Source organism: Streptomyces sp. NPDC059224, from assembly GCF_042754285.1.
Classification (GTDB): Bacteria; Actinomycetota; Actinomycetes; order Streptomycetales; family Streptomycetaceae; genus Streptomyces.
In genome coordinates, this window is record NZ_JBHZAN010000049.1 from 1 (window position 1) to 55,187 (window position 55,187).

Annotated in this window: 44 protein-coding genes and 3 pseudogenes; 21 read left to right on the forward strand and 26 right to left on the reverse strand. The window is 72.1% G+C overall.

Annotated features, from left to right (window positions below):
• Positions 1-245: 245 nt before the first annotated feature.
• Positions 246-1,142, reverse strand: a complete 897-nt coding sequence (locus ACFXI4_RS38445) for an AraC family transcriptional regulator (protein WP_385000425.1) — start codon at positions 1,140-1,142, stop codon at positions 246-248.
• A gap of 145 nt (positions 1,143-1,287) precedes the next feature.
• On the opposite strand from ACFXI4_RS38445, the gene tkt reads away from it, so the two are divergent.
• From tkt to ACFXI4_RS38490, 9 genes and pseudogenes are all read left to right on the forward strand, one after another.
• Positions 1,288-3,366, forward strand: a complete 2,079-nt coding sequence (tkt, locus tag ACFXI4_RS38450; RefSeq protein WP_385000429.1) for a transketolase — start codon at positions 1,288-1,290, stop codon at positions 3,364-3,366.
• A gap of 32 nt (positions 3,367-3,398) precedes the next feature.
• Positions 3,399-4,541 carry a transaldolase gene (tal, locus tag ACFXI4_RS38455; RefSeq protein ID WP_385000432.1) on the forward strand — a complete coding sequence of 381 codons (1,143 nt, stop codon included), beginning with the start codon at positions 3,399-3,401 and terminating at the stop codon, positions 4,539-4,541.
• Positions 4,541-6,109, forward strand: coding sequence for a glucose-6-phosphate dehydrogenase (gene zwf, locus ACFXI4_RS38460; RefSeq protein ID WP_385000435.1), 1,569 nt, complete (start codon positions 4,541-4,543; stop codon positions 6,107-6,109). Before tal ends, zwf begins: the two co-directional genes overlap by 1 nt.
• On the forward strand, positions 6,106-7,041 hold the full coding sequence (gene opcA / locus ACFXI4_RS38465; protein ID WP_385000438.1) for a glucose-6-phosphate dehydrogenase assembly protein OpcA: 936 nt from the start codon (positions 6,106-6,108) through the stop codon (positions 7,039-7,041). The genes zwf and opcA overlap by 4 nt, the downstream gene beginning before the upstream one ends.
• On the forward strand, positions 7,034-8,674 hold the full coding sequence (gene pgi / locus ACFXI4_RS38470; RefSeq protein WP_385000441.1) for a glucose-6-phosphate isomerase: 1,641 nt from the start codon (positions 7,034-7,036) through the stop codon (positions 8,672-8,674). Before opcA ends, pgi begins: the two co-directional genes overlap by 8 nt.
• 6 nt (positions 8,675-8,680) lie before the next feature.
• Positions 8,681-9,559: a phosphogluconate dehydrogenase (NAD(+)-dependent, decarboxylating) gene (gene gnd, locus ACFXI4_RS38475; protein WP_362727202.1), complete on the forward strand. Its 879-nt coding sequence runs from the start codon at positions 8,681-8,683 to the stop codon at positions 9,557-9,559.
• A 6-nt stretch (positions 9,560-9,565) separates the two neighbouring features.
• Positions 9,566-10,159: a histidine phosphatase family protein gene (locus tag ACFXI4_RS38480; protein ID WP_362727200.1), complete on the forward strand. Its 594-nt coding sequence runs from the start codon at positions 9,566-9,568 to the stop codon at positions 10,157-10,159.
• 173 nt (positions 10,160-10,332) lie between these two features.
• A pseudogene (locus ACFXI4_RS38485) lies at positions 10,333-10,785 on the forward strand (carbohydrate ABC transporter permease); the annotation flags it as partial.
• Between the two features lie 39 nt (positions 10,786-10,824).
• Positions 10,825-10,950 (forward strand): annotated as a pseudogene (locus tag ACFXI4_RS38490) (hypothetical protein); the annotation flags it as partial.
• Between the two features lie 250 nt (positions 10,951-11,200).
• Here the strand turns inward: ACFXI4_RS38490 and ACFXI4_RS38495 are convergent.
• Positions 11,201-13,018: a bifunctional sugar phosphate isomerase/epimerase/4-hydroxyphenylpyruvate dioxygenase family protein gene (locus tag ACFXI4_RS38495; RefSeq protein ID WP_385000444.1), complete on the reverse strand. Its 1,818-nt coding sequence runs from the start codon at positions 13,016-13,018 to the stop codon at positions 11,201-11,203.
• Between the two features lie 6 nt (positions 13,019-13,024).
• Positions 13,025-13,903 carry a shikimate dehydrogenase gene (locus tag ACFXI4_RS38500; protein WP_385000447.1) on the reverse strand — a complete coding sequence of 293 codons (879 nt, stop codon included), beginning with the start codon at positions 13,901-13,903 and terminating at the stop codon, positions 13,025-13,027.
• A gap of 143 nt (positions 13,904-14,046) precedes the next feature.
• On the opposite strand from ACFXI4_RS38500, the gene ACFXI4_RS38505 reads away from it, so the two are divergent.
• On the forward strand, positions 14,047-14,712 hold the full coding sequence (locus tag ACFXI4_RS38505) for a TetR family transcriptional regulator (protein ID WP_385000449.1): 666 nt from the start codon (positions 14,047-14,049) through the stop codon (positions 14,710-14,712).
• A gap of 210 nt (positions 14,713-14,922) precedes the next feature.
• Positions 14,923-16,284 (forward strand): MFS transporter, encoded by a 1,362-nt coding sequence (locus ACFXI4_RS38510; protein ID WP_385000452.1) that lies wholly within the window; start codon positions 14,923-14,925, stop codon positions 16,282-16,284.
• An 82-nt stretch (positions 16,285-16,366) separates the two neighbouring features.
• Here ACFXI4_RS38510 and ACFXI4_RS38515 read toward each other — a convergent pair whose 3' ends face one another.
• A complete protein-coding gene (locus tag ACFXI4_RS38515) occupies positions 16,367-16,672 on the reverse strand; it encodes a hypothetical protein (protein WP_385000455.1) in 306 nt (101 codons plus the stop codon).
• A gap of 264 nt (positions 16,673-16,936) precedes the next feature.
• Between ACFXI4_RS38515 and ACFXI4_RS38520 the strand changes: the two genes are divergently transcribed.
• Positions 16,937-17,938 carry an acyl-CoA desaturase gene (locus tag ACFXI4_RS38520; protein ID WP_385000458.1) on the forward strand — a complete coding sequence of 334 codons (1,002 nt, stop codon included), beginning with the start codon at positions 16,937-16,939 and terminating at the stop codon, positions 17,936-17,938.
• Positions 17,939-18,035: 97 nt separating this feature from the next.
• Here ACFXI4_RS38520 and ACFXI4_RS38525 read toward each other — a convergent pair whose 3' ends face one another.
• From ACFXI4_RS38525 to wecB, 4 genes are read right to left on the reverse strand one after another with little or no spacing between them, the layout of a single operon-like run.
• Positions 18,036-20,222, reverse strand: a complete 2,187-nt coding sequence (locus tag ACFXI4_RS38525; protein WP_385000461.1) for a glycosyltransferase — start codon at positions 20,220-20,222, stop codon at positions 18,036-18,038.
• Positions 20,219-22,027, reverse strand: coding sequence for a hypothetical protein (locus ACFXI4_RS38530; RefSeq protein WP_385000464.1), 1,809 nt, complete (start codon positions 22,025-22,027; stop codon positions 20,219-20,221). The genes ACFXI4_RS38525 and ACFXI4_RS38530 overlap by 4 nt, the downstream gene beginning before the upstream one ends.
• Positions 22,027-22,698 carry a methyltransferase domain-containing protein gene (locus ACFXI4_RS38535; RefSeq protein WP_362731072.1) on the reverse strand — a complete coding sequence of 224 codons (672 nt, stop codon included), beginning with the start codon at positions 22,696-22,698 and terminating at the stop codon, positions 22,027-22,029. The genes ACFXI4_RS38530 and ACFXI4_RS38535 overlap by 1 nt, the downstream gene beginning before the upstream one ends.
• Positions 22,691-23,779 (reverse strand): non-hydrolyzing UDP-N-acetylglucosamine 2-epimerase, encoded by a 1,089-nt coding sequence (gene wecB / locus ACFXI4_RS38540; protein WP_385000467.1) that lies wholly within the window; start codon positions 23,777-23,779, stop codon positions 22,691-22,693. The genes ACFXI4_RS38535 and wecB overlap by 8 nt, the downstream gene beginning before the upstream one ends.
• A 101-nt stretch (positions 23,780-23,880) precedes the next feature.
• On the opposite strand from wecB, the gene ACFXI4_RS38545 reads away from it, so the two are divergent.
• The 3 genes from ACFXI4_RS38545 (at position 23,881) to ACFXI4_RS38555 (ending at position 27,993) form a co-directional block, all read left to right on the forward strand.
• Entirely contained in the window at positions 23,881-25,302 is a 1,422-nt protein-coding gene (locus ACFXI4_RS38545) for a glycosyltransferase (protein WP_385000470.1), read from the forward strand.
• Between the two features lie 79 nt (positions 25,303-25,381).
• Positions 25,382-26,704 carry a nucleotide sugar dehydrogenase gene (locus ACFXI4_RS38550; protein WP_385000473.1) on the forward strand — a complete coding sequence of 441 codons (1,323 nt, stop codon included), beginning with the start codon at positions 25,382-25,384 and terminating at the stop codon, positions 26,702-26,704.
• Positions 26,705-26,778: 74 nt separating this feature from the next.
• Positions 26,779-27,993 carry a glycosyltransferase gene (locus ACFXI4_RS38555; protein WP_385000476.1) on the forward strand — a complete coding sequence of 405 codons (1,215 nt, stop codon included), beginning with the start codon at positions 26,779-26,781 and terminating at the stop codon, positions 27,991-27,993.
• Here ACFXI4_RS38555 and ACFXI4_RS38560 read toward each other — a convergent pair.
• The 3 genes from ACFXI4_RS38560 to ACFXI4_RS38570 all read right to left on the reverse strand — a co-directional run bounded on the left by ACFXI4_RS38560 (position 27,890) and on the right by ACFXI4_RS38570 (position 29,230).
• Positions 27,890-28,231 carry a VOC family protein gene (locus tag ACFXI4_RS38560; RefSeq protein ID WP_385000479.1) on the reverse strand — a complete coding sequence of 114 codons (342 nt, stop codon included), beginning with the start codon at positions 28,229-28,231 and terminating at the stop codon, positions 27,890-27,892. The genes ACFXI4_RS38555 and ACFXI4_RS38560 overlap by 104 nt on opposite strands.
• A gap of 45 nt (positions 28,232-28,276) precedes the next feature.
• Positions 28,277-28,687, reverse strand: a complete 411-nt coding sequence (locus tag ACFXI4_RS38565) for a VOC family protein (RefSeq protein WP_385000482.1) — start codon at positions 28,685-28,687, stop codon at positions 28,277-28,279.
• Positions 28,688-28,804: 117 nt separating this feature from the next.
• Positions 28,805-29,230, reverse strand: a complete 426-nt coding sequence (locus tag ACFXI4_RS38570; protein WP_385000485.1) for a PPOX class F420-dependent oxidoreductase — start codon at positions 29,228-29,230, stop codon at positions 28,805-28,807.
• 305 nt (positions 29,231-29,535) lie between these two features.
• Here ACFXI4_RS38570 and ACFXI4_RS38575 point away from each other — a divergent pair, with 305 nt between their 5' ends.
• Positions 29,536-30,759, forward strand: a complete 1,224-nt coding sequence (locus ACFXI4_RS38575; RefSeq protein WP_385000488.1) for a serine hydrolase domain-containing protein — start codon at positions 29,536-29,538, stop codon at positions 30,757-30,759.
• Positions 30,760-30,766: 7 nt separating this feature from the next.
• Here the strand turns inward: ACFXI4_RS38575 and ACFXI4_RS38580 are convergent, their stop codons facing one another.
• Positions 30,767-31,912, reverse strand: a complete 1,146-nt coding sequence (locus tag ACFXI4_RS38580; RefSeq protein ID WP_385000491.1) for an NAD(P)/FAD-dependent oxidoreductase — start codon at positions 31,910-31,912, stop codon at positions 30,767-30,769.
• A 55-nt stretch (positions 31,913-31,967) separates the two neighbouring features.
• A complete protein-coding gene (gene ribA, locus ACFXI4_RS38585; RefSeq protein WP_362725422.1) occupies positions 31,968-32,627 on the reverse strand; it encodes a GTP cyclohydrolase II in 660 nt (219 codons plus the stop codon).
• A gap of 35 nt (positions 32,628-32,662) precedes the next feature.
• On the opposite strand from ribA, the gene ACFXI4_RS38590 reads away from it, so the two are divergent.
• Positions 32,663-33,424 carry a creatininase family protein gene (locus ACFXI4_RS38590; RefSeq protein WP_385000494.1) on the forward strand — a complete coding sequence of 254 codons (762 nt, stop codon included), beginning with the start codon at positions 32,663-32,665 and terminating at the stop codon, positions 33,422-33,424.
• A 98-nt stretch (positions 33,425-33,522) separates the two neighbouring features.
• Here ACFXI4_RS38590 and ACFXI4_RS38595 read toward each other — a convergent pair.
• The 5 genes and pseudogenes from ACFXI4_RS38595 to ACFXI4_RS38615 form a co-directional block, all read right to left on the reverse strand.
• Positions 33,523-34,404 (reverse strand): annotated as a pseudogene (locus tag ACFXI4_RS38595) (YbhN family protein); the annotation flags it as partial.
• On the reverse strand, positions 34,401-35,348 hold the full coding sequence (locus ACFXI4_RS38600; RefSeq protein WP_385000534.1) for a class I SAM-dependent methyltransferase: 948 nt from the start codon (positions 35,346-35,348) through the stop codon (positions 34,401-34,403). The pseudogene ACFXI4_RS38595 and the gene ACFXI4_RS38600, both read right to left, overlap by 4 nt.
• A gap of 92 nt (positions 35,349-35,440) precedes the next feature.
• A complete protein-coding gene (locus ACFXI4_RS38605) occupies positions 35,441-36,652 on the reverse strand; it encodes a glycosyltransferase family 4 protein (RefSeq protein ID WP_385000497.1) in 1,212 nt (403 codons plus the stop codon).
• On the reverse strand, positions 36,649-37,047 hold the full coding sequence (locus tag ACFXI4_RS38610; RefSeq protein ID WP_362726034.1) for a 6-carboxytetrahydropterin synthase: 399 nt from the start codon (positions 37,045-37,047) through the stop codon (positions 36,649-36,651). The genes ACFXI4_RS38605 and ACFXI4_RS38610 overlap by 4 nt, the downstream gene beginning before the upstream one ends.
• 150 nt (positions 37,048-37,197) lie before the next feature.
• Positions 37,198-38,181, reverse strand: coding sequence for a dehydrogenase (locus tag ACFXI4_RS38615; protein ID WP_385000499.1), 984 nt, complete (start codon positions 38,179-38,181; stop codon positions 37,198-37,200).
• A gap of 121 nt (positions 38,182-38,302) precedes the next feature.
• On the opposite strand from ACFXI4_RS38615, the gene ACFXI4_RS38620 reads away from it, so the two are divergent.
• Positions 38,303-39,157, forward strand: a complete 855-nt coding sequence (locus ACFXI4_RS38620; protein ID WP_385000502.1) for a CDP-alcohol phosphatidyltransferase family protein — start codon at positions 38,303-38,305, stop codon at positions 39,155-39,157.
• Positions 39,158-39,310: 153 nt separating this feature from the next.
• On the opposite strand, the gene ACFXI4_RS38625 is transcribed toward ACFXI4_RS38620, so the two are convergent.
• The 8 genes from ACFXI4_RS38625 to fusA all read right to left on the reverse strand — a co-directional run bounded on the left by ACFXI4_RS38625 (position 39,311) and on the right by fusA (position 50,714).
• Positions 39,311-40,039, reverse strand: a complete 729-nt coding sequence (locus tag ACFXI4_RS38625; RefSeq protein ID WP_385000505.1) for a YcnI family protein — start codon at positions 40,037-40,039, stop codon at positions 39,311-39,313.
• 51 nt (positions 40,040-40,090) lie between these two features.
• Positions 40,091-40,729 (reverse strand): hypothetical protein, encoded by a 639-nt coding sequence (locus tag ACFXI4_RS38630; protein WP_385000508.1) that lies wholly within the window; start codon positions 40,727-40,729, stop codon positions 40,091-40,093.
• A gap of 96 nt (positions 40,730-40,825) precedes the next feature.
• Entirely contained in the window at positions 40,826-42,700 is a 1,875-nt protein-coding gene (locus tag ACFXI4_RS38635) for a discoidin domain-containing protein (protein ID WP_385000510.1), read from the reverse strand.
• Positions 42,701-42,844: 144 nt separating this feature from the next.
• Positions 42,845-44,203, reverse strand: a complete 1,359-nt coding sequence (locus ACFXI4_RS38640) for a GH1 family beta-glucosidase (protein WP_385000513.1) — start codon at positions 44,201-44,203, stop codon at positions 42,845-42,847.
• 38 nt (positions 44,204-44,241) lie between these two features.
• Complete coding sequence (locus ACFXI4_RS38645; protein ID WP_385000516.1) at positions 44,242-45,102, reverse strand: carbohydrate ABC transporter permease; 861 nt, start codon at positions 45,100-45,102, stop codon at positions 44,242-44,244.
• Positions 45,095-46,087, reverse strand: a complete 993-nt coding sequence (locus ACFXI4_RS38650; RefSeq protein WP_362723500.1) for a sugar ABC transporter permease — start codon at positions 46,085-46,087, stop codon at positions 45,095-45,097. Before ACFXI4_RS38650 ends, ACFXI4_RS38645 begins: the two co-directional genes overlap by 8 nt.
• Positions 46,088-46,092: 5 nt before the next feature.
• Positions 46,093-47,409, reverse strand: a complete 1,317-nt coding sequence (locus ACFXI4_RS38655; RefSeq protein WP_385000519.1) for an ABC transporter substrate-binding protein — start codon at positions 47,407-47,409, stop codon at positions 46,093-46,095.
• A 1,244-nt stretch (positions 47,410-48,653) separates the two neighbouring features.
• Positions 48,654-50,714, reverse strand: coding sequence for an elongation factor G (gene fusA / locus ACFXI4_RS38660; RefSeq protein WP_385000522.1), 2,061 nt, complete (start codon positions 50,712-50,714; stop codon positions 48,654-48,656).
• Positions 50,715-51,707: 993 nt separating this feature from the next.
• On the opposite strand from fusA, the gene ACFXI4_RS38665 reads away from it, so the two are divergent.
• The 3 genes from ACFXI4_RS38665 (at position 51,708) to ACFXI4_RS38675 (ending at position 55,132) form a co-directional block, all read left to right on the forward strand.
• Positions 51,708-52,886 carry an MFS transporter gene (locus ACFXI4_RS38665; protein WP_385000525.1) on the forward strand — a complete coding sequence of 393 codons (1,179 nt, stop codon included), beginning with the start codon at positions 51,708-51,710 and terminating at the stop codon, positions 52,884-52,886.
• A gap of 70 nt (positions 52,887-52,956) precedes the next feature.
• Entirely contained in the window at positions 52,957-53,154 is a 198-nt protein-coding gene (locus ACFXI4_RS38670) for a hypothetical protein (RefSeq protein WP_385000528.1), read from the forward strand.
• A 271-nt stretch (positions 53,155-53,425) separates the two neighbouring features.
• The gene (locus tag ACFXI4_RS38675) at positions 53,426-55,132 is read left to right on the forward strand and encodes a carbohydrate binding domain-containing protein (RefSeq protein WP_385000531.1); all 1,707 of its coding nucleotides are present in this window, start codon (positions 53,426-53,428) and stop codon (positions 55,130-55,132) included.
• Positions 55,133-55,187 lie beyond the last annotated feature (55 nt).

Here is a 55,187-nt window from a genome sequence, read left to right on the forward strand (position 1 = left end):
CTGCTGTTGGCGCGGGCCGCTTATTTTGTTCTAACCACCCCGGTCCCCGTTCGGGCGCGCCCCGGGGCGCCGGGAACGCCCCGCGGGGCGTTCCCGGCTCCGCCGAAGGCCCTGCCCGTGGTCCGGCAGGGCCTCGTGCACGTCGGGCACCGCGCCGACCCGCCCCCTCCGGCCGTCGCGCGCGGACCTCGGAGGTCCGGGACCACGGGCGCGTGGGGCTCGTCGCCCGCGCGGTTCCGCCCCCTTCAGCGCAGTTCCGCCCGGAACGCCACCGGCGTCTGCCCCGTGTGCAGGTGGAAGAACTTGGAGAAGTTGGCCGCGTCCGGGAAGCCGATCGCCGCGCCCACCCGGCCGATCGGGAGGTCGGTGTGGGCCAGCAGGCGTTTGGCCTCCAGGACGACCCGCCTGTCGATGAAGCCCTTCGGAGTCTGTCCGGTCGCGGCGCGGACCGCGCGGACCAGGGTGCGGCGGGAGTAACCGAGGGCGTCGGCGTAGGCGCTGACACTGTGGTTGCCGGCGAAGTCCTTCTCCACGGCGTCCCGGAACAGGGTGAAGGTGGTGTCGGCCTGACGGCGGGCCGCCTCCGCCGAGCTGGCCGCGAGGTGCGCGAGCCGCAGCAGCAGCGCCGTGAGCGAGTGCCGCAGGACCGAGGTGTGCAGGCTCAGCGGGAGGGTCGCGTCGTCCTCGTACTCGCGTTGCAGGTTGGCGAGCGACGCCCGCACCGCGGTGAGCTGCGGTGCGTCGGGGCGGAGCAGGGGTGGCAGGTCGTAGCGGTAGAGGCCGGTCGCCTCGACGATGGCCCGCGGCAGGAAGCCGGGCTGCATGGTCAGGACGGTTCCGCGGTACTCACAGGTCCGTGAGAAGCGGTGGACCTGACCCGGCCGGATCCAGAGCAGGTCGCCGGCCCGGGCCTCGTACTCGGCGAAGTCGACCATGTGACGGACCGGGCCCTGGGTGAAGAGCATGACCACGTGGAAGTCGATGCGGTGGACGCGCTCCAGGGGGGCATCCGCGTGCCATACGTGTCCGGCCCCCATCGGTCCGACCTGTACGCCGACGCCGCCGACGCTCAGATCCACCGGGAAGGGGAAGGTCCTGATTCCGTCACCGTCGCCCGACCCTTCAGGCGTTCTGTCCGCCATGTCCTTCTCGTGCCGTCCCTGTCGAAGATCCGTGTCCCACTTTCACCACAGGCTGACACACTCCGACCTTCCTTCCCAAAAGTCAGACTTTTAGTTTTGAACGCGTCAGGCCAGCCAGAACGCTTCGAACGAGGATTTCTTGAAGATGAGCACGCACACATCAGACGGCTTCGAGTGGACCGACCTGGACCGGCGTGCCGTGGACACCGCGCGCCTTCTCGCCGCCGACGCCGTGCAGCAGGTCGGCAACGGGCACCCCGGCACCGCGATGAGTCTGGCCCCGGCCGCGTACACGATCTTTCAGAAGGTGATGCGGCACGATCCCGCCGATCCCGAATGGACCGGCCGTGACCGCTTCGTCCTCTCCCCCGGGCACACCTCGCTCACCCTCTACACCCAGCTGTTCCTCGCCGGATACGAGCTGGACCTGGACGATCTCAAGGCCTTCCGTACGCACGGCTCCAAGACGCCCGGTCACCCGGAGTACGGGCACACGGCCGGCGTCGAGACCACCACCGGCCCGCTCGGCCAGGGTGTCGCCAACGCGGTGGGCATGGCCATGGCCGCCCGCTACGAGCGCGGCCTGTTCGACCCGCAGGCCCCCGAGGGCGCCTCCCCCTTCGACCACATGATCTGGGCGATCGTCTCCGACGGCGACCTGGAGGAGGGTGTCTCCGCCGAGGCCTCCTCGATGGCCGGCCACCAGAAGCTCGGCAACCTGGTCTTCCTCTACGACGACAACCACATCTCCATCGAGGGCGACACGGCGACGGCGTTCTCCGAGGACGTCCTCGGCCGGTACGCGGCCTACGGCTGGCACACCCAGCGCATCGAGCCCACCGCCGAGGGCGACGTCGACGTGCACGCCCTGTACGCGGCCCTGAAGGCGGCGCAGGCCGAGACCGACCGCCCGTCCATCATCGCCATGCGCACGATCATCGCCTGGCCCGCCCCGAACGCGCGGAACACCGAGGCATCCCACGGCTCCGCGCTCGGCGCCGACGAGATCGCCGCCACCAAGCGCCTGCTCGGCTTCGACCCGGAGCAGACCTTCGAGGTGGCCGACGAGGTCCTGGCCCACACCCGCCAGGCGCTCGACCGGGGCGCCGAGGCCCACGCGGCCTGGGACAAGCGCATCGCCGAGTGGCGCACCGCGAACGAGCAGCAGGCGCGGCTCTTCGACCGGGTCGTGGCCGGCCAGCTCCCCGAGGGCTGGGAGGCCGAGCTCCCCGTCTTCGAGGAGGGCACGTCCGTCGCCACCCGGGCCGCCTCCGGCAAGGTGCTGCAGGCGCTCGGGCAGGTGCTGCCCGAGCTGTGGGGCGGCTCCGCCGACCTCGCGGGCTCGAACAACACCACCATCGACAAGACGTCCTCCTTCCTGCCGAAGGGCAACCCGCTGCCCGAGGCCGACCCGTACGGCCGTACGGTCCACTTCGGGATCCGCGAGTTCTCGATGGCCGCCGAGATGAACGGCATCGCGCTGCACGGCAACACCCGGATCTACGGCGGCACCTTCCTGGTGTTCTCCGACTACATGCGCAACGCCGTGCGGATGGCCGCGCTCATGCAGCTCCCGGTGACCTACGTCTGGACCCATGACTCCATCGGCCTCGGCGAGGACGGCCCCACCCACCAGCCGGTCGAGCACCTCGCCTCGCTGCGCGCGATTCCCGGCCTGAACGTCGTCCGCCCGGCGGACGCCAACGAGACCGCGACGGTCTGGGCCGAGATCCTGAAGAGGCACGCCACCCACCCGGCCCCGCACGGGCTCGCGCTGACCCGCCAGGGCGTGCCGACGTACGCGCCGGACCCCGACGCGGCCAGGGGCGGCTACGTACTGCGCGAGTCGTCGACCGAGACCCCGGAGGTGGTCCTGATCGCCACCGGTTCCGAGGTGCACCTCGCCGTCGAGGCGCGTGACCTCCTGGAGGCCGAGGGGATCGGCACCCGCGTGGTGTCGATGCCGTCCGTGGAGTGGTTCGAGGAGCAGCCGCGCGAGTACCGCGAGAGCGTCCTGCCGCCGGCCGTGAAGGCGCGGGTCGCCGTCGAGGCCGGGATCGGCCTGACCTGGTACCGCTACGTCGGCGACGCCGGCCGGATCGTCTCCCTGGAGCACTTCGGCGCCTCCGCCGACGCCAAGACCCTGTTCGCCGAGTTCGGCTTCACCGCCGAGCACGTGGCCGCGGCGGCCCGCGAGTCCCGCACGGCCGCCCGTACCGCCTGATCCACCAGCCAGAAACAGTTCAGTAGAGGAAGATGATCACTGTGACCGAAGCAACCGCCACCGCGGGAGCACTGAAGCGCCTGTCCGACGAGGGCGTCTCGATCTGGCTGGACGACCTGTCGCGCAAGCGGATCAGCACCGGCAACCTCGCCGCGCTCGTCGCCGACCGCGACGTGGTGGGCGTGACCACGAACCCGTCGATCTTCCAGGCCGCCATCGGCTCCGGCGAGGGGTACGAGGACCAGCTCGCCGACCTGGCCGTGCGCGGTGTCACGGTCGACGAGGCCGTGCGCATGATGACGACGCAGGACGTGCGGGCCGCCGCCGACGTGCTGCGCCCGGTGTACGACGCCACCGACGGCCGGGACGGCCGGGTCTCCATCGAGGTCGACCCGCGTCTGGCGCACGACACGGTGGCCACCGTCGCCGAGGCCCGTCAGCTGGCCTGGCTGGTCGACCGCCCGAACGTGATGATCAAGATCCCGGCGACGAGGGCCGGCCTCCCCGCGATCACCGCGGTCGTCGCCCAGGGCATCAGCGTCAACGTCACGCTGATCTTCTCCCTGGAGCGCTACCGCGAGGTCATGGCCGCCTACCTGACCGGTCTGGAGCAGGCCGCCGCCAAGGGCCTGGACGTCTCCGCCATCCACTCGGTGGCCTCCTTCTTCGTCTCCCGCGTCGACGCCGAGATCGACAAGCGGCTGACCCTCCTCGGCACGGACGAGGCGCTCGCGCTCAAGGGCCGGGCCGCGCTCGCGAACGCGCGGCTGGCCTACGAGGCCTACGAGCAGGTCTTCGCCGGGGACCGCTGGAGCGCCCTGGAGTCGGCGGGCGCCAACCGGCAGCGGCCCCTGTGGGCCTCGACCGGCGTGAAGGACCCGTCGTACAAGGACACCCTCTACGTCGACGAGCTGGTCGCGCCCGGCACGGTCAACACCATGCCGGAGGCGACGCTGAACGCCACCGCCGACCACGGCAACGTGCGCGGTGACACCGTCACCGGCGGCTACGAGCAGGCCCGCGCCGACCTGGCGGCCGTGGAGCGGCTCGGCATCTCCTACGACGAGGTCGTGGGCAAGCTGGAGGACGAGGGCGTCGCCAAGTTCGAGGTGGCCTGGCAGGAGCTGCTGGACGCCGTCACGAAGTCCTTGAACAACAAGGGAGTTGACGCGTAATGAGCAAGAAGGACAAGGAGGTGCGGGTGCCTGTGGTGCCCGCCGCCGACTGGGACAACCCGTTGCGGGACGCGCGCGACCGGCGGCTGCCGATGGTCGCCGGGCCGTCCGGCCTGGTCATCTTCGGTGTGACCGGTGACCTGTCCCGCAAGAAGCTGATGCCGGCCGTCTACGACCTGGCCAACCGGGGTCTGCTGCCGCCGGGCTTCTCGCTCGTCGGCTTCGCCCGCCGGGACTGGGAGGACCAGGACTTCGCACAGGTCGTCCACGACGCGGTGCGCGAGCACGCCCGGACCCCGTTCCGCGAGGAGGTCTGGCAGCAGCTCGCCGAGGGCATGCGCTTCATCCCCGGTGACTTCGACGACGACACCGCGTTCAAGCAGCTGAAGGCCGCCGTCGACGAGCTGGACGGCTCCCGGGGCACCGGCGGCAACTTCGCCTTCTACCTCTCGGTGCCGCCCAAGTTCTTCCCGAAGGTCGTACAGCAGCTGAAGAAGGTGGGCCTCGCCACCCCGCCGGCCGGGGCCTGGCGGCGGGCGGTCATCGAGAAGCCCTTCGGCCACGACCTGGCCTCCGCACAGGACCTCAACCGGGTCGTGCACGACGTGTTCGACCCGGACCAGGTGTTCCGGATCGACCACTACCTCGGCAAGGAGACCGTCCAGAACATCCTGGCGCTGCGCTTCGCCAACCAGATGTACGAGCCGATCTGGAACCGCAGTTACGTCGACCACGTGCAGATCACCATGGCCGAGGACATCGGCATCGGCGGCCGCGCGGGCTACTACGACGGCATCGGCTCGGCCCGTGACGTCATCCAGAACCACCTGCTCCAGCTGATGGCGCTGACCGCGATGGAGGAGCCGATCGCGTTCGACGCGGACGCGCTGCTCACCGAGAAGCTGAAGGTCCTGAAGTCGGTGCGGCTGCCGGAGGACCTGGGCAGGCACACCGTGCGCGGCCAGTACGCCGAGGGCTGGCAGGGCGGCGAGAAGGTCATCGGCTACCTCGAAGAGGACGGCATCGACCCCAAGTCGAAGACCGACACCTACGCCGCCGTCAAGGTCGAGATCGACAACCGCCGCTGGGCGGGCGTCCCCTTCTACCTGCGCACCGGCAAGCGGCTCGGCCGCCGGGTCACCGAGATCGCCGTCGTCTTCCAGCGCGCCCCGCACTCCCCCTTCGACTCGACGGCCACCGAGGAGCTGGGCGAGAACGCGATCGTCATCCGCGTCCAGCCGGACGAGGGCATGACGGTCCGGTTCGGCTCCAAGGTGCCGGGCACGTCCATGGAGATCCGGGACGTGTCGATGGACTTCGCGTACGGCGAGTCGTTCACGGAGTCCAGTCCCGAGGCGTACGAGCGGCTCATCCTGGATGTGCTGCTCGGTGACGCCAATCTGTTCCCCCGTCACCAGGAAGTGGAAGAGTCCTGGAAGATCCTCGACCCGATCGAGACGTACTGGGCGAAGCACGGCAAGCCCGCGCAGTACGAGTCCGGCAGCTGGGGACCGAAGGAAGCCGACGAGATGCTCGCACGAGACGGACGGAGCTGGCGCAGGCCATGAAGATCGACCTGACCGACACCACGGCAAGCAAGATCAACAAGGCGCTGGTGCAGGGCCGCCGCGCCATCGGAACCCCCGCGGTGGGCATGGTCCTGACGATGGTGATCGTCACGGACGAGGAGAACGCCTACGACTCGATCAAGGCCGCCGAGGAGGCCTCGCACGAGCACCCCTCGCGCACCCTGGTCGTCATCAAGCGGCATGCGCGCACCCTGCGCGACCGCACCGCCTCCCGCCTGGACGCGGAGGTCCGGGTCGGCTCAGAGGCCGGCACCGGCGAGACGGTCGTGCTGCGGACGTACGGCGAAGTCTCCGACCACGCCGACTCGGTGGTGCTGCCGCTGCTGCTGCCGGACGCCCCGGTCGTCGTGTGGTGGCCGGTGGAGGCCCCGGACACCCCGTCCAAGGACCCGCTCGGCGCCCTCGCCCAGCGCCGGATCACCGACCTGTACGCCGTCGAGCGGCCGATGGAGGTCCTGGAGGCCCGCGGCCGCACCTACGCGCCCGGCGACACCGACCTCGCCTGGACCCGGCTCACCCTGTGGCGGTCCATGCTGGCCGCCGCCCTGGACCAGGCCCGGGTCGCCGTGACCTCGGCAGCCGTCGAGGCCGAGGCGGACAACCCCAGCGCCGAACTCCTCGCGCGCTGGCTGGAGGCCCGCCTGGGCGTCAAGGTGGACCGCGTGGTCTCCCCCGGCCCGGTCGTCACGGCCGTCCGGCTCGGCACCGCGGGCGGCGACATCGTCATCGACCGCCCCGAGGGCCCGCTGGCCACCCTGACCCTGCCGGGCCAGCCGCCGCGCACCCTCGCGCTGAAGGTCCGCGCCACCTCCGAACTGATCGCCGAGGAACTGCGCCGCCTCGACGCCGACGAGATGTACGCCATCGCCCTGCGCGGCGACGGCACCAAGGAGTCCGTTTCCGATGTCTGACACCCCCCGGCTCACCGAACGGCCCGAGTGGACCGCCCTGGAGGACCACCGCGCCCAGGGCCGGCCGGAACTGCGTGAGCTGTTCGCGACGGACCCGGCCCGCGCCGAGCGGTACGTGGTACGGGTCGGCGACCTGTACATCGACTACAGCAAGCACCTGATCACGGACGAGACCCTCGCCCTGCTCCAGGAACTGGCCGCCGCCACCGGCGTGTCCGGCCTGCGGGACGCGATGTTCCGCGGCGAGAAGATCAACATCACCGAGCGGCGGGCGGTCCTGCACACCGCCCTGCGCGCCCCGCGCGACGCGGTGGTCGAGGTCGACGGCGAGAACGTGGTGCCCGCCGTGCACGCGGTCCTGGACAAGATGGCCGGCTTCGCCGAACGGGTCCGGTCGGGCGAGTGGACCGGCCACACCGGCAAGCGCATCAGGAACGTCGTCAACATCGGCATCGGCGGATCCGACCTGGGCCCGGCGATGGCCTACGAGGCCCTGCGGGCTTTCTCCGCGCGGGAACTGACGTTCCGTTTCGTCTCCAACGTGGACGGCGCCGACCTGCACGAGGCGACCCGCGACCTGGACCCGGCGGAGACGCTCTTCATCGTCGCGTCGAAGACGTTCACCACCATCGAGACGATCACCAACGCGACCTCGGCCCGCCAGTGGCTGCTCGACGGTCTCGACGGCGAGGAGAAGGCGGTGGCCAGGCACTTCGTGGCCCTGTCCACGAACGCCGAGAAGGTCACGGGCTTCGGTATCGACCCGGACAACATGTTCGAGTTCTGGGACTGGGTCGGCGGCCGCTACTCCTACGACTCCGCCATCGGCCTCTCCCTGATGATCGCCATCGGCCCGGACCGCTTCCGCGAGATGCTGGACGGCTTCCACCTGGTCGACGAGCACTTCCGCACCGCGCCCGCCGAGTCCAACGCGCCCCTGCTGCTCGGCCTGCTGGGCATCTGGTACGGCGACTTCTTCGACGCCCAGTCGCACGCGGTGCTGCCGTACTCGCACTACCTCTCCAAGTTCACCGCCTATCTGCAGCAGCTGGACATGGAGTCAAACGGCAAGTCGGTGGACCGGCAGGGCCGTCCGGTGGACTGGCAGACGGGCCCCGTGGTGTGGGGCACGCCCGGCACCAACGGGCAGCACGCCTACTACCAGTTGATCCACCAGGGCACCAAGCTGATCCCGGCGGACTTCATCGGCTTCGCCGAGCCGGTCGCCGAACTCAGCGGCGAGCTCAGGGCACAGCACGACCTGCTGATGGCGAACTTCTTCGCCCAGACGCAGGCGCTGGCGTTCGGCAAGACCGCCGAGGAGGTCCGCGCCGAGGGCGTCGCCGAGGAGCAGGTCGCCCACCGCACCTTCCAGGGCAACCACCCGACCACGACGATCCTGGCCCGTGAGCTGACCCCGTCCGTGCTCGGCCAGCTGATCGCGCTGTACGAGCACAAGGTGTTCGTCCAGGGTGCCGTCTGGAACATCGACTCCTTCGACCAGTGGGGAGTGGAGCTCGGCAAGGTGCTCGCCAAGCGCATCGAGCCCGCCCTGACCGAGGGCGCCGACGTGCCCGGCCTCGATCCGTCCACCACCGCCCTCGTCTCGACGTACCGCACGCTTAGGAAGTGAACTGACATGCAGCTCGGTCTCATCGGTCTCGGCAAGATGGGCGGCAACATGCGCGAGCGGATCCGCCGCGCGGGCCACACCGTCATCGGCTACGACCGCAACCCGGACGTCTCCGACGTCAAGAGCCTTGAGGAACTGGTCGAGAAGCTCGACGCCCCGCGCACGGTCTGGGTGATGGTCCCCGCCGGCACCGCCACCCAGTCCGTCATGGACGAGCTCAAGGACCTGCTGTCCGAGGGCGACACGGTGGTCGACGGCGGCAACTCCCGCTGGACGGACGACGAGAAGCACGCCGCCGAACTCGGCATCAAGGGCATCGGCTTCGTCGACGCCGGTGTCTCCGGCGGCGTGTGGGGCCTGCAGAACGGCTACGCCCTGATGGTCGGCGGCACCAAGGAGCACGTCGAGCGGCTGCACCCGATCTTCGAGGCGCTCAAGCCGGAGGGCCCGTACGGCTACGTGCACGCGGGCAAGGTCGGTGCCGGGCACTTCTCCAAGATGGTTCACAACGGCATCGAGTACGCCATGATGCAGGCGTACGCCGAGGGCTGGGAGCTGCTGGAGAAGGTCAAGTCCGTGGACAACGTCCGCGAGGTCTTCCGCTCCTGGCAGGAGGGCACCGTCATCCGCTCCTGGCTGCTCGACCTCGCGGTCAACGCCCTGGACGACGACGAGCACCTGGAGAAGCTGAAGGGCTTCGCGCAGGACTCCGGCGAGGGCCGCTGGACCGTCGAGGCGGCCATCGACAACGCGGTGCCGCTCCCGGCGATCACCGCCTCCCTGTTCGCGCGGTTCGCGTCCCGCCAGGACGACTCCCCGCAGATGAAGATGATCGCGGCCCTGCGCAACCAGTTCGGCGGCCACGCGGTCGAGTCGAAGGAGTAGTGCGGCGTGGGGGACCTTCTTCTGGTCCGCCACGGTGAGACGGAGTGGAGCGTGTCGGGACAGCACACCAGCTGGACCGACCTGCCCCTCACCGGGCACGGCGAGGAACAGGCCAAGTCCCTGGCCCCGCTGCTCACCGGCCGGACCTACGCACTGGTACTGGCCAGCCCGCTGGACCGCGCGATACGCACGGCCGAGCTGGCCGGCCTCAGCGGGGTCGTGCCCGACCCCGACCTGCACGAATGGGACTACGGCGGCTACGAGGGCATCACCACGGCGGAGATCCACCGCTCCCGCCCCGACTGGTACCTGTGGACCGACGGCGTGCCGCCCGGTCCGCAGGGCCACCCCGGTGAGTCGCCGGAGCGGATCGGCGCCCGGGCCGACCGGGTGCTCGCCAAGGTGGAACGGGCACTCGCCGACGGCGGCGGCGATGTGGTCCTGGTCGCCCACGCGCACTTCCTGCGCGTGCTGACAGCGCGCCGGCTGGGCCTGCCCCCCGCCGAGGGGCGGCTGTTCCAGCTGGCGACCGGGACGGTCAGCCGGTTGTCCACGGAACACGGGTGGCCCGTGATCGCCGAGTGGAACAAGAAGCCGTAGACGACCGTGTGACGGCCCGCCAGTGTCAACTGGCGGGCCGCTGGCATTCGTCGGGTGCCTCTGATGACTTGGCCGGGTTTCCAGGTCCCTTTCCTAACCCTTGTCGAAAGCCGCAGTGGCTGTCCCGGCCGGAGACGGCGCGGTACGTGTTCAAGCCGGCCCGCCGCGCGGCCACCTTCGTGCTGGTCTCCTCGCTCGGCTGGGTGGACACCTACCGGGGACTGATCATCCCGGGCCTGTTCAGTGGTTTCACCTGCTTCCTGTTCCGGCAGTACTTCCTGGGGTTCCCCAGGGAACTGGAGGAGGCTGCACGCGTGGACGGGCTCGGCTACTGGGGCGCGTACTGGCGTGTCGTCGTCCCCGACTCGCTGAACTTCTTCGCGGCCATCGCCACGATCACGTTCATCAGCGGCTGGAACGCCTTCCTGTGGCCGCTGGTCATCGGCCAGGACCCAGACTCCTGGACGGTCCAGGTCGCGCTCTCCTCCTACATGACCCACCAGACGGTCAACTTCCACCTGATCTTCATGGCCACCGCCATCTCCATCCTGCCGCTGGTGTTCGTCTTCCTCTTCCTCCGGCGCTGGCTGGCGCAGGGGATCGCGCAGACCGGCATCAAGGGCTGACCCTCTTCGATCTCTTCGAAAGACCAGGAGACCGGAGCCGCCCTGTGGGTCAACCTGGACCACGGCCGGCACGGCATCGGTTCACAGTCCTGCGGCCCGGGTGTCAGGCCGCCGTACCGGCTGCACCCCCGGCCGGCCGAGTTCTCCTTCGTGTTCACGGACATCGGCCGACCCGCCGGCGCGCTCACCCTCCGTGTCCCGGCCCGCAGCGGTAGACCGTGTACACCGAGACACCGACCGGCGAGCAGGGGCCGACGACCCTGCGCGGCATCGGAGGCGGCCTCCAGGACGGGCGGAAGTCGACGAAGGTCACATCCACAGCGGTCAGAACATTCCGGATCCTCGTGAGTGCCCGTCGCGGTGCCGGTGCGCGGCCCGCGCCGGGGCCGTGTCTCACCGGCCTCTCACCGGGAGCTCACCCGGCGGTCCGGCGGGCCTGGCGCCCGGCGTGCTGGGCCGCGAGGCGCACCGGCGCGTTGTGGGCGCCGTATCCGCGATAGCCGGGATCGCGCTCGACCAGTTCGAAGAACACCCGTCCGACGGTGCGGGTGTAGCAGTGCCTGAAGGCACCGCCGGCGTCCCGGTCGTAGAGGATGTCCAGGCCGCGGTACGTCTCCAGCTCGCCGTCGGCGAACTCGTGACGGGCGGCCAGGTCGTCGTAGTAGTTGGCGGGGATGGGCAGCGTACTGCCGCCGGCGGCGCGGAAGGCACGGGCGGCGGCGACCACGTCGTCGACGGCCAGGGCGATGTGCTGGGCGTGCAGGGTGTCGTCGGCAGGGGCCGCGCCGACCCCGAGGGCGATCCGGACGCCGCCGTCGGCGTCGGTGACCGCTCGGGAGCGCAGCAGGCCGTAGGGATCGGCGACGTCGACGCTCTCCTGGGCGTGCAGGCCGAGGACGCCTCGGTGGAAGAGGGCCGCCTCGTCGTACTGGTGCCAGGGCTGGGTGAGTGCGAGGTGGTCGACGCGTGCCGGGCCGATGCGTGCCGGGTCGGGCGCCTGGGTGGCCGTCACGGGGACGAAGTCGTCACGCCAGTCGGCGAGTTCGGGGCCGCGGCCGGTGGCGCAGAAGAACAGCTCGGTGCCGTCGGGTGCGGCGACCGCGTCGAGCGGGGTGTCCTCGGGGGCGCGGCGGCGGGGCAGCACGGGGGCCAGCAGGGCGTCGGCGCGGCGGGCGGCGGCCTGGGGGTCGGGGGACTCCAGGCCGATCGCGGCGAGCCCGGTGCCGTCGCGGCGGGCGGCGGGGCCGGTGTTGACCAGGATCCGGGCCTCGCCCCGCTCCCACAGGTCGACCGGCTTGCCGCGGTGCCGGGCGGTCCGGCTGAGGCCGAGGGCGCCGAGCAGTGCGGCGACGGGTTCGGCGTCGGGGGTGACGAGTTCGGCGAAGGCGACTCCCGTCGGCACCACCGGCTCGGGCAACTCGACCACGCCGACCGCCTCCTGGAGCATCAGCAGGGAACGGCGCGCGTCGACGGCGGTCGGGCCGGCCTCGGCCTGCCGGAAGACGTCGTTGAAGACTTCGAGGGAAAGCGGCCCGTCGTACCCGGCCCGCAGGACATGCCGGACCAGCCCGGCGACGTCGAGGCCGCCCTGCCCCGGGAAGCAGCGGTGGTGACGGCTCCACTGGAGCACGTCCATGGCGAGCAGCGGGGCGTCGGCCAGCTGGAGGAAGAAGATCTTCTCACCGGGGATGGCCTCGACACCCCGGGGGTCGGAGCCGCGGGAGAGGATGTGGAAACTGTCCAGGCAGGTCCCGAGGGCGGGGTGGCCGGCCGCCTCGACTATGCGCCAGGCGTGGTCGTACGTGCTGACGTGCCGTCCCCAGGCGAGTGCTTCGTAGGCGACACGGATGCCGAAGTCCTGTGCCAGTGAGGCGAGTCGGTGCAGCTGCCGGGCGGCGAGGCTGTCGTCGTCGATCCCGAGCGGGGAGACGGACGAACAGACCAGGACGGTGTCGGCTCCCAACTCCCCCATCACCCCGAACTTGTGCCGGGCGCGGCGCAGATTGCGCGCGAACTCGTCGTCGGGGACGGCTTCCATGTCCCGCATGGGCTGGTACAGGTCGACGGTGAGTCCGAGGTCGGCGCACCGGGCTCGTATCTCGCGGGGCGGGAGCGGGCTGGCGAGCAGGTCGTTCTCGAAGATCTCGACCCCGTCGAACCCGGCGCGCGAGGCGGCCGTGAGCTTCTCGGTGAGTGACCCGCTGAGCGAGACGGTGGCGATGGAGGTCCGCACAGCCCTTCACCTCACGTCCGCTGCGGCACCGGACAACTCCGCGATGTCGGCGAGCATCCGGCCGCTGTCGGCCTCCGCCCCCGTGAACAGCCGGAACGCGTCGGCGGCCTGGAACGCCGCCATCCCGCCCCCGTCCAGCACGGCACACCCCGACGCCCGGGCGACCCGCACCAGCTCCGTCTCCAGCGGCCGGTACACCACCTCGGCGACCCACAACCCGGGACGCAGCAGCTCCGGGGCCACCGGCAGCCCCGGATGCGCGGCCATTCCCGTCGGCGTCGCATGCACCAGACCGTCGGCTTCGGCCAGCAGTGCCGCCAACCGGTCCGGTGTCGCGGTGACGGCCCGCCCCGCCCCGAAGTGCCGGTTCAGCGAGCCCGCGAGGTCCGCGGCGCGGTCGGCCAGCGGATCCACCACGGTGACCCGCTCCGCCCCCAGCGTCAGCGTCGCGTGCAACACCGCCGCCCCCGCGCCCCCGGCGCCGAGCTGCACCACCCGCTCCAGCGAGGCGTCCCGCAGTCCGCGCGCGAACGACGCGGCGAACCCGGTGACGTCCGTGTTGTGCCCGACGGCCCTGCCGCCGGCCTCGAAGACCACCGTGTTGACCGCGCCGAGCGCCTCGGCCTGCGGGGCGAGCGCGTCCAGGTACTCGATGACCAGCTGCTTGCAGGGGTGCGTGATGTTGAGCCCGTCGAAGCCGAGGTCACGCGCGGCCCGGACCAGATCCCCCACGGCTCGTGGCGGAACGCCGAGCACGTCGATGTCGATCAGCCGGTACAGGTAACGCAGCCCCTGCCGGCCGGCCTCGCGCTCGTGCAGGGCAGGGCTGAGCGACGGCCCGACACCGGAGCCGATCAGTCCGACGAGAAACGAGTCCTTGGCCACGGGGACCTCCTGATCCGAGTTCTAATGTACGAACTAGTACGTTAGCTATATCAGGCGGACCAGCCCCCGGGAAGTCCCGGGCCGCCGCACCGGCCCGGCCTTCTAGAATCTCCGCACCGGAGCCGTACTCCCGAAGGAAGCCGATGACCAGCGTCGAAGAACCGGCACAGACCAACGGGCGGATCCGTGACGCCGCCCGCACCCGGGCCGAGATCCTCGACGTGGCCACACAGGAGTTCGCCCGGGCCGGCTACGACGGTGCCCGCGTCGACGAGATCGCGGCCCGCACCCGCACCACGAAGCGGATGATCTACTACTACTTCGGCGGCAAGGAACAGCTGTTCACGGCGGTCCTGGAGCGAGCGTACGGCGTGATCCGGGAGGCCGAGCAGCAGCTGGACGTCGAGCATCTGGACCCGGTCGCGGCGATCCGCCGGCTCGCGGAGCTCACCTTCGACCACCATGAGGAGCACCCGGACTTCATCCGCCTGGTCAGCATCGAGAACATCCACGGCGCGGAGCACATCGCGGCCTCCGAGGAGCTCGGCAGGATCGGTTCGCCGGCCCTCGAGGTGATCCGCCGGATCCTCGGCGAGGGGCAGGAGTCCGGACTGTTCACGGCCGACGTCGACGCGGTCGACCTGCACGCGATGATCAGCTCGTTCTGTTTCTTCCGGGTCGCGAACCGGGCCACCTTCGGCGCCCTCTTCGGCCGGGACCTGGTGGACCCGGCGCAGCGCGGGCACTACCGCACCATGCTCGGCGACATGGTGATCGCCTACCTCACCGCGGAGCGCGCGGCGGGGTGACCGCCGCGGGGGCCGGGGGGCCGGCCGGTCCCGCGCGACCTCTTGACAGCGGGGAAACGCGAGCGCAACATCCCTACCCATCGCGACTAACTACCCAGTGGGTTAATTAGCAGCCGCCCGCCGGGCCCGCCGACCCGTCATCCCTGGGAACCGGCCCTCTCCCCCGCCGCTCACTCCGCCCGCGCCGGAGTTCTCCGAAGGAGCACCGCCGTGTCCGTCCCCGCCCCGCCCTCCGCCCCCGCCGTACCGCCGGGCGGCCAGCCGAAGAAGGCGGCTCTGGCCGCCTGGATCGGCAGCGCCCTGGAGTACTACGACTTCTTCGTCTACGGCAGCGCGGCCGCGCTGATCTTCCCGAAGGTCTTCTTCGACGAGTCGGACCCGGCCACCGCCACCCTGCTCTCCCTGGCCACCTTCGGTGTCGCATACGCGGCCCGTCCGGTCGGGGCGCTGTTCCTCGGCCACTTCGGGGACCGGATCGGCCGCAAGAAGATCATGCTCTTCACCCTGCTGCTGATGGGCCTGTCGACGTTCCTGATCGGCTGTCTGCCCAGCCGCGCCGAGGTGGGCGGCCTGGCCCCGGTGCTGCTGGTGCTGTGCCGGGTGCTGCAGGGCGTCTCGGCCGCCGGTGAGCAGGCCAGCGCCAGTTCCATGAGCCTGGAGCACGCGCCGCCGGACCGGCGTGGCTTCTTCACCAGTTTCACGCTGAGCGGCACCCAGGGCGGTCAGCTGATCGCCACCCTCGTCTTCATCCCGGTCTCCCAGCTGCCCGAGGACCAGTTGCTGTCCTGGGGCTGGCGGGTGCCGTTCTGGCTCAGTGCCGTGGTGGCCGCGGTCGGCTGGTTCATCCGCCGCACGGTCCAGGAGACACCCGCCTTCACGCGGCAGGCGGCGGCCGAGGGGGTCGTACGGCTGCCGCTGGTGGCCCTGCTGCGGCACCACTGGGCGGACGTACTGCGGGTGATCGGGGGCGCGTTGATCGCCTCGGTGAGCACGGTCTTCACGGTGTGGGCGCTGGCGTACGCGACGAGCGACTCGGTCGGGATGTCGAAGACCTCGATGCTGTGGGTGGGCGCGCTGGCGAACCTGGTGGCACTGGGGGCGATCCCGGCGTGGGCGACGCTGTCGGACCGGATCGGCCGGCGGCCGGTGTACCTGATCGGCGCGGTGGGCAGCGCGGTGGCGATGTACGGCTACCTGTGGGCGATCTCCACCGGCTCCTACCCGCTCGTCCTGGTCCTCGGCATCACGGCGTTCGGCGTCGTCTACAGCGCGGCGAACGGGGTCTGGCCGTCCTTCTACGGCGAGATGTTCTCGACCCGGGTACGGCTGTCCGGCATGGCGGTCGGCACCCAGATCGGGTTCGCGGTGGCCGGGTTCGCGGTGACCTTCGCGGCGCGGATCGCGGGTCCGGGCGGGGACGACTGGCCGGCGGTGGCGCTGTTCACGGCCGCGCTGTGCGTGCCGCCGGTGATCGCCGCCCTCTCGGCGCGCGAGACGCACCGGCAGGCCACGGAGGACCTCGGCTCACGCAACCCCCGCGAGGCGTCCCGCCCGGAGACGGTGGCGGTCTGAGATCCCCGGCCGCGCGAGCGGCAGGCGTCCGTCCGCCCGGACTCCGGCCCACCGGGACCGGAGTCCGGGCGGACCGCGGCCGTCACCCCGCCGCGGCCTCCCGGATCAGCGGCTCGAACTCCCGTCGCACGTAGGCGTCGAACGGTTCCGACAGCGCCCCGTCGATCACCCGCCGCACCCGGTGTCCGGCCGCGAACTCCTTGATCTCGGCGCGGGATCCGGGGCCCACGCCCCCACCGATGATCAGCACCTCGAACTCACCGGTCCGCAGCAGTTCCCGGGCCTCGTCGTCGGTGCTCACCCCCTCCGCGTCGAAACCGTCCGCGCGCAGCGTGGCCAGCACGGCCGCCACCCTGGCGGGCGTCCTCCCGAGCACCAGTGTCCTCATGGCCCGTCCCTCCCGTACGTCGGCGTCAGCGCAGTCGACTGTAGAACCTCGAGCGGACTTGAGATCAAGGGTCGCGGGGCGGTCGCGCGACGGCGATTTGGTCCCGCGCCGTTCACACCCCGGACATGAGCGATGACCTGCGGGGATGCCGTCCGCTGCGATCGTGTGCATAGGCGGCCGAGCATGCTCCACAGCGCACACGCGCGCCGTCTCCAGGTCGGTCCGGCACCGTGTCCGACAACCCTGAGCAACGGCGGGGAACCGATGAACCCGAGCACAGCTGACCTTCCCGAACAGACCGTCGCCGAAGGCGACGCCGAGACCGCGGCCGGGGTCAGGCCGCTCCTGGACGCCCCGCAGACGGCCGCGGCCGGCGTCGCGATGTGGATCTTCGTCGTCGGCCCGCTCGCCGGCCTGGTCGCCGCGGTGCCGCTGGTGTGGGGCCGGGGCCTGTCCGCGCTGGACGCCGGCATGGCCGTGGTCGCCTACCTGGTGTCCGGCTTCGGACTCACGGTCGGCTACCACCGCCTCTTCACGCACCGTTCGTTCAAGGCGAAGCGGGGCCTGCGCATCGCCCTGGCCGTCGCGGGCTCGCTCGGGGTCGAGGGCTCGCCGGTGCAGTGGGTGGCCAACCACCGCCGCCACCACGCCTTCTCCGACCGCGAGGGCGACCCGCACTCCCCCTGGCGCTTCGGCACCGACACGCGCGCGCTGCTCAAGGGGCTGCTGCACGCCCACATCGGCTGGATGCTCAGGCGTGAGCTGAGCAACCGGACCAGGTTCGCGCCGGACATCGCCGCCGATCGCGACCTGCGGATCGTCGGCCGGCTCTTCGGGCCCCTGACCGTCGTCTCGCTGCTGGCCCCCGCGCTGGTCGGCGGGCTCGTGACCGGGACCTGGACCGGTGCGGTGACCGGGTTCTTCTGGGCCGGCGTGATGCGGATGGCGCTGCTGCACCACGTCACCTGGTCGGTGAACTCGGTGTGCCACGTCGCGGGCAGGCGCCCGTTCGCCAGCCGGGACAAGGCCACCAACTTCTGGCCGCTCGCGCTGCTGTCCTTCGGCGAGAGCTGGCACAACTCGCATCACGCCGACCCCACGGGCGCCCGCCACGGTGTGCTGCCGGGGCAGATCGACCCCTCGGCCCGCCTGATCCGGATCTTCGAGAAACTGGGCTGGGCCCACGACGTCCGCTGGCCGAGCGCGGACCGGCTCGGCGCGCGCCTGCTGCCCGAACCGGCCGCCCAGCGGCGGTCCGCGGCCTGACGCCCGTCGGCGAGGACCCCGTCCACGGCGAGACCGCCGCGGGCGGGGTCTTCGGGCAGGCCCCGGCCAACGCGAGAACCGCGGGCCGCTCAGCAGGTCAGCCGGAGACCAGCAGTTCCGTCCACTCCTTCGCCACCCGTTCCAGCGAGAAGCCCTCCCGTACCTGGCCGCGGGCCGTTTCCCCGGCCTCCCGCCACTCGTCCTGCTCGCCCAGTGCGGCGATCGACTCGGCCATCGCCTGCGGGGTGGCGTGGATCCAGCGGCGGTCGTAGATCTCGTCCGCGCCCGGCCACGGCAGCAGCGCGGGCACCGCACCGGAGGCCATGCCCTCGGCCGGTGCGAGATGGAAGCTCTCGTCGTCGCTGGTGGAAAGAACATGGCCGACGCGGCGCAGCCAGTTCGGCACGTCCGGCCCGAACTGGTCGAAGACGACGGCCCCTTCGAGCAGCGGCGAGGTCTGCATGCGGCGCAGGACGGCCTCGTAGTGGGCGCGTTCCTCGGGCTTGTTCCAGATCCACCAGTACTCCCACGGCGGCTTGGACTTGACCGAGAGGTGCCAGCGCCGGTCGTGGGCGCGCAGCGACTCCAGGACGTCGAGACCGAGGTCGAGTCGTTTGCGGCTGGGCGCGATGCCGATCATGCCGAGGCGGTGCCGGGCGCCGGGCGCCTTGGGCCGGTCGAGCTGGCCGACGTCGACCCAGTTGCCGATCGTGGTGATCTTCGATGCGGGCCAGCCGGTGCGCTCCCGGGTGCTGCGGGCGTAGTACGGGCTGACGCAGATCACGCGGTCGACGGCGTCGATGTCGAGCTGCTGCGGGTAGCCGGCGTCGAGTTCGAAGCGGTGCAGGCGGACGATCAGCCTGCTGCCGTGCCGCTTGTGGCGGCTGTACCAGACCGCCGCCGGACCACACCACTCGACGACCACCACATCGGCCCAGTCGGCCAGTTCACGGCTCGCGGCCGGGTCGTGCTTGGCGAGCGCGGGCCAGGCGTCGACGCGTACGTCGAAGCCGGGCAGGGCGCGGAGGTGGTCGAGCAGCCGGGTGAGGAACTTCAGGTCGTGGCCCGCCACCCCGATCCGCAGCGGGCGTGCGCGGCCGGCGACGGCGGCGGGTGCGGCGGGGAAGGCGCCGTCGAGGTGGGCGCGCCAGCGGGCCGCCGCGGCCTCCATGGTGTACTGCCGCGCCGCGGCCGTGCACCGGTCGGCCGCGAGCTGCCTGGCCCCGGGGCCGCGTACGGCGACGGTGACCGCGTCCACCGCGTCCGCGAGGGCCGCGTCGCCGGGCACGAACAGCGGGTAGTCGGTGCCGAGCAGCGCCTCGTGCGCGGGCGTGCGGTTGAGCACGACGGGCAGGCCGAGGGAGCCGAACTCCAGCACCTTGGTGGAGAGTTCGAGGCTGGCGTCGAGTGAGGGGTCGCGCCAGCCGAGGCCGAGGTCGCAGTCGGCCGCGATCCGCATGGCCTCCTCGCGGGGCACGCCGCCGTGGTGGACGACCTCGGGGGTGGTGCGCAGTGCCTCGGCCATGGCGGTGTCGAACCCGGGGTGGGCGGCATCCTGGTGGATCTTGTCGCCGACGGCGTGGAGTTCGGCCCGGATGCCGCGTTCGGCGAGCCGTGCGGGCAGCCGGGTCATGGGCAGGGTGTTCCAGCGGGGCGCGAACTTGCCGGTGTAGACGAGGCGTACGGGATCGCGCAGTGCGTCGCGCTGCGGGACCGGGAAGCCGGGTTCGGGCACCGCGGGCGGGCAGAGCACGGCCCGGCCGCAGGCCTCCGGCACCCAGGCCTCCAGGAAGCAGCGCAACTCCTCGGTCTGGCACAGGAGTTGCCGGGAGGCGTCGGCGATGCGGGCCAGGTCGACGCGGTCCTGTTCGGTCATCTGGGCCGGGGACTGCGGGATGTCGGTGAGGTAGGCCCAGATGCGTCCGTGGAAGTGGCCGTCGCCGACGATCTGCTTCACCAGCCGGCGGCCGCGCAGCACCAGCAGGTCGCAGGGCTCCTCCTCGTCGAGGCGGGCGAGCAGTTGCGAGGCCTGGTACGGGGACAGGGGGTGCGCGCCCTGGCCGGGGACGAGGTGCTCCTCGTACGGGCGGACCACGGTGACCCCGGGAAGTCCGGCCAGCGGGTCGGTCAGCCGGCCGGTCTCCACGGGGGCCTTGAGGACGAGCCGGGTCCGGCAGCCCGCGCGGGACAGCGCCTGCACGGTCGACTGCGCCCAGACGGCCGAGCCGTCGATGAGGTTGAGGTCCACGTCGCCGTAGACGAGCGCCCGGAGGGTGCGGGTCATGACGGCTCCTTTCCACGCACGGCGAACAGGCGGTGGCCGGCCCGCGACCAGGTCTCCGGTGGGGTGCCGGTGTCCAGCAGCGACCGGCGGACCAGAAGCGGCGTCAGGGTCGGTACGAAGACGTAGTCGTCGGCGGCGGGGGTGTGGCCCACCGCGTCGGCGCCCGAGAACTCCTGGGCGCACAGCAGGTCGAGCAGCAGGGTGTCGGGGCGGTCCTCGGTGAGGTCCGTCCAGTCGGCGACCCAGGGCGCGGTGGGCGGTCCGGAGTGGACGGTGACCGAGGCGGCGGTGAGTTCGCCGAGGTCGAGCCCCGCCGGGTCGGCGACGACCACCTCGGCCGGCCGGTGCAGCTGGCAGAGCGTCTGGGCGACGAGCCGGGCGACGCCGGTGGCGTCCCGGGGCGCGGCCAGGACGGCGACCCGGCGCTCGGCCGTCGGGGCGGGGGCGCCGGCCAGTTCGGCGAGCCGGGCCAGCCGTACCCGGCTGCTGTCCAGCTGGAAGACGTCCCGGAGCCGGTCGCGGCCGTCGGTGACCGGGTCGAGGCGGGAGAGCGCCGTCCCGGTGTCGCCGTCCAGGACGGCGTCCCAGGGCAGTTGGGACAGACCCGGCGCGGACGAGGCCGGCCCGTCCCGCCACAGCACCGCCATCCGGCCCAGCCCCCGGGCCTGGCCGATCAGCTCGGCCAGGCGGCGGTCCAGGTCGGGGGCGTGTCCGGTGCCGGTGAGCGTCCAGGGGCCCGCCTCGCCGGTGCAGGCGCCGAGCTGGACGAGGAAGACGTCCGGGTCGGTGCGCTCGAGCAGCAGCCGGCCGTCGTGCGGCAGCATCCGGCTGACCACGGCGTCGGCCGCGAAGTCGGCGGCGGTTCGGTCGGTCAGCACGCCGGTGATCACCAGCCGGTCGCGGGGTGCCACGGACAGGGCACGGTGGGAGAGATAAAAGCGGTCGTCGGCCGCCGCCTCCGGTGCCGGGGCGGCGCTCACGGCCCGCACCGGCCGCCCCTTGGCCTTCCGCTGCCGCCACAGTCCGTACAGCTCCCCGGGCAGCCGGGCCGCGCCGCGCCTGGGCGACCGGGCGGCCGACACCAGCGCCTTGCCCACGCGCAGCGAGGTGGAGCCCTCCAGCATGGCCACGCGGGCCTCCAGGACGCCGGTCCGCTCCCGGGCCCCGCGCAGGGCCGAGGCGAGCTGGTCCTTGTCCCGCTGGGCGGCGGCGAGCCGTTCGGCGAGTCCGTCCTCGCGCGCGGTCTCCAGGGCGCGGGCGGTCTCCTCGGCCGCCCGCTCCAGGTCGATCAGCCGGGCCCGCTGGGAGCGGGAGACGAAGTCGGCGAGCACGTACTCGTCGGCGATCCGCAGGGCCGTGGCGAAGCCGTCCGCCGGCAGCGGGCGGCCGAACCAGTCGTGCGGCGGCAGGAGTTCCTCTGTGCAGGCGAACACCGCGCCGGCGTGCAGATGTGTGTAGCCGAGCGCGGCGGCGTGCAGCACCTGACAGCGGTGGGCCACCAGGGCGTCCAGGAGCCGGTGGTAGGGCAGGTCGATGCCGGGGTGGCCGAAGACGATCAGACCCCGGCCGCCGGGCCGCATCCGTTCCAGTGCGGTGAGACAGTCCGCCTCGTCGCCGTGCAGGGCGGCGTCGGGACCGTAACAGAGGAGCATCAGCTCCCCTTCGCCGACCGGCTGTTCGTGCCGGGTGAGGTCCACACCGGGCGGCAGGTGCAGGTAGGGGTCCAGACGCAGGCCGCCGCTCGTCGCGTCCACGACCGAGGTGACGTCGTCCAGGTGCGGGTGGAGCAGATCGGTCAGACGCATCAGCTGGTCCTTGTGAAGACATGGAAGCCGACCCGGTTCTCACGGAAGCCGTAGGGCCGGAAGAGGGAGTGACTCAGGCCCAGGGGCTCGAGTTCCTTGCGGTAGGCCGCGATCGGCCGGTGCAGGATGTAGTCGCCGCGCGGCACGGGCTCGTCGGTGTTCTCGTCGGTGACGATCAGCCGGCCGGTGATCCGGACCAGCGAGGCGAGGTTGCGCAGACCGGCCGCCCACTCCCTGTCGTCCATGACGTGGAAGAGGACGTCCACGCACATCACCACGTCGTAGAGCCAGGGGCTGCGCCACTCGTCGAGGGCGGCCAGGGTGTAGCGGGGTCCGCCGCCCTCGGCCCGGGCCTGGGTGACGGCCTCCTCGCTGGCGTCGAAGGCGTCCACGTGGTGGCCGCAGCGGGCCAGGGAGCGGGCGAAGTGCCCCTTGCCGCAGCCGGCGTCGAGCACGAACAGCGGCGACGCCGGGCTGGACAGGTCGCCGATGAGGGTGAGGAGCTGGCCGAGCCGTACCGCGTAGAAGATCTCGTTGCCGGGCCGGTCCAGGCCGATGTGGCCGCCGGAGGCGAGATCGTCGCGTTCGCGGTGCCGGGTGTCCCAGTAGGTGCGGACGGTGTGCCCGGGAGCGCGGGGACCGTCGGGGCGGGTGCGGGTGGCGTCAGTCATGGCGCTCCAGCCACTCGGTGAGGACACGGGCGATGCGGGGGCCGGCCTTGCCGTCCCACAGCGGTGGACCCTCGGGGTCGGCCGCCTGCTGTCCGTCCAGGACCTTGCGCAGGGCGGGCACCAGTTCGCCGTGGCTCACCAGTCGGTTGGTGCCGTGGCTGACGGTGACCGGGCGTTCGGTCGTGGTGCGCAGCGTCAGACAGGGCACGCCCAGCACGGTGGTCTCCTCCTGGACGCCGCCGGAGTCGGTGATCACGGCGGCGGCGCCCCGGACCAGGCCCATGAACTCGACGTAGCCGAGTGGTTCGAGCAGGTGGATGCCGGGCGCGTCGGCGAGGCCCGCCTTGCGCAGCGCCTCCCGGCCGCGCGGGTGCAGGGGCACGGCGAGGTCGAGGTGGCCGGCCGCCTCGGTCAGGGCGCGGGCGGCGGCCGTGGCGGCCTCGGGGTCGTCGACGTTGGCCGGCCGGTGCAGGGTGACCACGCCGTACCGTTCGGGCAGTGCGTGGGCGGTGCGGGCGGCGGCCGGGTCGAAATGGTCCAGATGGGTGATCAGGGTGTCGATCATCGGGTTGCCGACCAGGTGCACCCGGGCCGGGTCGACGCCCTCGCGGGCGAGGTGGCCCACGGCTTCCGGACTGGTCGCGAAGAGCAGTTCGGCCAGCTGGTCGACCAGGCGCCGGTTGACCTCCTCCGGCATCGCCATGTCGAAGCTGCGCAGGCCCGCCTCGACATGGGCCACCGGGATGCCCAGCTTGGCGGCGGCCAGGGCCGCGGCGAGGGTGGAGTTCACATCGCCGTACACGACGACCAGGGCCGGGGCGCGGGCCAGCAGCTCGCCCTCCAGCGCCACCAGCAGGTCGGCGGTCTGCCGGGCCTGGCTGCCGGAGCCGACGCCCAGGTCGGTGTCCGGGGCGGGCAGCCCCAGCTCCCGGAAGAAGATGTGCGACATCCGTTCGTCGTAGTGCTGACCCGTGTGCACCAGGACCTGGTCGTGCCCGGTCGCGCGCAGGGCGGCGACGACGGGCGCGGCCTTCACGAAGTTCGGCCTGGTCCCTACGACATGGAGTACGCGGCCGTTCATGTCGTACGTTCTCCGCTCTGTCGGCCTACCTTGACGACATGGCCCGACTTCTGTTCCGTCCCATGCCGCGCCGTGTTCTCTGGATCCCCCGTGCACTCAGCTTGGCCGCATCCGTCGCATGGGGCGAGTTGCGCAACGATCCCGCGCGGGCCGCGCTGCTCGGCCTGCGGCTGCTGCCGGGGCGGGTGCGGCGCGGGCTGCGGCCGGTCGAGGGGCGGCTCGCCGTCCGGGCCCGGACGGCCGGTCCGGCCGCCGCGCCGTCCGCCGCCCGGGTCCCGGGGCCCGCCGGGCGGCCGGTGCGGCCCGAACCGGGCCGGGTGCTCCATCTGGTCACCAACGGGGTGCCGTTCAAGCACGCCGGCTACACCGTGCGCACCCAGGCGCTGGCCGAGGCCCAGCGGGCCGCCGGGCTCGATCCGCACGTGGTGACCCGTATCGGGTTCCCGGTGGCGCAGGGCGTCCTGGACGGCCGTCCGCTGCAGGTCGTGAACGGGGTGCCGCAGCACCGGCTGCTGCCGCTCGGCCTGCCGTACGGGCAGGGCGCGGTGCTGGCCCGCAACGCCGAGCTGGCAGGGCGCCTGGTGGAGCGGCTGCGGCCCGCGGTGCTGCACGCGGCCACCGACCACGGCAACGGGCGGGTGGCGCTGGCCCTGCGGGAGACCTACGGGCTGCCGGTGGTGTACGAGGTGCGCGGCTTCCTGGAGGAGACCTGGCTGACCCAGGCGGCGGGCCGCACCCCGGACGACCCGACCTACCGCGCGCGGCGCGCCCTGGAGACGTACTGCATGCGCCAGGCCGACCTCGTGCTGACGCTGGGGGCGGCGATGAAGGCCGAGATCGTGTCCCGCGGGGTGCCCGGGGAGCGGGTCCTGATCGTGCCCAACGCGGTGGACGACACCTTCCTCGCCCCGCCGCCGGACGGGGCCAAGCTGCGTGCCCGGCTCGGCATCGCGGCGGACGACTACGTGGTCGGCACTGTCAGCAGCCTTACTCCACACGAGGGAATCGGCACGTTGCTCCATGCGGGTGCCGAGCTGCGCCGCAGGGGGGTTCCGCTGCGGCTGTTGATCGTCGGTGACGGACCCGAGCGCGCGGCGCTGGAGGCGCTGGCCGGCCGGCTGGGACTGGGGGCCGGCGTCGCGCTGTTCACCGGTCGCGTCCCGCACCGCCATGTGCGCTCCTACCACGGCGTTCTTGATGTCTTCGCGGTACCGCGCACCGATGAACGGGTCTGCCGGCTGGTCACTCCGCTCAAGCCGGTCGAGGCGATGGCGAGCGGCGTTCCGGTGGCGGCCAGTGATCTCACAGCCCTGCGGGAAGTGGTCGAACCGAACGTCAACGGACAACTCATTCCGCCCGATTCCGCTCATGCTTGGGCAGAAGCTCTCGAAGTATTGCTTTACAGTCGAGAACGGCGGCATGAATGGGGAGCATCCGCCCGCGCCCTGGTGGCGCGTGATCGCACCTGGAAGAGGGTCGCTGCCACGACCCGAGAGGCGTATCTCGCTCTTGGATGTGTCTGAGGCCCGCCGTCGCCCGGAATCGCACCGTCCGGGCCCTTCGGATCCATACGGCGTCTGCCGTTGAGGGCGGAGTGTCCCTATGCAGGTCGAAAAGGCCGTACCGCTCGGGAAATTGAGCGAATCGCTCGGGGATGAAGATCGGACCGACGGCTACGAACTGGCCGTCATCGGGCTCGGCTACGTCGGGCTTCCGCTCGCGCGGGAGGCGTCGCTGGTCGGGCTGAGAGTCGCCGGGCTCGACCTCGACCCACGGGTCGTGGAGGGCCTCAACGCCGGACACTCCCATGTCGACGACGTCTCCGACGACGACGTCGCCCGCATGCGGCAGGCCGGCTTCACCGCGTTCACGGACGACGCGTGTCTGGCCCGTGCGCAGACGATCGTGATCTGTGTGCCGACCCCGCTCAGCGAGGACGGCGGTCCCGATCTGGGCGCGGTGACCTCCGCCGCGCGGGCGGTGGCGCGCAGGCTGGGCCGCGGACGGCTCGTCGTCCTCGAATCGACCACCTATCCGGGCACCACCGAAGAGGTGCTGAAGCCGATCCTGGAGGAGTCGGGGCTGCGGGCCGGCGACGACTTCGCGCTGGCGTTCTCACCGGAGCGCATCGACCCCGGCAACACCACCCACGGGCTGCGCGAGACCCCGAAGGTGGTGGGCGGCTGCACCCCGGCGTGCGCGGTCCGGGCGGCCGCCTTCTACGGCAAGCTCGTCGACACCGTGGTGCAGGCCAAGGGCACCCGGGAGGCCGAGATGGCCAAGCTCCTGGAGAACACCTACCGGCACGTCAACATCGCCCTGGTCAACGAACTGGCGATCCTCTGCCAGGAGTTGCGCGTCGACGTATGGGACGCGATCCGCTGCGCCGGCACCAAGCCGTTCGGCTTCCAGGCCTTCCGGCCGAGCGCCGGGGTGGGCGGCCACTGCATTCCGATCGACCCCAACTACCTTTCGTACAAGGTGCGTTCGATCGGCTACGAGTTCCGCTTCGTGGAACTCGCCCGGGAGATCAACGCGCACATGCCGGAGTACGTCGTCCGGCGCGCGCAGGATCTGCTCAACCACGAGGGCCGCGCCCTGCACGGCTCCCGGGTGCTGCTGCTCGGCGTCACCTACAAGCCGGACGTCGCCGACCAGCGGGAGTCGCCGGCGGTGCCGGTGGCCCGGCTGCTGCGGGCCCGGGAGGCCGAGATCGCCTTCCACGACCCGTTCGTGCCCGCCTGGTTCGTGGACGGGGAGGCCGTGCCGCGGGTCACCGACGTCATGGCGGCCGTGCGCTCGCACGACCTGACGATCCTGCTCCAGGACCACTCCGCCTACGACCTGCCGGCCATCGGTGACGAGGCCCGGCTGCTCTTCGACACCCGCGGGCGGATCTTCCGGCCCGGTGTCGAGGTGCTGTAGGCGACCTCTGCGGCAACCCCCCTTCCGCCGGCCGGAGTCCGAGGGCTCCGGGCGGCGGGCCGAAAGGCGCTCAGATGCGGATACTCGTCGTCACCGTCGTCCACCATCCCGAGGACGCACGCATACTGCACCGGCAGATCACCGCGCTGCGGGACCGGGGTCACCACGTCGTCTACGCGGCACCGTTCTCGGCCCGCGAGGCGCGGCCCCGAGCGGACCTCGAAGGCATCGACCTGCCCCGGTCGGCGGGCCGGAGCCGCCGGGCCGCGGTGGGCGCGGCCCGCGCCCTGCTCGCCGAACGCGGCCACGAGGCGGACGTGATCCTCCTCCACGACCCGGAACTGCTCCTGGCCCTGCCCGGCACCCTGCGCCGCTGGCGGCGGTCCGGGGCCTCGCCCGTGGTCGTGTGGGACGTCCACGAGGACACCGCCGCCGCGCTCGCCATGAAGCGCTGGGTGCCCCGGGCGCTGCGGTCGCCGCTGCGGCTCGGTGTGCGGGCGGCCGAGCGGCTGGCCGAACGCCATCTGCGGCTGCTGCTCGCCGAGGACGCCTACCAGGAGCGGTTCAGCCGCACCCACCCGGTGGTGCCCAACTTCACGACGGCACCGGTGCAGGCGCCCGAGCCGCCGGGCAGCGAACGCGTCGTGTACGTCGGACACCTGTCGCGGGCGCGGGGCGCGCTGGACCTGATCGAGACCGCCCGGCACCTGGGGCCCGGTCTGCGCGTCGAGGTGGCCGGGGCGGCCGACCCGGACGTCCGGGAGGCGCTCACGGCGGCCGACCGCGACGGCGTGCTGCGCTGGCACGGCTTCCTGCCCAACGACCGCGCCCTCGCGCTGCTCACGGGCGCCCTGGCCGGCCTGTCCCTCCTGCACGACCAGCCCAACTACCGCCATTCGCGGCCCACCAAGGTCGTCGAGTACATGGCCCACGGCGTCCCCGTCGTCACCACGCCCACCCCGCTCGCGGCCGACATGGTCGAGCGGCACGGCTGCGGTCTCGTCGTCCCCTACGAGGATCCGCACGCCGCCGCGGCGGCGATACGGCGGCTGAGCAGCGACGCGATCCTGCGCCACACCGCCGCCCAGCGCGGTCGCGAGGCGGCCGTGACGCATTTCAACTGGCCTGACAAGGCAGCCGAGTTCACGCACACGCTGGAGACCTGGGCACGGGAGGAGGGCGGCGTCAGGCGCGCGGGTGGCGCGGCTCGTACAAGGCGACCTCGCCTCCGCCCGGCAACCGGAAGCCCGTCACCCGGCCCCAGGCCGCGTCCTGGACGGGTCGGCTGAACTCCACGCCCTTCGCGGTGAGTTCGGCGGTGGTGGTATCGAGGTCGTCGCACATCAGCATCAGTTCGTGCGAGGGTTCGCCGTCGGCCGGGTGACAGGCCACCTCGGCCGGCGGCAGCCTGAAGACCAGCCAGCCGCGCCCGGCGTCGACGTGCGGCCAGCCCAGGACGTCCCGGAGGAAGGCGCGGTCCGCTTCGGCGTCGCGCGTGTAGATCACCACATGTGCCCCATTGATCACCCGCGGAGGGTAGCGGCGGCGCGGGCGGGCGGCAAGCAGCCGCGGCTACGCGTTGGACCAGCCCCGCTCGCACAGCACGAGCCGGTACCCGTCCGGGTCCTCGATCGTGACGCCCCACCGGTTCCAGTACGGATTCGGTGACGGCACCCGGGTGCCGCCGTGCTCCTCCAGCCGGGCGACCAGGTCGTCGGGGACCGGGCCGTCGACGTAGACCACCAGCAGGTCCTCCTCGGTGGGCCGCGGCTCGACGGGCCGGGCGGGTTCGTGGACCAGCTCCAGATGCCAGCCGGCGTCCGGCCAGCCCAGCATCAGCAGGTCGTGCTCGCCCGGCTCCGGCCCGCCCTCGGCCCGCCACACCACACCGAGACCCAGCCCCCGCACCCAGAACCGCTCGGCCGCGGCCAGGTCCCGGGAGGGCCGGGCGACGCGGAGGTGACTGCGGCCGTTGACGGGCATGGTGACCTCTTCCTGGACTGCCGTTCGGTGCCAGGAAGCCTAGGCGTCCGCCCTCGCGCGCGGCCATCGGCCGATCGCCCTGGATCACCGGTCCTAGGTCCGGCCCCGGGCCGGGGGTCAGGCGCGTGGAATGCCGTACGCCCGCTCCACGCGCAGCCGCAGCACCAGCCGGCGGTCGCGGACCATCGCGGCGCGGTAGTCCTCCCAGTCCGGGTGTTCGCCCTGGACGTCTCGGTAGAGGCGGACGAGCTCCTCGACGGTCGCGTCGTACGGGTCCCGGGCGACCGGCGAGAGCTCGGCGGTGCCCTCCGCGACCGTGTACGCCCAGCGGTCGGGGCTGGTGACGTGGTAGGAGGCACGCGGGTCACGGCGCAGGTTGCGGGTCTTGGCGCGGTCGTCCGTGATCGAGACCCGGACGGTCCGCTCGTCCGGGTAGTACGCGTGATTGACATTGGACAGCTGGGGGCGGCCGTCGCTCTTGAGGGTGACCAGCACCCCGTGGTTGCCTTCGGCGAGCAGCTTCAGAAGAGCGTCCTGGGTCATGCTCCGGAGAACCCCGTCCGACCCGCCCCGCATTCCCGCCGGGCCGGGTGTACCCGGAGTGCACAGGGGAAGACGGGGGCATGTACACGAGGGCGGCCCGCCGCGACACCGGGACCGCGGAACCGCAGCTCGCAGGGGCGTTCCCGGCCGCCCCCGGCGTGGCGGTCGCGTCCCCCTCACCCGGCACCCCTTCTATAGCGTCCGTCACACCACACGCGGATGCGCGGGCCGGTTCGCCGTTTCCTGCGCGACGATGAGGTCCGAGGTCGCACCGCACGGCGGGGCGACACGACCGGAGGAGAGCGATGGCACAGCTGCGACAGGAAGTCGACCCCAGTGAGGTCGGGCTGGACGTGAAGGCGCTGGACCGCCTCGACCAGCACTTCGCCCACTACGTCGACGAAGGACGCCTGCCCGGCTACCTGGTGTCCGTGGCACGCGGCGGCCGGATCGCCCACCTCACCACGCAGGGCCACCGCGACCGCGCGGCCGGACTGCCCGTCGAGCCGGACACCATCTGGCGGGTGTACTCGATGACCAAGCCGGTCACCGCGGTGGCGATCCTGCTGCTGGTGGAGGACGGCGTGCTGTCCCTGGACGACCCGGTCGGCCGCCTGCTGCCGGAGTTCGCCGAGCCCCGGGTGTACGTGAGCGGTTCGGGCGACGGCATGGTGACCCGGCCGGCCGACGGGCCGATCCTGATCCGGCACCTGCTCACCCACACCGCCGGGCTGACCTTCGCGTTCTACCACGCGCACCCGGTGGACGCCCGCTACCGCGAGGCCGGCCTGGAGTTCTCGGTGCCCGCGGGCGCGGACCTCGCCGAGACGATGTCGGTGTACGCCCGTATGCCCCTCCAGTTCGAGCCGGGCACGCAGTGGAACTACTCCGTCGGCTTCAACGTGCTCAGCCGCGTCATCGAGGTGGTCTCCGGGCAGCGGCTCGACGAGTTCTTCGCGGACCGGATCTTCCGTCCGCTCGGCATGCCGGACGCGGGCCTGCACATCGTGCCCGAACAGGCGGACCGGCTCTCGGAGTTGTACGGCGAGACGGAGGGCGGGGGCATCGAGGCGATCCCCGGGCTGCCGTTGCGCGGCCGTCCCCGCCTGCTGTCCGGCAGCGGCGGACTGGCGGCGACGGCGTACGACTACCACCGCTTCATGGAGATGCTGCGCCGGGGCGGCGAGCTGGACGGCGTCCGGCTGCTCTCCCCCGCCTCGGTGGACCTGCTGGCCGGCAACCACCTGCCCGGGGGCACCGATCTGCGGGCCTTCGGCGCCCCGCCCCACCAGGAGCCCGGCAACGACGGCCTCGGCTTCGGCCTGGGCGTCTCCGTGGTGATCGACCCCGCCCGTACCCTCTCGCCCAGCAGTCTCGGCGCCTACGGGTGGACCGGCGCGGCCACCACCGCCTTCTGGGTCGACCCCGCGCACGACCTGACCGTGCAGTTCCACACCCAGGTGCGCCCCAAGACGCTGAAGATCCTCCCGGAGCTGCGCCGGCTGGTCCACGAGACGATCCAGGACTGACCGGCGCTCACACGAGGTTGGTCTCCGGGCGGGAGGCGCCGGCCGCGAACCGGCCGGCGCCGAGCGGGCGGACGTCGAGGAAGGGGGCGCGGCCGAGGTAGAGGTCGCGGATCACCTCGCCGACCGCCGGGCCCTGGAGGAAACCGTGGCCGGAGAACCCGGTGGCGTACAGGAACCGGGAGACCGAAGTCGCCTCGCCGATCAGGGCGTTGTGGTCCGGGGTGTTCTCGTACAGGCCGGCCCAGCCGCCGGTGCGGCGCAGGTCGAGCAGGGCGGGCGCGCGCCGCTCCATCGCCGCGCACAGGCGCGGGATCCAGCGGTCGTGCGGGTCGGTCGCGAAGCCCGGCCGCTCGTCGGGGTCGGACATGCCGAGCAGCAGTCCCGGGCCCTCGGCGTGGAAGTACAGGCTGCTGCCGAAGTCGATGGTCATGGGCAGCGTGGGCGGCAGTCCGGGGACCGGCTCGGTGACCGCGATCTGGCGGCGCAGCGGCTGCACCGGCAGGTCGACGCCGGCCATCGCGCCGACCGCCCTCGACCACGCCCCGGCCGCGCAGATCACCGTGTCGGTGGCGATCCGGCCGAGGGTGGTGTGCACGGCGGTGATGCGGGCCCCGTCCCGTTCGATGCCGGTGGCCTCGGTGTGGCGCAGTACGCGGGCACCCTGGGCGCGGGCGGCGGCCGCGTAGCCGTGCACGACGGACTCGGGGGTGCAGTGGCCGTCGTCCGGGGAGTAGGCGGCGGCCAGCAGTCCGTCGGTGGCGATCAGCGGGGAGAGCCGCGCCGCCTCTTTCGGGGTGAGCATCCGGCTGGGCACACCGAGGTGGTTCTGGAGCCGGACACCCGCCTCGAAGGAGGCGACCTCCTCGGGGGTGGACAGGAGGAAGAGGTAGCCGACACGGTGCAGCCCGATGTCGTAACCGATCTCCTCGCCGAACCGGGCGAAGGCCTCCAGACTGCGTGCGCCCAGGCGGATGTTGAGTTCGTCCGAGAACTGGGCGCGCACTCCGCCGGCGGCCTTCGAGGTGGAGCCGGCGGCGAGTTCGTCGCGTTCGACGAGGACGACGTCGCGGACCCCCGCGCTCGCCAGGTGGTAGGCGATGCTGGTGCCCATCACCCCGCCGCCGATGATCACCGCCCGGGCCCGGAGATTCACGCGTGTGCCTCCTGTCGGTCTCCCCTCTTCCTTCCCCCGGAGGCCGCCGGGTACCTCAGGACCAGTGCGCCACCGCGTCCAGGTGGGGCAGCACGTGGTCGAGCCGCTCACGCTTGGTGCGCAGGTAGGTGATGTTGTTCTCGCACGGCTCGATGAGCAGCGGAACCGTCTCGGCGACCTCGATGCCGTGGCGCACCAGGGACTCGCGTTTGCGCGGGTTGTTGGACATCAGGCGTACCGAACCCACCCCGAGGTCGCGCAGGATGCCGGCGGCGACACCGTAGTCGCGGGAGTCGACGGGCAGGCCGAGCGCGAGGTTGGCCTCGACCGTGTCCAGGCCTTCCGCCTGGAGCGCCATGGCGCGCAGCTTGCCGAGCAGTCCGATGCCGCGGCCCTCGTGACCGCGCAAGTAGACGACGATGCCGCTGCCTTCGGCGACGACCGCGCGCAGGGCGGCGGCCAGCTGGTCGCCGCACTCGCAGTGCTGGGAGCCGAACGCGTCGCCGGTGAGGCATTCGGAGTGCAGCCGGGTCAGCACCCGGTCGCTCTCGATGTCCCCGTAGACCAGCGCCACTTGCTCGTCACCACGGTCGTGGTCCAGGTAGCCGATCGCCTGGAATTTCCCGTAGACGGTGGGCAGCGGTGCATTGACGACGCGTTCCACGCCCGAACGCCGTGGGGACTTGTTGCCGATTACGCCGATGTTCTCTGTCATGATCTGATTCCTAAGAGGAGACGAAAGGCCGTGAAATGACGAATGGTTCGGGCGCGCGTACGGCGGCATACGGCTTGTTGCCGACGGACACTACGGAAGAGGTACGGACCAGGGGGGCGGGCGTTTCAACTCAGGTCGCCGTCCTTCCCGTGGGGAGCTTCGAACAGCACGGCCCCTTCCTTCCGCTGGCGACGGACACGCTCGTCGCCTGTGCCGTGGCCCGGGAGATCGCCGCCGCGTACCCGGTGCACCTCCTTCCGCCGGTGACGGTGTCCTGCTCGCACGAGCACGCCGCCTGGCCGGGGACCGTGAGCATCTCCTCGGTGACCCTGCACGCGGTGGTCCGGGACATCGCAGAATCGTTGCACCGCTCGGGCGTCGAGGCACTGGTCGTGGTCAACGGCCACGGCGGCAACTACGTGCTGGGCAACGTCGTCCAGGAGGCGTCCGCGCGGGGCGAGCGGATGGCGCTGTACCCGGCCGCGGAGGACTGGGAGACGGCGCTCTCGCGGGCCGGGGTGGAGACCTCGGCGCTCACCGACATGCACGCGGGAGAAATCGAGACCTCGATTCTGCTGCACGCTCATCCCGAATTCGTCCGCCCTGGTCACGAGTTGGCCGATTTCACCGCTGACGACCGCCGTCATCTCCTCACCCTGGGAATGTCCGCCTATACCGAGTCGGGTGTCATCGGCCGTCCCTCCCTGGGGTCGGCGGAAAAGGGGAAGGAGCTCCTGGCTAGCCTCGCCGATTCCTTCGGCGCGGTTTTCGAACTGCTCACCTCGGCACGCGGGTAGCGCATCCCGGCGTACCAGCGGACGACCAGGACCACCAGCCCCGGCAGGGCCGCCACGAAGCTCAGGACACCGTAGACGACGGCCGTGGCGAGCCCGCGGTCCGCGCCGAGGCCGGCCGCGGCGAACGCCCAGGCGGTGACGCCCTCTCGCGGGCCCCAGCCGCCGACGTTCAGCGGCAGGCCCATGGCGACCAGGGCGAGCACCGCGATCGGCGTCAGCGCGGCCACCGAGGCGGCGGAGCCGGCGACCCGCGCGGCCACCACGAACATCACGACGTGCCCGGCGAGGATCACCGCCGAGGACAGCGCGACGCCCGGCCCGTTCCGCCGCGACAGCAGCGCCCGGCGGCCCTCGGCGAGCGTCGCGCGCAGAGCGCCGCCGCGCTTGCCCGGGGCCCTGTTCATCCGGATGGCGACCACGACCGCGCAGGCGCCCGCCAGGCCGGCCACTGCCAGCGGGGCGAAGCTGCGCACCTGGTCACGGACCGGTGAGGGCAGGATCAGCAGCGCGCCCGCGCCGAACACCGTCAACGCGATCTGCCCCGCGGCCCGTTCCAGCACGACCGCGCGGACCCCGCGGCCGATGTCGCCCTCGCTCTGCCCGTGCCGGACCGCCCGGTGCACGTCGCCGAGCACCCCGCCGGGCAGGGCCGCGTTGAGGAACAGCGCACGGTAGTAGTCGCCGACGGCGGGCCCGAGCGGCAGCCGCAGACCGAGGCTGCGGGCCACCAGCTGCCAGCGCCAGGCGCTCAGTACGGTCGTGACGGCCCCGATCAGCAGGCCGGCGACCAGCGTCGGGGTGTCGATGCGGCGCAGTCCGTCGAGGAACACGCCGGTGCCGAGCCGCCACAGCAGCACGGCGATGATGGCGACACCGGCGACGGTGCCCAGGTGGGCACGGACGGCGCGGAAGGCGGGGCGCCTCGGCACGGCCACCGGGACGACGGGGGCGGGCTCCCGGACCAGGGCGGGCGTGGTCATGAGGTCCCCCCGGTCGGGCGGGCGAGCGCCAGCAGGTCGCTGTGGTGCAGCACGACCCGCAGTTCGCCGGCCGCGCAGGCGGCGAGCCGCTCGGCCAGGTAGACCTCGGCGCGGCCGGCCAGTTCGGGGCGCTCCTCGACGGCCGCGCCGACCCAGCCGCGCAGCCACTGCTCGGTGAGCGCCTTCTCGTCGGGGCCGAGCCGCCAGGCGCTGGGGTTCACCTTCACGGTGGCGCCACGGTCCAAGAAGGCCTCGCAGGCGGCGGTGACGGCGTCCGGGCCGAGCATCCCGCCGCGCCGCTGGTGGGCGTTGAAGGCCTCCGTCAGCTCCGCGTCCAGCGGGAGGGGGGTGTCGAACTCGACCCGTCCGGCGACCGAGAGGGTGAGCAGGGCGGGGCAGCCGGCCCCGGCGCAGGCCTCGGCGAGGGTGTCGACCTCTTCCCGGGTGAGGACGTCGAGGAGCGCGGAGGCGGTCACCAGCGAGGCGCCTGTCAGCGCGTCGGGGGTGAGCCGGGCGACGTCACCCCGGCGGGTCTCCACCGTGACCCGGCTGCCGTCGGCGGCCACCCGGGGCGAGGCGACGGCGGCGAAGTGCAGGAGGTAGGGGTCGCGGTCGTGCAGGATCCAGTGCTGGGGGCCGTCCAGGCGGGGCGCCAGCCAGCGGCCCATGGATCCGGTCCCGCAGCCCAGGTCGTGCACGACCAGGCCGCCCGACTTGCCGGGCAGGTTGGCCAGCCGGATCCGCAGCGGGTCCAGCAGGTCGTGCGACCGGGCGGCCGCGTCCGCGCTCTCCCGCAGCTCCAGCCACTCGGGGGCGTACCGCGGCGGCTCCTCGGGCTCGCTCTCACGCAGCCGGACGGTGGGCCGCTCGCCCAGCCGTACGACGGGGCCGGCCCCGGCTATGACCTCGGACCGTCCGGGCTCACCGGAGGCTGCGGCATCCATGTGCTCTCGTTCCACCCCTGCGTCGATGACATTCCCGGGTCCGGGCTGCGCGGGTATCGCGCCGACCGTGGTGGTGGTCGTCGTCTCGCTGGTCATGCCGCCCTCCGGGGTTCGTCGGGGAGCCTCAACAGGACTCCTGCCAGGCTGCGGGCGGTCGTCGCCCAGCCGTCGAGCGCCGCCCGACGGCCGCGCGCGGCGGCCTTCAGACGACGGCGTACGTCCGCCTCCCCGAACCAGCCGCGCAGTTCGGCGGCGAGCGCGGCGGGATCCTCCGGCGGTACGAGGATGCCGGGTACCCCGCCGTCGGGGGCCCTGCCCACCGCTTCCGGCAGGCCGCCGACATCGGTGGCGAGCACCGGGATGCCGCGGGCGAGGGCCTCGGTGACCGCCATGCCGTAGGTCTCGGCGTAGGAGGTGAGGACCATCAGGTCGGCGGCGGCGTAACTGGCGTCGAGGTCCGCGCCGGAGCGGGGGCCGGCGAGGTGCAGCCGGTCCGTCAGACCGTGCCGGGCGATCAGCGACCGCAGGTGGGCGACGTACTCGGGGTCCTGGCCGAGACCGCCCACGCAGGTGCAGGTCCACGGCAGGTCCCGGACCGCCGCGAGTGCCTCGATCAGCCGGTGCTGGCCCTTGCGCGGGGTGACGGCGGCGACACACAGCAGGTGCGAGACACCGTCGGTGCCGCCGGCCAATGGGGCGATGTCGGCACCAGGTGTGGCGACATGCACCCGTTCGGGTGCCAGGCCGTGGTGCGAGACCAGCCGTCGTACCGCCCAGTCGCTGGTCGCCACCACGGCCGGCACGGCGCGCAGCACCGCCCGCTCCCGGGCGTCCAGGTCGGCGGCCACGGCGGGATCCAGCCCGGTCTCGTCGCCGAGCGGGAGGTGCACCAGGACGGCGAGCCGCAGCCGTTCGGCCTCGGGTACGACGACCTCGGGGACCCCGCAGGCCACCAGGCCGTCCAGCAGGACGACGGCGCCGTCGGGCAGCTCCCGCAGGGTGCGGGCGAGGGTGTCCCGCGCGGTCGCGTCGGGACGCGGCCAGGAGCCGGACACCGCGTGCCTGCTGACCTGCCAGCCGAAGCCGGGCAGATCCAGGCAGACCCGCCGGTCGTAGGCGTTGCCGCCGCTCGGGGTGGCCAGGTCGTCGACACCGCCCGGCATGACGAAGTGCACGATGCGCAGGGACATGGGGAGGATCCCGATGTTCGCGGGGGCGTTCTCGCCGGCCGGGTCGGTGGTCGCCGCGCGCTGCGCGGGCACGTAGGTCAGGGCCGACGGGCGGCCGAGGGTCACGTCGGTCACAGGGCACGCTCGTAACTCGCCCAGGCGACATGCGACTCGTGCAGGGTCACGGTCAGGCCAGCGAGGCCCTGGGCACCCTCGCCCAGGGCGCCCTTCTCGATCCGTTCGGCCAGCCGGTCGGCGATGACCTTGGCCAGGAACTCCGTGGAGGTGTTGACCCCGGCGAAGTCCGGCTCGTTGTCGAGGTTGCGGTAGTTCAGCTCGCTGACCACGGCGCCGAGTTCCTGGGTGGCCAGACCGATGTCGACGACGATGTTGTCGTCGTCCAGCTGTTCACGCCGGAAGGTGGCGTCCACCAGGAACGTGGCGCCGTGCAGTCGCTGCGCGGGTCCGAACACTTCGCCGTGGAAGCTGTGGGCGATCATGATGTGATCGCGGACGGTGATGCTGAACAACGGACGACCCTCCAGGTGCGGCGCGTCTGGTCCCCCGGCTGATCCCTGCCGGGGGATGCCCTTAGTACGGCTGTCGGCTTCCCCGTGTTCAGTCCACTCTGACTCTTTTCTCAGGTCAGGGCCTCTTGGCCGCCCGCATGGGACGTCGCGTCAGCCGATGTCGCCGTAGCGGACCCGGTGGCAGAGCGCCGGAATCTCCCCGGAGGCGAGTTTCGGGAGCACGTCCGGGAGCTCCTCGAACGCGCTTTCCCCCGTGATGAGGGCGTCCAGCGCCGGGTCGGCGAGCAGGTCGAGGGCCAGGGCGAGCCGGTCGGCGTAACCGCGTCCGGAGCGGGCGGCCGGGGAGACGGTGCCGACCTGGCTGCTGCGCACGGTCAGGCGCCGGGAGTGGAAGGCCTCGCCGAGCGGGAGGGCGATCCGCCGGTCGCCGTACCAGCTCAGTTCGATGACCGTGCCCTCGGGGGTCAGGAGTTCCAGGGCGCGGGTGAGGCCCTGCTCGGTGGCGCTGGCGTGGACGACCAGGTCGCAGCCGTCGAGGGCGTCCCCGGGTGTCGCGAAGTCCACCCCCAGCGCCTCGGCGGTCTTGGCGCGGCCCGGGTCGGCGTCGACCAGCTGGAGCCGTACGCCCGGGAAGCGGGCGAGCAGGGCGGCTACCGAGCAGCCGACCATGCCGCCGCCGATCACCGCGATCCGGTCGCCGACCAGGGGCGCCGCGTCCCAGAGGGCGTTGACGGCGGTCTCCACGGTGCCCGCGAGCACCGCACGTGCCGCCGGTACCCCCTCCGGTACCACCGTCACCGCGCTCACCGGGACGACGTAACGCGTCTGATGCGGGTACAGGCAGAACACCGTACGCCCGGCCAGCTCGGCGGGGCCCGCCTCCACGACGCCCACACTCAGGTAGCCGTATTTCACCGGCCCGGGGAACTCGCCCTCCTGGAACGGCGCACGCATCACCGCGTGTTGGCTCTCCGGCACCCCGCCGCGGAACACCAGTGTCTCGGTGCCCCGGCTGACTCCGGAGTACAGCGCGCGCACCAGCACCTCGCCCTCGGCGGGCTCCGCGAGGGTGACGTCACGCAGCTCTCCGTGGCCCGGAGAGCGGAGCCAGAACGCGCGGGCCGAGCGGTTCATCGGCATCCTCCTGAACGATCGGGATGTTGTTCACGTACCGAGTTGTGCACAGCGACAAGTGCACAGGCCGCGCACAGTACGCGGCGTTGATCGACTATGTCACTCGGCCGGAGGACGTGCGGTGGCCCTGAACAACACTTACGAAGCCAGGCTGGTCCAGCAGGAGACCGCTGTGGGAGCGGGCGTGCAGATCCTGTTGCTGGCCCTGCTCGGGTCGGCGATCGGGATGGGGCCGGCCGGCTGGCTGACGGGTCTCGCGTTCGCGATGGCCACCTGGGCGGTGCTCTCCCGGGCCCTGCACCGCACCCGCCCCCGCTCGTTCGGCCCCGCCAACCGGGTGACCCTCGGCCGGGCGATCCTGGTCGGCGGTGTGACGGCGCTGGTCGCCGACTCCTTCGAGAGCTCCCCGCCGGTCTCGCTCCTGGTCGGTCTGACCGCCGTTGCCCTGATCCTCGACGGCGTGGACGGCAAGGTGGCCCGCCACACGGGTACGTCCACGGCCCTCGGCGCGCGTTTCGACATGGAGGTCGACGCGTTCCTGATCCTGGTGCTGAGCGTGTACGTCTCCACGCAGCAGGGCCCGTGGGTGCTGCTGATCGGCGCGATGCGCTACGCGTTCGTCGCGGCCGCGAGGTTCGCGCCCTGGCTGAACGCCCCGCTGCCGCCGTCGATGGCCCGCAAGACCGTCGCCGCGATGCAGGGCATCTGCCTGCTCCTCGCGGGCGCGGACCTGCTGCCGTACCTGGGCAACCTGGCCGTGGTCCTGCTGGCGCTCGGCTCCCTGGTGTGGTCGTTCGGGCGGGACGTGGTGTGGCTGTGGCGCAACTCGCGGAAGGCGACGCCGGCGGTGGCCCAGGTCGCACCGGAGCAGCGGGGGGAGGCCCGGGCGGCCGAGGTGCGGCTGACGGTGCGCGCCGACGTGCGGGCCGGGACCCGCGCGGAGGAGAGGGAGATGCTGGAACTGGCGGTCCGGTGAACCGCCCGCCGAACTGACCGAGCGCGCCGCGGGGCCCGGACCGGGGGATGGTCCGGGCCCTGCGGTTTGCCTGCGGGCGTTTGCTACGGGTGTCTGCCTGCAGATGTGGGCCTACGGGTGTGGGCCCACATCTGCAGGCCCACGAGTGGGTTCTTACGACCGTGCGCCCCGCGTCCGTACGAAGGCGAACGTGGCCGCCGCCAGGCCCAGCACGCCGACGATCAGGCCCGCGATGCCGAGGCCCCGCGCGGTGGAGTCGCTGGAGCCGGCCGACGCGGCCGGCGTCGCCTTGGCGCTGCTCTGCGTCGCCGGCGCGGCCGCGGCGCCCACGTCGTCGGCGCCCTTCGCGGTGAGCTTGAGCGCCGGCGCCGGGTTCTCCGGCTCCTCGCCGCCGCTCCCGGCCTCCTCGATCCAGCGCACGACCTTGCCGTCGGAGTAGGTCTGCAGGGTCTTGAAGGTCAGCTGGTCGGCGTCCTCGGGGAGCTGGCCGAAGGCGACGTCGAAGTCCTCGAACTGCCCGGCACCGATCTTCCCGCCGGTCCAGGTGATCTCGGAGGCGGCCTCGGTGATGGTGCCGTCGTCGGTCTTCACGGGCGTCTTGAGCCTGGTGGTGGTCACCTTGGCGGTCCAGCCGTCCCGCGGGGAGACGAGCACGCCGAGGACCGGGTGGCCGGTGGGCAGGAAGACCTGCACCTTGGTGGTGGAGGCGGTGTCCTCCTCGTTGGGCACGCGGAAGGTCAGGACGCCGTCGGTGGCGCCCTTGGCGTAGCTCTCGGGGTGGACGGTGACGTGCGCGGAGGCGACACCGGCGGCGACGAGGACCGAGGCGGCGGTGAGCGCGGTGACGGCGCCGGCGCGGCGCAGGGCAGAGGTGGCAGACATGGGTGAGGGATCTCCGTACGGAATGAGGTCTGTCAGGGGATCTTGCGGGTGTTAGACCGGGTACGGGATCGCCACCGGCGGGCCGCGTCGGCTCACCGTGTGCCGTAGGGCGAGCAGTCGGCGGGGGCGTATGGGACCGGCCGGGACCAGGTGCGGTCCGGCGGCCGGGCCGGGCAACGGGGCGTCGCGCCACCAGGCGGCCAGGCCGGGCACGAGGGCTGCCGCGCGGCGCAGCAGTGACCACACCGCCGCCTCGCCGCACCGCAGCCACCAGGAGGCGACCAGGGCGGCGAGGACATGGGCCAGGGTGGCGTGCGCGGTCAGGGCATGCGGGTGCGGCGCCGCCCCCGCCATGGACATGTGAGACATATGAACCACGCCCGTATGAGCCATGCCCATGTGCGTCATGCCCGTGGTGCGCTGCGGTGCGGGCGTGGCCGCGCGTGCCGCGTCGAAGCCGGTGTGCAGGCCCGCCTGGGTGAGCAGCATGCCGGCGCCGATCTCCGGCAGTCCGCGCTCCCGCGCCGCGAGGGCACGTCCCAGGCCGAACACGGCGACGAACCCGGCCGCATCGGCCCACAGCGACGGCATCCGACCCATGGCCAGCGCGTGTCCGGCGGCGGCCAGGAGTACGCACACCGCGGCGAACACCGCGGCACGCAGGCTCCGTACCGCCGGTGACGCACTCATGGTGAGTGATCCTCCCACGGTGGGGGGATACGGGCGGCGCGGACGGCCGGTTCAGTGACGGGGTGGATGCGCCCCCGCTTCTCCCCTGCGTCTCTCCTACTTCTTCTGTTCGACCCGCACCCAGTCCACCTCCGCCTGCACTCCCCCGGCCGCGATCTTGTCCACGCTGGACTGGGGCAGGCCCCAGTAGGGGGTGGTGACCTGGTTCCAGCCGGCCGGGTAGGCGCCGCCCAGGGCCAGGTTGAGGATGACGTACTGGTTGTGGTCGTAGACCCACTGGCCGCGGGTGGACTCCACCTTGTTGCGGGTCGTCTCCTGGACCAGGGTGTCGTCGACGTAGAAGCGCATCCCGGTCGGCGTCCACTCCACCGCGTAGGTGTGCCACTGGTCGACGGTGCCGCCGTTCGGGAAGGTCTGGCGGGCACCGATGTTGCCGTCGGCCGAGTAGCCGGGGCCGTGCAGGGCGGTGCTGGTCCAGGCCGGGTAGCCGATGTTCTCCATGATGTCGGTCTCGCCGGAGGCCGGCCAGGAGACCGAAGGGTTGTCGACGTTGCTGCCGAGCAGCCAGAAGGCGGGCCAGAAGCCGTCGCCGACCGGGAGTTTCATGCGGGCACTGACCTTGCCGTACGTGAAGTCGAAGTGGGTGTTGGTGTCGATGCGGCCGGACGTGAAGTCGTAGCTGCCACCGCCCGCCTGGGTGCAGCCCTTGCAGTACTTCGCCTTGAGGATCAGTTCGCCGTTCTGGGTCGAGACGTTGTTCGTCGAGTCGACGTACGCCTGGGACTCGCCGTTGACCGGTCCCATCTCGGTGCCGGTGCGGACCACCCGCCACCTGGAGCGGTCGAGTGCGGAGCCGGTGAAGTCGTCGAAGAACGTGGTCTGGTAGGTGCCCGGCTGCTCGGCGGACAGGGCGGGGTAGGCCGCCTGCGCGCTGCCGCCGGTGCCCCAGACCTGGAACTCGTAGAGCGAGTAGCCGAACTGGGCGGTGTAGGGCGCCGGGTTGTAGAAGCCGCGGCGCTCCTTGCCGAGCATCCGGACGTAGCGGCCGGTGGCCGGGGTGGGGAGGGTGACCGTGTCGTGCAGGCCCGCCGCGTCCCCGGGGGCGGCGACGTTCGCGCGGCGGGACGCGATCTGGGCTGGCGAAGGCTCGTACACCGTGCGCCAGTTGGCGTTGTCGTCGGAGACCTGGAGGAGGTAGTCGACGGCGTACGCCGACTCCCAGTACAGGTCCACGGAGGAGATCGTGGAGGCGGCGCCCAGGTCGACCGAGATCCATCGGTCGGCGTTCCAGTCGCTCGACCAGCGGGTGGAGTCGCCCTTCAGGTCGGCCGGCCAGCCGCCGACGGTGGCGAACGCCGGCGAATTGCCCGCGTGCTGGTAGTAGTTGGAGTACGCCGGGTGGTTCAGGGCGAGGTTGGTGCGGGTCGAGGACGCGGGCGCCGGTTCGCCGCCGTAGACCTTGAAGTTCCAGAGGGAGTAGCCGTAGGAGGTGGCGCGTTCGAGGCCGCGCATCCGGACGTAGCGGCCGGTGACCTCCTGCGGGTAGGTGCTCGCGGTGACCGAGCCACCGGTGCCCGCCGTCTCGGTGTAGAACGGCGTCCAGTCCGTGCCGTTCTTCGAGGCCTCCAGGACGTACCTCCTGCCGTAGGCGGCCTCCCAGTCGAGGACCACCCGGTCGATGCGGATCGTGGCGCCCAGGTCGACGCGGATCCAGGCGTCGTCCGCGAAGTTGCTGGACCAGCGGGTGGTGCCGTTGCCGTCGAGGGCGAGGCCCGGGGTGGTGCCGGCGTTCTCGCTGCCGGAGGCGGTGACGGCGTTCGGGTTCGCCGTCCAGGCGGTGTTCGCGCGGTCGGTGTCCCAGGTCACGGCGGCAGCGGCGGCGGACGCCGGTACCGCCAGCACCGGACCCGGGGCCAGCAGGGCGGCCGTCGCGAGGGCGGCCAGGAGGGTACGGGGGATGCGGGTGGGCATGCGGGTCTCCTGAGTGTCGATGGTGCACACATGTTGTGTTCATGACAGATCAGAGGGCGGTGCCGGCGGCCCGTCGTGCATGCGCGTGGAGGTGCGGTGCGGTGGACGCGGAACTCCCCTGAACCGCGCCCACCGCCGATCCGGTCAGGCCGCCTTGCGGACCTGTCCCCGGTGCTCGCGGATGATGTCCGCGTACCGGTGGCCGGTGCCCTTGATGGTGCGGACCTGGGTCTTGTAGTCGACGTGGACCAGGCCGAACCGCTTGTCGTAGCCGTAGGCCCACTCGAAGTTGTCCAGCAGCGACCAGGCGAAGTACCCGGCCAGCGGGGCGCCCTTGCGGGCCGCCGAGGCACAGGCCGCGAGATGGCCGGCCAGGTACTCCTGGCGCTCGGGGTCGTCGACCGTGCCGTCGGGACGGACCACGTCCGGGTAGGCCGAGCCGTTCTCGGTGACGTAGAGCTTGCGCGCGCCGTACTCGTTCGTGAGGCGCAGCAACAGCGTCTCGATGCCGCTCGCGTCGATCTCCCAGTCCATGCCGGTGCGCGGGACGCCGGGGCGGCGCACCGAACGGGCGTACGGGGCGGGGCCGTTCGGGTCGTTCTCGATGTAGGCCGGGAAGTAGTAGTTCAGGCCCAGCCAGTCCAGCGGGGTGGCGATGGTCGCCAGGTCGCCGGGGCGCTCGGGGAGTTCGACGCCGTACGTCTCGACCATGTCGGCGGGGAAGCCGCGGCCGTGCACGGGGTCCAGCCACCAGCGGTTGACGTGCCCGTCGTGGCGGCGGACGGCGGCCGCGTCCTCGGGACGGTCCGAGGCGGCGAACACCGTGGAGAGGTTGTTCACGATGCCGACCTCGGCGCCGGGAGCGGCGGCGCGGATCGCCTGCGCGGCCAGGCCGTGGCCGAGGAGCAGGTGGTAGGAGGCGCGGACGGCGGCCGTCAGGTCGGTCAGGCCCGGGGCCATCGTGCCCTCGAGGTGGCCGATCCAGGCCGAGCAGGAGGGCTCGTTGAGGGTGGTCCAGTGGCGCACACGGTCGCCGAGGCGTTCGGCGACGACGGAGGCGTAGGCGGCGAAGTGCTCCGCGGTCGCCCGCTCGGGCCAGCCGCCCCGGTCCTGGAGGGCCTGCGGCAGGTCCCAGTGGTAGAGCGTGACCGACGGGGTGATCCCCGCCGCCAGCAGGGCGTCGATCAACTCGTCGTAGAAGTCGAGGCCCTTGGCGTTGACCGGGCCGTCGCCGCCCGGCCGCACCCGCGGCCAGGCGACCGACAGCCGGTAGGCGTTGGTGCCGAGTCGGCCCATCAGGGCGATGTCCTCGCGCCAGCGGTGGTAGTGGTCGCAGGCGATGTCGCCGTTGTCGTCGCCCGCGATCTTCCCCGGGGTGTGCGAGAAGGTGTCCCAGATGGAGGGTGAGCGGCCGTCCTCGGCGACGGCTCCCTCGATCTGGTACGCCGCGGTTGCCGTTCCCCACAGGAAGTCGTGCGGGAGTGCGGCGAGGTCGATGGTCACGGAATTCCCTTCGCGACAAGCTTCGGAACTAGGGGGGTTCACTTGACGGCGCCGGCCGTCAGCCCGGCGACGAGGTAACGCTGGAGCAGCAGGAAACCGGCCACGACGGGGACGCTCACCACGAGCGAGGCGGCCATGATCTGGTTCCAGTACACGTCGTTGAGCGTGGAGTAGCCCTGGAGGCCGACGGCCAGGGTGCGGGTGGTGTCGTTGGTCATCACCGACGCGAAGAGGACCTCGCCCCACGCGGTCATGAAGGCGTAGACGGCCACCGCGACGATCCCGGGGATCGCGGCGGGTACGACGATCCGCAGCAGCGCGCCGAGCGGCCCGCAGCCGTCCACCAGTGCGGCCTCGTCCAGGTCTCTCGGCACCGAGTCGAAGTACCCGATCAGCATCCAGATCGAGAACGGCAGCGAGAACGTCAGGTAGGTGAGGATCAGGCCGCCGCGGGAGCCGAACAGGGCGATCCCGGTGGCGTTGCCGATGTTGACGTACAGGAGGAACAGCGGCAGCAGGAAGAGGATGCCCGGGAACATCTGCGTGGACAGCACGGTGACCGTGAAGACCCGCTTGCCGCGGAACTCGTAGCGGCTCACCGCGTAGGCGGCGAACACCGCGACCACGACCGAGCAGACGGTCGCCGCGACCGACACGATCAAGGAGTTCACGAAGTACCGCGCGAGCGGGACCGTGGACCAGATGTCGATGTACGGGCGGATGGTCAGGCCACTGGGCACCCAGCGGAACTTGCCGGTGACGTCCGCGAGCGGCTTCAGCGAGCTGGAGATCATCACGTACACGGGGATCAGCACGAACCCGGTGAGCAGCGTGAGGAAGATCCCCCGGCCCCACAGGAAGGAGCGCGGCGGCGCCATCGGCGAACTGGGGCTAGACATCGGCGGTCCTCCGTCCGCGTGAGGTGAGCGCGAGATAGACGCCGGTCACGACCAGCAGGAACAGCAGCAGGAGCACGGACATGGCCGAGCCGGTGCCGAAGTTCCAGGTGACGAAGGAAGCCTGGTAGATGTGGACCGAGATGAGGTCGGCGGCCTCCGGCGCGGACTTGCCGAACAGCACGTACGGCGTGTTGAAGTCGTTGAACGTCCACAGGAACAGGACCAGGATCAGCACCTGGTTGACCGGGCGCAGCGAGGGCATGGTGATGCGGCGGATCTGCTGCCACATGCCGGCGCCGTCCAGGGCGGCCGCCTCGTACAGCTCCCTCGGGATGTTCTGGAGTCCGGCCATCACGATCAGGAAGGCGAACGGCCAGCCCTTCCAGACCGACACGGTCAGCAGTGCCCAGAAGCTGTTGTCGCCGATCAGCCAGAACGAGGGCTTGTCGGTGAGGTGCAGCTGGTCGTGCAGGACGTGGTTCACCAGGCCGTTGTCGTGCTGGAACATGAACACCCAGGTGATGACGGCCGCGTAGACCGGCAGCGCGTACGGCACCAGGAAGAGGGCCCGCAGCAGGCCCCGGCCCTTGAAGGTGTCCTGCATGAACACCGCGGCCGCGGTGCCGATCAGCCAGCACAGGCCGACCGAGAGCAGCGTGAAGCCGACGGTGACGAAGAAGGAGTGCAGCAGGGCCTTGCCGACCGGGGCGTCGAAGTCGACCGACATCTTGTAGTTGTCGAACGCGGCCCAGGGGGCGGTGGTCCAGTCCCGGATGTAGAACTGGGTGAGCTCCTTGAAGCTCATCACGACGCCGATGACCATCGGGACGAGATGGACGAGGAGTTCGAGCAGCAGGGCGGGCAGGAGCAGCAGGTAGGGCAGTCCGATCCGGCGGATCCGCCCGGGACGGCGGCCCGAGCCGCCCGCCGTCCCGGGGGAGTTCGCACGCACCGGCTCGGTTACGGCGGTGGTGGTGGTCGTCATCGCGTTCAGGCCGCCGGCATCTGCTGCTGGGCCTTCTCCAGCTCGGCCTTCACCGATTCGGTGGTGACGGCGTGACCGGCGGCCGCGGCGGCGAACAGGTTCTTCACGGCGGTACCGACGGTCGTCTCGAACTGCGACTCGGCGGCCACCTGGGGCAGGGCCGAGGCGCTGGTGGCGAGGGTGTTCTTCAGGACGGCGTTGGCGGGCGAGTTGAAGGCCGCGTCCGCCTGGGCCGCCTTGACCGGCGGGATGGTGCTGTAGGCGGTGTTGAGGATCTTCTGCTCGTCGTCGCTGGTCATGAACTTCACGAACTTCGTGGCACCGTCGAGGTTCTTGGTGTTCTTGAAGACGGCCATGTTGATGCCGGCCACCATCGAGTTGACCTGGGCGCCGGTGCCGGGGGTGCCGGACTGCACGGGCACCGGGGCGATGCCGTAGTCGCTCTCGCTCATGCCCTGCGACTTGAGGTTGGCGGACGCCGACTGCCACAGCAGCATCGCCTGCTTGCCCTTGGCGAAGTCGCTGACCGACTGGTTCTGCGCGTACTCGGCGTCGCCGGTCGGGATGACCTTGTCCTTGGCCATCAGGTCGACGTACTGCTTCACGGCGGCCACGACGTTGTCGTCGGTGAAGTTCGGCTTGCCGTCGGCGGTGAAGAAGTCGGCGCCGTGCTGCTTGGCGAAGACGAAGACGTGGTGGATGTTCTCCGAGACGTTGCCGCCCTCGGCGCCGAGGACCGACTTGCCCTTCGCCTGGATCTTCTTGCCGTCGGCGATCAGCTCGTCCCAGGTGACCGGGGGCTTGGCGATGCCCGCGTCGGCGAAGATCTTCTTGTTGTAGTAGAGGGCGTAGGCCATCGAGTACAGCGGGACGGCCGCCGGGTCCTTGCCCTCGGCACCCGTGGAGCCGAGCGCGGAGTCGACGAAGCGGTCCTTGCCGCCGATCTTGTCGAAGTTCTTGGCGTCCCAGGGCAGCAGGGCGCCGGTCGCCTGCAGCGAGGCGCTCCAGGTGTTGCCGATGTTCAGCACGTCGGGGCCCTGGCCGGAGGTGGTCGCGGTCAGGATGCGGTTGAGCAGGTCGGACCAGGGCACGACCTCCAGCTTGACCTTGATGCCGGTCTGCTTCTGGAACTTGTCGAGCTCCGGCTGGAGTGTCTTCTTGTCGATCTCGATGCTGGCGCCCTGGTTGGAGGCCCAGTAGGTGAGCGTCTTCGGGGAGTCGTTGGACCCGCCCCCGGTGGACGAACCGCCACCGCAGGCCGTGGCCGCGAGGGCGAGAGACATGGTGACGGCGCCTACGGCCGCGGCTCGGATGCTGCGCATGGCTCCAGCTGTGCCTTTCCGGGAGTCGAGAACCCCGAGAGGACTTCGCGACGGCCGGCGCCCGCAAGTGCGAAGGCCGAGACCATCGTTCGGCTCCCGAAGCCCCCTCATGGCTTAATTTAGGACGTGAGTTAATCCCCCGAACAGTGACTCGTCAAGGGATCCGGCACGGGTATCCGCCCAGGCGGGGCGGGGAACAGCCGGTTCCGTCCGGGCGGTGTCCGCACGCCAGGCGGCGTGACCTGCACGGAAGCCGGGTGACCTGGGCGGAGAGCGCTTACGGGGCGTTCCACAACGGTTGTGTTTCGACGGGGTTGCGGCGCGGCGGGCACCGGGCCCCCGCGCGCGGTCACGGGGACCGGTGAGGTGTCCTCGTTTTCCCCTTCCCGGCGCCAGCGGCCCCATGGCCGCACGACCGGGCGCAGCCCGCCGCGCCGGGGACGTGACGTACCTCCGGGTCGGGGGCGCGCACCAGTCCCCTGCGGGGCCCGACCGCCGGGAACACCGGGGCGGGGCCCGTCGCGGGCGGGGGGTGTCTCCGACCCGAGCGCGGGCGCCGGGCTCCGGGCTCCGGTCCGGGGCGGGTAGCGGATCCTGGCCCGTGGCGGTTAGCGGGCACCGGCGGGGCCCGCCCGCCGGGCACCGATCACCGGACCCGGCGGGCGTGGCGCGGTCGGACGCCGCGGCGGCGACCGAGGACGATCCCCCCATCCTCTCCCGGTGCCGGTGACCGCCTGCCGCGCCCGGCCCCGCCGGGGCGAAGTCCGCCGCGGGCGGGAGGGGACCCCGACCCGGGCGTGGGCACCGGACCCCGGCCCGATGCGGGCTGCGGGTCCGACTGGACCGGACGCGGCGGACGCGGCGGACAGCGGACTGCAGACACAGCGAACGTCACCGACCGGCCGCCGCGGTGGGGACCGAGGGCGGTACCCCCGGTGCCCTCCCTGTGCCCGCCACCCGAGCGTCAGCACCGGCACCGGACCCGGCGGACCCCGACCACCGGACACCGGACGCGGCGAGAATCGCCGGCCGGACGCCGCGGTGGGACCCGGGGCGGTGCCCCCGCTCCCCACCCGGTGCCGGGGACGGGGTGCCGCGCCCGGCCCCGTCGGGGCGTAGCCCGTTGCGGGAGCGGGCGAGGTCCCTCCGGGGCACCGGACCCCGGCGGGCACCGGGCACGGTGAGGGTGGCCGACCTGACGCCGGGGCGGGAGGCGAGGATGTTGTCCCCGGTACCTGCCGGTGTCAGGGGGTGGGCGGTGGGGTCGGGGTGTATCCGGTCGGGCGGGTGGTGAAGGTGCCCCGGCCCCGGGTGCGGCCGCGCAGCCGGGTCGCGTAGCCGAAGAGTTCGGCCAGCGGCACGGTGGCGGTCAGCACCGCCGCCCCACCCCGGGCGGCGGTGCCGGTGACCCGGCCGCGCCGGGCGGCCAGGTCGCCCAGCACCCCGCCGACCGCCTCCTGCGGCACGGTCACCACGACCTCGGCGACCGGCTCCAGCAGGACCATCGCGCACTCCCGCAGCGCCTCCCGGAGACCGAGCCTGCCCGCCGTTCGGAACGCCGTGTCGGAGGAGTCCTTCACGTGCGTCGAACCGTCGGTGAGGGTGACCCGCAGCCCGGTGACCGGGTGTCCGCCGAGGGGGCCCTCGGCGAGCGCGTCCCGGCAGCCGGCCTCGACCGCGCGGACGTACTCCTGGGGCACCCGGCCGCCGGTGACCGCCGATCGGAACACGAAGCCCGCCTCGTGCTCCAGCGGTTCGACGTCCAGGACGACGTGCGCGAACTGCCCGGCGCCACCGGTCTGATGGACGTGCCGGTGGACGAAGCCGGTCACCCCGCGCACCACGGTCTCCCGGAGGGCGACCCGCGGCCGGCCCACCGCGACCTCGGGGCCGCCGGCCCCGCGGATCTTCTCCACCGCGACCTCCAGATGCAGTTCACCCATCCCGGACAGCACGGTCTGCCCGGTCTCCGAGTCGGTGCGCACCACCAGCGAGGGGTCCTCCTCGGTCAGCCGGGCCAGCGTCTGGGCCAGCCGCCCGGTGTCGGTGCGGCGACGGGCCTCGACGGCGACGGACACCACCGGTTCCGGGGCGAGGGGCGGTTCCAGGAGCAGCGGGGCGTCCGGTGTGCACAGCGTGGAGCCGGGCCGGGCCGACTTCGGCCCGACGACGGCGACGATGTCACCGGCCACCGCCCGGTCGAGGGGCTCGTGGCGCCCCGCCATGACGCGGAGGATACGGGCGACACGTTCGCCGCGGCCGGTCGCGGGGTCCCACACGGTGTCTCCCTTCTCGATCGTGCCGGAGTAGACGCGGACATGGGTGAGGCGTCCGGTGGGCGTCGCGGTCACCTTGAACGCGAGCGCTGCGAACGGCCCTTCGGGGTCGGCGGCCCGCCGCCGTTCGGCGCCCTCATGGGTGCCGCGTACGGCGGGTACGTCGAGCGGGGACGGCAGATAGGCGACGGCCGCGTCCAGCAGCGGTTCGATGCCCCGGTTGCGGTAGGCGGAGCCGCACAGGACGACGACGCCCCCACCGGTCAGGGTGAGGTCGCGCAGGACGGCGCGCAGCGTGCCGTCGGACAGCCGGCCGGCCGGCCCGCAGAACTCCTCCAGCGCCGCCGGGTGCAGGGCGGCCACCGTCTCCTCCAGCACCCGCCGTCGGCGCTCCGCCTCCGCGCGCAGCCCGTCGGGGACCGGTCCGGTGACCGCCGTGGCGCCGTCGTCCGGCCACACCAGCGCCCGCATGCCGACGAGGTCGACGACGCCGGTGAAGCCGTCCTCCGCCCCGATGGGCAGCTGGACGACGAGCGGGGCCGGGTGCAGCCGGGTGCGGATCGATTCGACGGCCGCGTCGAGGCTGGCGCCCGCGCGGTCCAGCTTGTTGACGAAGGCGATCCTGGGGACTCCGTGCCGGTCGGCCTGACGCCACACCGACTCGCTCTGCGGCTCCACGCCGGCCACCGCGTCGAACACGGCGATCGCGCCGTCGAGGACGCGCAGGGAGCGTTCGACCTCGTCGGCGAAGTCGACGTGGCCGGGCGTGTCGATGAGGTTGACGCGGTGGCCAGCCCAGGCGCAGCTGACGGCCGCGGCGAAGATGGTGATGCCGCGGTCGCGTTCCTGGGGGTCGAAGTCGGTGACGGTGGTGCCGTCGTGCACCTCGCCGCGTTTGTGGATGGTGCCGGTCGCGAAGAGGATGCGTTCGGTGACGGTGGTCTTTCCGGCGTCGACGTGGGCGAGGATGCCCAGGTTGCGAACGGCCGCTGGGGAGGTGACGGAGTTCGGGTGGAGTTCGGCGCGCATGGCCCGTTGCCTTTCGAATGCGGTTCCCGGACGGATCCTGGAATGGGCGCGCAATTTCCGTGTCGCGAAGTTCACCGGGACGTGTCTGATGACACGTCAATGCTCAGACATATGACTGAAGTTGAAGAACCCGGCCGGGCGTCACGGAGTCCGGTACCGGCCGCGCGGCGGGTACCGGAGGGACGGGGACACGAGGATCACCTCGTACCGGGAACGGGAAGAGGCGGCAGTCGCGCGATCGCGCATGGCCCTCTCCCCTCAATCGTCCGGACTCGTCACGCCGAAGTGGAGCGGCCGCCTTCCGCGGCTACCGTGCGTGATACCGATCGAGTGTAGGCAGGAGATGCCGGAGGCGGCACGCACTTTCCCGACCAGGGGACTTGCGCTTCCCGGAGATACCGGTTCGTTCCCTTTTCGTCGCACCTCGGGGAATGGGGCGCCTTGTTGTCCCGACATTTTCCGGACATTCATCCGGCCGGCCCCGATAACCCCGCCGTCGCGGAAGGCGCTTTCCGGGTCGGCGAACGGCGCGGGAGCAGGTCGGCCGGAAGAGACCGCCGCAACTCCAGCGATTGGCCGAAAAGCAGGCTTTCCGGCCCCCAGCGGGACATCGGGACTCGCATCCCCCGCCACGGTCAGGCCCGCTCGGGAAAGGACGTCCGGAACGCCCCGGATGCACATCGTCGCGGGTGGCACACGGAACGCGCCGGTCCGTTCCGGTCCACCCGGAGTTGATGTGGAACATGTGTGGATATTCGGTGAAGCGCCGTTCGTGGCTGAGAAATTGGCATCGCACACCGGGTCCCGGCAGGGCACGCAAAGGCCGGAACGCAGCCCGTCCCGGTGGCCGGTGGACGCACCACCACTCTGCGAGCAGGCCTAATCTGATCGGCGAGCAGACTGAACAGGCACGGCAAGTGGACGGATTGGACTGGATTGGATACGCAAAAGACGCGGAGAGCGCCATTCGCCGCGCTGCGCCGGACCACGGCGATGCCGGTGGCCGCGCAGGTGCTCATCGCGGGAACGCTGTTCTCCCGTCTCGGCGACACCCTTGCCTCGCTGGGCCTGGTGCTGCACGCGGCGGACCGGGACATCCGGTTCGGGGTGACCGAGGTGATGCTCGCCGAACTCATCCCGACGGTGCTCGCGGCGCCGCTGATCGGCTCACTGGTGGACCGGTTCAGCGCTCGCGCGGTCTGCCTGTGGGCGCTGCTCGCCCAGTCGCTGGCCCTGGGCGCGGCCACCGCCGTCGGCGGTTTCCACGTGAAGGTCGCGCTGATCGCGCTGTCCGCCCTGGCCGGAGTGGCCTCGGTGGCCGCCGGGTTCAAGATGCTGCCCGCCGTCGCCGGTGACCAGCACACCGGCCGGGCGAACAGCCTGCTGACGGCCGGCCTCTCCGTGGCGGGGCTGCTCGGGCCTCCACTGGCCGGCTTCCTCAACTCCCGGTGGGGCACCGGCGTGCTCCTCGGCGTGGACGCCGCCTCCTTCCTCGTGCTGGCGGGGTGCACCATGCTGGCGGTGCCGAGCACCGTGGACGTGGCGATCGGCCGCCGCCCCGCCACCAAGCTCGCGGACGGCTACCGGGCACTGCGCGACGCCCCGGTGGTGGGCACCCTGATGCCGGCCCTGGCGGCGGCGATGCTGGCCACCAGCATCGAGAACGTCGCGGGCGTCTTCTACCTGCGCGACGTCGTCAACGGCAACGACACCGTCTTCGGTCTCTTCCTGGCCACCTGGGCCCTGGGGTCCGTGCCCGGCGCCCTGCTCGCGGGCCGCGCCGGCTGGGCGGACCGGCACACCCTGCTGATCGTCGGCGGCGTCATGGGCATCGGCCTGGGCCTGCTCCTCACCGGTCTGATCCCGGTCGCCGCGGTGATCTTCCCGCTGTTCCTGGTCGCGGGTTTCGGCAACGGCGCGTGCAACGTCGGTCTGCGCAACGCGGTGCACTCGCGGGTGCCGGCCGAGGTGCACGGCAGCGCCTGGGCCTGCTTCCAGGCCCTGTCCCGCAGCTGCATCGGCGTCGGTTACCTGCTGGGCACTCCGAACAGCCTGGTCTCCAGCCAGGGTCAGGTGATCGTCTCCGGCGTCATCCCGCTGGCCGCCATGGCGTGGGCGGGCCTGGTCTTCGCCCGGCGCGGCGAGCGCACCGTGACGGAGCCCTCGGCCTGAGCGTCCGACCGGCCGGTCGGACAGCAACCGGGCAGGACCACGGCCGGCCCGGCCGGCCGGCCGGGAGCTGGTGAAGGGCACGCCGGCGTACCGCCGCCTCGACGTGCCGGGCGCGCCCGGCACCGCGCTCACCGCGGGCCAGACCGTGCCCGGCCTGTCCGGCAAGCACGACGACCCGGCGGTGGCGCCCCCGCCGGGCACCGACGCGGACGCGCGGACGTGGTCCGATACGACCGCCACCCCGACCGGCCCGCGCATGCCGGCCTGACCTTCGCCGACGCCCGCACCCGCCGCACGGCCGGAACCCGTCACCCGGCCCGGCACCCGCCGCACGGCTCGTTTCCGACCACCGGGACGGAGGCTCCGCCGAACGGGCCCTCCGCAAGGGAGGACAGAGAGGGGACGCTCGTCTTGACGGAGGCTTTGGTCTAGTCCTCTTGACGGCGGAGACCTCGGGGAGTTTGGTATGTACCAATACTTCCGCGGCCCCGTCCCCCCACCCCTCCACCCTCCTTGGGCATCCCGAAAGGGCCACTGTCATGTACCTGGCAAGATTTGCGGCTTCCGCGTGCGCCCTGGCCCTCGCGGCCACCGGCGCCGCCGTCGCGCTGGCCCCCGCCGGCAGCGCCGCGGCGGGCAGCGTCTACTCCGTGGCTCCCTACGTCGACATGTCGAACGGTCAGGAAGGCCTGCTCGACACCGCCATCACCGGCCACCACCTCAAGGCGTACACCGCGGCCTTCGTCCTCGGCGTGGGCTGCAACCAGATCTGGGGCGACACCCTCCCCGTCGGCAACGACTCCTACACCGACCCGGAGATCGCCAGGGCGAAGGCCGAGGGCGCGTCCGTGATCATCTCCTCGGGCGGGGCGAGCGGCGAGCCGCTCGCCTGGACCTGCTCGAACCAGAGCAGCATCGACGCCGGCTACCAGGCCGTCATCAACGACTACGGCGTCACCCAGCTCGACTTCGACGTCGAGGGCGCCGCCGTGGCCGACACCGCGGCCGTGGCCCGTCAGATGCAGGCGATGAAGGACCTCAAGGCGTCCAACCCGGGCCTCCAGTTCTCCATGACCCTGCCCGTCCTGACGAGCGGGCTGACCGGCGACGGCGTCAACATCCTCAAGGCCGCCAAGAACGCCGGCGTCAGGATCGACGTCGTCAACGTCATGACCATGGACTACTACGCCGGCACCGGCACCGAGATGGGCCAGGCCGCCCTCTCCGCGGCCCGGGCCACCCTCGCGCAGATGCAGTCCGTCGACTCCGGCTACGGCTACGCCAACCTCGGCATCACCCCGATGATCGGCAAGAACGACGACGGGTCCACCTTCACCCTCGCCGACGCCCAGACGGTGGAGAGCTTCGCCGCGCAGAACGGCGTCGGCCGGCTGGCGTTCTGGTCGGCCAACCGGGACCAGCCGTGCGGCGGGAGCGCCAACTCCCTGTCCACGTGCAGTGAGATCAGCCAGAACCCGCTCGCCTTCACCGACGCGTTCGTGCCCTACGAGGGCGGTTCGGGCGGAGGAGGAGGCACCACCACCGACTTCTCCCTCTCCCTGTCGCCCGGTTCCGCCTCGGTCGCCCAGGGCGGGTCGGCGACCGCGACCGTCGGCACGGCCGTCACCTCCGGGAGCGCCGAGTCCGTCAGCCTCTCCGCCTCCGGCGCGCCCTCCGGTGTCGGCGTCTCCTTCAGCCCGGGTTCCGTGACCTCCGGCGGCAGTTCGACGCTGACGGCGACGGTCGGCTCGTCGGTGGCCGCGGGCAGCTACCCGATCACGGTCACCGGCACCGCCGCGAGCGGCAGCCACAGCGCGACCTACACGCTCACGGTCACCTCCTCCGACGGAGGTGGCGGCGGCGGAGGCTCACTGGTCAACGCGGGCTTCGAGAGCGGCAGTCCGAGTCCGTGGACCTGCACCGGCGGCAGCACGGTCGTCTCCAGCCCGGTCCACGGCGGCAGCCACAGCCTCCAGGTGACCCCGAGCGCCAGTGCCACCGGTGAATGCGACCAGACCGTCACCCTCTCCCCCAACCACACCTACACGCTCTCCGGCTGGGTGCAGGGCCCGTACGCCTACGTCGGTGTCGGCGGCGGCGCCACCGCCAGCACCTGGTCGAACGGTACGAGCTGGAACCAGCTCAAGGTCACCTTCACCACCGGCGGCAGCGGAACGGTCACCGTCTACGTCCACGGCTGGTACGGCCAGGCCGCGGTGAACGCGGACGACTTCACCCTGAGCTGAGCGCGGCACATCGGCACGAGGGGGCCGGTTCCCCTGGGCGCGCGCCCAGGGGAAC

Coding starts and splice junctions, on each gene's coding strand:
- fusA (WP_385000522.1), bottom strand. CDS start 50,714: ATGCGCGCCGAACTCCACCCGAACTCCGTCACCTCCCCAGCGGCCGTT.
- ACFXI4_RS38515 (WP_385000455.1), bottom strand. CDS start 16,672: ATGAGGACACTGGTGCTCGGGAGGACGCCCGCCAGGGTGGCGGCCGTG.
- opcA (WP_385000438.1), top strand. CDS start 6,106: ATGAAGATCGACCTGACCGACACCACGGCAAGCAAGATCAACAAGGCG.
- ACFXI4_RS38655 (WP_385000519.1), bottom strand. CDS start 47,409: ATGCGCAGCATCCGAGCCGCGGCCGTAGGCGCCGTCACCATGTCTCTC.
- ACFXI4_RS38600 (WP_385000534.1), bottom strand. CDS start 35,348: ATGGATGCCGCAGCCTCCGGTGAGCCCGGACGGTCCGAGGTCATAGCC.
- ACFXI4_RS38575 (WP_385000488.1), top strand. CDS start 29,536: ATGGCACAGCTGCGACAGGAAGTCGACCCCAGTGAGGTCGGGCTGGAC.
- tkt (WP_385000429.1), top strand. CDS start 1,288: ATGAGCACGCACACATCAGACGGCTTCGAGTGGACCGACCTGGACCGG.
- wecB (WP_385000467.1), bottom strand. CDS start 23,779: ATGAACGGCCGCGTACTCCATGTCGTAGGGACCAGGCCGAACTTCGTG.
- zwf (WP_385000435.1), top strand. CDS start 4,541: ATGAGCAAGAAGGACAAGGAGGTGCGGGTGCCTGTGGTGCCCGCCGCC.
- ACFXI4_RS38550 (WP_385000473.1), top strand. CDS start 25,382: ATGCAGGTCGAAAAGGCCGTACCGCTCGGGAAATTGAGCGAATCGCTC.
- ACFXI4_RS38645 (WP_385000516.1), bottom strand. CDS start 45,102: ATGTCTAGCCCCAGTTCGCCGATGGCGCCGCCGCGCTCCTTCCTGTGG.
- ACFXI4_RS38535 (WP_362731072.1), bottom strand. CDS start 22,698: ATGACTGACGCCACCCGCACCCGCCCCGACGGTCCCCGCGCTCCCGGG.
- ACFXI4_RS38590 (WP_385000494.1), top strand. CDS start 32,663: ATGACGAATGGTTCGGGCGCGCGTACGGCGGCATACGGCTTGTTGCCG.
- ACFXI4_RS38555 (WP_385000476.1), top strand. CDS start 26,779: ATGCGGATACTCGTCGTCACCGTCGTCCACCATCCCGAGGACGCACGC.
- ACFXI4_RS38615 (WP_385000499.1), bottom strand. CDS start 38,181: ATGAACCGCTCGGCCCGCGCGTTCTGGCTCCGCTCTCCGGGCCACGGA.
- ACFXI4_RS38520 (WP_385000458.1), top strand. CDS start 16,937: ATGAACCCGAGCACAGCTGACCTTCCCGAACAGACCGTCGCCGAAGGC.
- pgi (WP_385000441.1), top strand. CDS start 7,034: ATGTCTGACACCCCCCGGCTCACCGAACGGCCCGAGTGGACCGCCCTG.
- ACFXI4_RS38565 (WP_385000482.1), bottom strand. CDS start 28,687: ATGCCCGTCAACGGCCGCAGTCACCTCCGCGTCGCCCGGCCCTCCCGG.
- ACFXI4_RS38675 (WP_385000531.1), top strand. CDS start 53,426: ATGTACCTGGCAAGATTTGCGGCTTCCGCGTGCGCCCTGGCCCTCGCG.
- tal (WP_385000432.1), top strand. CDS start 3,399: ATGATCACTGTGACCGAAGCAACCGCCACCGCGGGAGCACTGAAGCGC.
- gnd (WP_362727202.1), top strand. CDS start 8,681: ATGCAGCTCGGTCTCATCGGTCTCGGCAAGATGGGCGGCAACATGCGC.
- ACFXI4_RS38530 (WP_385000464.1), bottom strand. CDS start 22,027: ATGCGTCTGACCGATCTGCTCCACCCGCACCTGGACGACGTCACCTCG.
- ACFXI4_RS38630 (WP_385000508.1), bottom strand. CDS start 40,729: ATGAGTGCGTCACCGGCGGTACGGAGCCTGCGTGCCGCGGTGTTCGCC.
- ribA (WP_362725422.1), bottom strand. CDS start 32,627: ATGACAGAGAACATCGGCGTAATCGGCAACAAGTCCCCACGGCGTTCG.
- ACFXI4_RS38650 (WP_362723500.1), bottom strand. CDS start 46,087: ATGACGACCACCACCACCGCCGTAACCGAGCCGGTGCGTGCGAACTCC.
- ACFXI4_RS38625 (WP_385000505.1), bottom strand. CDS start 40,039: ATGTCTGCCACCTCTGCCCTGCGCCGCGCCGGCGCCGTCACCGCGCTC.
- ACFXI4_RS38525 (WP_385000461.1), bottom strand. CDS start 20,222: ATGACCCGCACCCTCCGGGCGCTCGTCTACGGCGACGTGGACCTCAAC.
- ACFXI4_RS38505 (WP_385000449.1), top strand. CDS start 14,047: ATGACCAGCGTCGAAGAACCGGCACAGACCAACGGGCGGATCCGTGAC.
- ACFXI4_RS38445 (WP_385000425.1), bottom strand. CDS start 1,142: ATGGCGGACAGAACGCCTGAAGGGTCGGGCGACGGTGACGGAATCAGG.
- ACFXI4_RS38570 (WP_385000485.1), bottom strand. CDS start 29,230: ATGACCCAGGACGCTCTTCTGAAGCTGCTCGCCGAAGGCAACCACGGG.
- ACFXI4_RS38635 (WP_385000510.1), bottom strand. CDS start 42,700: ATGCCCACCCGCATCCCCCGTACCCTCCTGGCCGCCCTCGCGACGGCC.
- ACFXI4_RS38665 (WP_385000525.1), top strand. CDS start 51,708: ATGCCGGTGGCCGCGCAGGTGCTCATCGCGGGAACGCTGTTCTCCCGT.